The sequence below is a fragment of the Streptomyces sp. NBC_01498 genome, from assembly GCF_036327775.1.
In the GTDB taxonomy this organism is placed as follows: domain Bacteria; phylum Actinomycetota; class Actinomycetes; order Streptomycetales; family Streptomycetaceae; genus Streptomyces.
Genome location: NZ_CP109598.1, coordinates 1 through 57671, shown reverse-complemented (window position 1 = coordinate 57671; position 57671 = coordinate 1). Strand labels below are relative to the sequence as shown.

General features: G+C 71.3%; 48 protein-coding genes (1 of these 48 running past the window's edge). 31 read left to right on the top strand and 17 right to left on the bottom strand.

Going from position 1 to position 57671, the window contains the following annotated elements; genetic code table 11:
• The 5 genes from OG875_RS00240 to metF form a co-directional block, all read left to right on the top strand.
• Positions 1-915, top strand: the 3' end of a protein-coding gene (locus tag OG875_RS00240) for an amino acid adenylation domain-containing protein (RefSeq protein ID WP_443079029.1). It extends 3141 nt beyond the left edge of the window; only the last 915 of its 4056 coding nucleotides appear in the window; its start codon lies off the left edge, out of view; the stop codon is at positions 913-915.
• 16 nt (positions 916-931) lie between these two features.
• A complete protein-coding gene (locus OG875_RS00235) occupies positions 932-1876 on the top strand; it encodes a pseudouridine-5'-phosphate glycosidase (RefSeq protein WP_330172143.1) in 945 nt (314 codons plus the stop codon).
• A 76-nt stretch (positions 1877-1952) separates the two neighbouring features.
• Entirely contained in the window at positions 1953-2675 is a 723-nt protein-coding gene (locus OG875_RS00230; RefSeq protein WP_330172142.1) for a HemK2/MTQ2 family protein methyltransferase, read from the top strand.
• Positions 2676-2886: 211 nt separating this feature from the next.
• The gene (locus OG875_RS00225; protein WP_330172141.1) at positions 2887-3870 is read left to right on the top strand and encodes a carbohydrate kinase family protein; all 984 of its coding nucleotides are present in this window, start codon (positions 2887-2889) and stop codon (positions 3868-3870) included.
• A complete protein-coding gene (gene metF / locus OG875_RS00220; RefSeq protein WP_330172140.1) occupies positions 3867-4778 on the top strand; it encodes a methylenetetrahydrofolate reductase [NAD(P)H] in 912 nt (303 codons plus the stop codon). The genes OG875_RS00225 and metF overlap by 4 nt, the downstream gene beginning before the upstream one ends.
• A gap of 136 nt (positions 4779-4914) precedes the next feature.
• Here metF and OG875_RS00215 read toward each other — a convergent pair whose 3' ends face one another.
• Both OG875_RS00215 and OG875_RS00210 read right to left on the bottom strand, forming a co-directional pair.
• Positions 4915-5808, bottom strand: coding sequence for a LysR substrate-binding domain-containing protein (locus OG875_RS00215; RefSeq protein WP_330172139.1), 894 nt, complete (start codon positions 5806-5808; stop codon positions 4915-4917).
• A 480-nt stretch (positions 5809-6288) separates the two neighbouring features.
• On the bottom strand, positions 6289-7275 hold the full coding sequence (locus OG875_RS00210) for an epimerase (RefSeq protein ID WP_330172138.1): 987 nt from the start codon (positions 7273-7275) through the stop codon (positions 6289-6291).
• 220 nt (positions 7276-7495) lie between these two features.
• Between OG875_RS00210 and OG875_RS00205 the strand changes: the two genes are divergently transcribed.
• From OG875_RS00205 to OG875_RS00195, 3 genes are all read left to right on the top strand, one after another.
• Positions 7496-8056, top strand: a complete 561-nt coding sequence (locus OG875_RS00205; RefSeq protein WP_330172137.1) for a GNAT family N-acetyltransferase — start codon at positions 7496-7498, stop codon at positions 8054-8056.
• A gap of 237 nt (positions 8057-8293) precedes the next feature.
• Entirely contained in the window at positions 8294-8791 is a 498-nt protein-coding gene (locus OG875_RS00200) for a DUF1990 family protein (protein ID WP_330172136.1), read from the top strand.
• 254 nt (positions 8792-9045) lie between these two features.
• Positions 9046-9558 carry a GNAT family N-acetyltransferase gene (locus OG875_RS00195; protein WP_330172135.1) on the top strand — a complete coding sequence of 171 codons (513 nt, stop codon included), beginning with the start codon at positions 9046-9048 and terminating at the stop codon, positions 9556-9558.
• 83 nt (positions 9559-9641) lie between these two features.
• On the opposite strand, the gene OG875_RS00190 is transcribed toward OG875_RS00195, so the two are convergent.
• Complete coding sequence (locus tag OG875_RS00190) at positions 9642-12737, bottom strand: discoidin domain-containing protein (protein WP_330172134.1); 3096 nt, start codon at positions 12735-12737, stop codon at positions 9642-9644.
• Positions 12738-12928: 191 nt separating this feature from the next.
• Positions 12929-13342 carry a hypothetical protein gene (locus OG875_RS00185; protein WP_330172133.1) on the bottom strand — a complete coding sequence of 138 codons (414 nt, stop codon included), beginning with the start codon at positions 13340-13342 and terminating at the stop codon, positions 12929-12931.
• Between the two features lie 224 nt (positions 13343-13566).
• Between OG875_RS00185 and OG875_RS00180 the strand changes: the two genes are divergently transcribed.
• A complete protein-coding gene (locus tag OG875_RS00180; protein ID WP_330172132.1) occupies positions 13567-13737 on the top strand; it encodes a hypothetical protein in 171 nt (56 codons plus the stop codon).
• A gap of 64 nt (positions 13738-13801) precedes the next feature.
• On the opposite strand, the gene OG875_RS00175 is transcribed toward OG875_RS00180, so the two are convergent.
• Together OG875_RS00175 and OG875_RS00170 are read right to left on the bottom strand one after the other, a co-directional pair.
• The gene (locus tag OG875_RS00175; protein ID WP_330172131.1) at positions 13802-14578 is read right to left on the bottom strand and encodes a class F sortase; all 777 of its coding nucleotides are present in this window, start codon (positions 14576-14578) and stop codon (positions 13802-13804) included.
• A gap of 57 nt (positions 14579-14635) precedes the next feature.
• Positions 14636-15514, bottom strand: a complete 879-nt coding sequence (locus OG875_RS00170; RefSeq protein WP_330172130.1) for a hypothetical protein — start codon at positions 15512-15514, stop codon at positions 14636-14638.
• Positions 15515-16210: 696 nt separating this feature from the next.
• Here OG875_RS00170 and OG875_RS00165 point away from each other — a divergent pair.
• The 5 genes from OG875_RS00165 to OG875_RS00145 all read left to right on the top strand — a co-directional run bounded on the left by OG875_RS00165 (position 16211) and on the right by OG875_RS00145 (position 21803).
• On the top strand, positions 16211-17785 hold the full coding sequence (locus OG875_RS00165) for a DUF4331 domain-containing protein (protein WP_330172129.1): 1575 nt from the start codon (positions 16211-16213) through the stop codon (positions 17783-17785).
• Between the two features lie 183 nt (positions 17786-17968).
• Complete coding sequence (locus OG875_RS00160) at positions 17969-18307, top strand: hypothetical protein (protein ID WP_330172128.1); 339 nt, start codon at positions 17969-17971, stop codon at positions 18305-18307.
• A 77-nt stretch (positions 18308-18384) separates the two neighbouring features.
• On the top strand, positions 18385-20364 hold the full coding sequence (locus OG875_RS00155; RefSeq protein ID WP_330172127.1) for an ABC transporter ATP-binding protein: 1980 nt from the start codon (positions 18385-18387) through the stop codon (positions 20362-20364).
• Between the two features lie 309 nt (positions 20365-20673).
• Positions 20674-20886, top strand: a complete 213-nt coding sequence (locus tag OG875_RS00150; protein WP_330172126.1) for a hypothetical protein — start codon at positions 20674-20676, stop codon at positions 20884-20886.
• Positions 20887-21311: 425 nt separating this feature from the next.
• Complete coding sequence (locus OG875_RS00145) at positions 21312-21803, top strand: hypothetical protein (RefSeq protein ID WP_330172125.1); 492 nt, start codon at positions 21312-21314, stop codon at positions 21801-21803.
• On the opposite strand, the gene OG875_RS00140 is transcribed toward OG875_RS00145, so the two are convergent.
• A complete protein-coding gene (locus tag OG875_RS00140) occupies positions 21767-22933 on the bottom strand; it encodes an acyltransferase family protein (protein ID WP_330172124.1) in 1167 nt (388 codons plus the stop codon). The two genes, OG875_RS00145 and OG875_RS00140, sit on opposite strands and share 37 nt — an antisense overlap.
• A 587-nt stretch (positions 22934-23520) precedes the next feature.
• Between OG875_RS00140 and OG875_RS00135 the strand changes: the two genes are divergently transcribed.
• From OG875_RS00135 to OG875_RS00125, 3 genes are all read left to right on the top strand, one after another.
• Positions 23521-24186 (top strand): DUF4097 family beta strand repeat-containing protein, encoded by a 666-nt coding sequence (locus OG875_RS00135; protein WP_330172123.1) that lies wholly within the window; start codon positions 23521-23523, stop codon positions 24184-24186.
• Between the two features lie 65 nt (positions 24187-24251).
• Positions 24252-25217, top strand: a complete 966-nt coding sequence (locus tag OG875_RS00130; RefSeq protein WP_330172122.1) for an ATP-binding cassette domain-containing protein — start codon at positions 24252-24254, stop codon at positions 25215-25217.
• Positions 25214-26005: an ABC transporter permease gene (locus tag OG875_RS00125; protein ID WP_330172121.1), complete on the top strand. Its 792-nt coding sequence runs from the start codon at positions 25214-25216 to the stop codon at positions 26003-26005. The genes OG875_RS00130 and OG875_RS00125 overlap by 4 nt, the downstream gene beginning before the upstream one ends.
• A gap of 758 nt (positions 26006-26763) precedes the next feature.
• Here OG875_RS00125 and OG875_RS00120 read toward each other — a convergent pair.
• Complete coding sequence (locus OG875_RS00120; protein WP_330172120.1) at positions 26764-27426, bottom strand: DUF4097 family beta strand repeat-containing protein; 663 nt, start codon at positions 27424-27426, stop codon at positions 26764-26766.
• Between the two features lie 226 nt (positions 27427-27652).
• Here OG875_RS00120 and OG875_RS00115 point away from each other — a divergent pair, with 226 nt between their 5' ends.
• The 4 genes from OG875_RS00115 (at position 27653) to OG875_RS00100 (ending at position 32589) form a co-directional block, all read left to right on the top strand.
• Positions 27653-28396 (top strand): helix-turn-helix domain-containing protein, encoded by a 744-nt coding sequence (locus tag OG875_RS00115; protein ID WP_330172119.1) that lies wholly within the window; start codon positions 27653-27655, stop codon positions 28394-28396.
• Positions 28397-28600: 204 nt separating this feature from the next.
• On the top strand, positions 28601-30934 hold the full coding sequence (tap, locus tag OG875_RS00110; RefSeq protein ID WP_330172118.1) for a telomere-associated protein Tap: 2334 nt from the start codon (positions 28601-28603) through the stop codon (positions 30932-30934).
• A gap of 6 nt (positions 30935-30940) precedes the next feature.
• Entirely contained in the window at positions 30941-31498 is a 558-nt protein-coding gene (tpg, locus tag OG875_RS00105) for a telomere-protecting terminal protein Tpg (protein ID WP_330172117.1), read from the top strand.
• A 230-nt stretch (positions 31499-31728) separates the two neighbouring features.
• Complete coding sequence (locus OG875_RS00100; protein WP_330172116.1) at positions 31729-32589, top strand: SDR family NAD(P)-dependent oxidoreductase; 861 nt, start codon at positions 31729-31731, stop codon at positions 32587-32589.
• Between the two features lie 99 nt (positions 32590-32688).
• On the opposite strand, the gene OG875_RS00095 is transcribed toward OG875_RS00100, so the two are convergent.
• Complete coding sequence (locus OG875_RS00095) at positions 32689-33405, bottom strand: alpha/beta fold hydrolase (protein WP_330172115.1); 717 nt, start codon at positions 33403-33405, stop codon at positions 32689-32691.
• A 217-nt stretch (positions 33406-33622) separates the two neighbouring features.
• Here OG875_RS00095 and OG875_RS00090 point away from each other — a divergent pair, with 217 nt between their 5' ends.
• Positions 33623-34177, top strand: a complete 555-nt coding sequence (locus OG875_RS00090; RefSeq protein WP_330172114.1) for a hypothetical protein — start codon at positions 33623-33625, stop codon at positions 34175-34177.
• 316 nt (positions 34178-34493) lie between these two features.
• Here OG875_RS00090 and OG875_RS00085 read toward each other — a convergent pair whose 3' ends face one another.
• Complete coding sequence (locus OG875_RS00085; protein ID WP_330172113.1) at positions 34494-35402, bottom strand: NAD(P)-dependent oxidoreductase; 909 nt, start codon at positions 35400-35402, stop codon at positions 34494-34496.
• An 83-nt stretch (positions 35403-35485) separates the two neighbouring features.
• Between OG875_RS00085 and OG875_RS00080 the strand changes: the two genes are divergently transcribed.
• A complete protein-coding gene (locus OG875_RS00080; RefSeq protein ID WP_330172112.1) occupies positions 35486-35857 on the top strand; it encodes a winged helix-turn-helix transcriptional regulator in 372 nt (123 codons plus the stop codon).
• A gap of 270 nt (positions 35858-36127) precedes the next feature.
• On the opposite strand, the gene OG875_RS00075 is transcribed toward OG875_RS00080, so the two are convergent.
• A complete protein-coding gene (locus tag OG875_RS00075) occupies positions 36128-36850 on the bottom strand; it encodes a response regulator transcription factor (protein ID WP_330172111.1) in 723 nt (240 codons plus the stop codon).
• Positions 36847-38136 carry a histidine kinase gene (locus OG875_RS00070; RefSeq protein ID WP_330172110.1) on the bottom strand — a complete coding sequence of 430 codons (1290 nt, stop codon included), beginning with the start codon at positions 38134-38136 and terminating at the stop codon, positions 36847-36849. The genes OG875_RS00075 and OG875_RS00070 overlap by 4 nt, the downstream gene beginning before the upstream one ends.
• Before the next feature lie 232 nt (positions 38137-38368).
• Between OG875_RS00070 and OG875_RS00065 the strand changes: the two genes are divergently transcribed.
• Entirely contained in the window at positions 38369-39259 is an 891-nt protein-coding gene (locus OG875_RS00065; RefSeq protein ID WP_330172109.1) for a CPBP family intramembrane glutamic endopeptidase, read from the top strand.
• A gap of 130 nt (positions 39260-39389) precedes the next feature.
• Here the strand turns inward: OG875_RS00065 and OG875_RS00060 are convergent, their stop codons facing one another.
• From OG875_RS00060 to OG875_RS00050, 3 genes are all read right to left on the bottom strand, one after another.
• Positions 39390-40433: a zinc-binding dehydrogenase gene (locus tag OG875_RS00060; RefSeq protein WP_330172108.1), complete on the bottom strand. Its 1044-nt coding sequence runs from the start codon at positions 40431-40433 to the stop codon at positions 39390-39392.
• A gap of 875 nt (positions 40434-41308) precedes the next feature.
• Positions 41309-42199 (bottom strand): NAD(P)-dependent oxidoreductase, encoded by an 891-nt coding sequence (locus OG875_RS00055; RefSeq protein WP_330172107.1) that lies wholly within the window; start codon positions 42197-42199, stop codon positions 41309-41311.
• The gene (locus tag OG875_RS00050; RefSeq protein ID WP_330172106.1) at positions 42192-43088 is read right to left on the bottom strand and encodes an NAD(P)-dependent oxidoreductase; all 897 of its coding nucleotides are present in this window, start codon (positions 43086-43088) and stop codon (positions 42192-42194) included. The genes OG875_RS00055 and OG875_RS00050 overlap by 8 nt, the downstream gene beginning before the upstream one ends.
• A gap of 151 nt (positions 43089-43239) precedes the next feature.
• Here OG875_RS00050 and OG875_RS00045 point away from each other — a divergent pair, with 151 nt between their 5' ends.
• The gene (locus tag OG875_RS00045) at positions 43240-46398 is read left to right on the top strand and encodes a BTAD domain-containing putative transcriptional regulator (RefSeq protein WP_330172105.1); all 3159 of its coding nucleotides are present in this window, start codon (positions 43240-43242) and stop codon (positions 46396-46398) included.
• 707 nt (positions 46399-47105) lie between these two features.
• Here OG875_RS00045 and OG875_RS00040 read toward each other — a convergent pair.
• Positions 47106-48008, bottom strand: coding sequence for a LysR substrate-binding domain-containing protein (locus tag OG875_RS00040; RefSeq protein WP_330172104.1), 903 nt, complete (start codon positions 48006-48008; stop codon positions 47106-47108).
• Positions 48009-48120: 112 nt separating this feature from the next.
• Between OG875_RS00040 and OG875_RS00035 the strand changes: the two genes are divergently transcribed.
• The 6 genes from OG875_RS00035 to OG875_RS00010 all read left to right on the top strand — a co-directional run bounded on the left by OG875_RS00035 (position 48121) and on the right by OG875_RS00010 (position 54046).
• A complete protein-coding gene (locus OG875_RS00035) occupies positions 48121-49311 on the top strand; it encodes a four-carbon acid sugar kinase family protein (protein ID WP_330172103.1) in 1191 nt (396 codons plus the stop codon).
• The gene (gene pdxA, locus OG875_RS00030) at positions 49308-50297 is read left to right on the top strand and encodes a 4-hydroxythreonine-4-phosphate dehydrogenase PdxA (RefSeq protein ID WP_330172102.1); all 990 of its coding nucleotides are present in this window, start codon (positions 49308-49310) and stop codon (positions 50295-50297) included. The genes OG875_RS00035 and pdxA overlap by 4 nt, the downstream gene beginning before the upstream one ends.
• A gap of 40 nt (positions 50298-50337) precedes the next feature.
• Positions 50338-51012, top strand: a complete 675-nt coding sequence (locus OG875_RS00025) for a hypothetical protein (RefSeq protein ID WP_330172101.1) — start codon at positions 50338-50340, stop codon at positions 51010-51012.
• Positions 51013-51571: 559 nt separating this feature from the next.
• A complete protein-coding gene (locus tag OG875_RS00020) occupies positions 51572-52030 on the top strand; it encodes a GntR family transcriptional regulator (RefSeq protein WP_330172100.1) in 459 nt (152 codons plus the stop codon).
• Between the two features lie 4 nt (positions 52031-52034).
• Positions 52035-52967 carry an ABC transporter ATP-binding protein gene (locus OG875_RS00015; RefSeq protein ID WP_330177540.1) on the top strand — a complete coding sequence of 311 codons (933 nt, stop codon included), beginning with the start codon at positions 52035-52037 and terminating at the stop codon, positions 52965-52967.
• Entirely contained in the window at positions 52964-54046 is a 1083-nt protein-coding gene (locus OG875_RS00010) for an ABC transporter (RefSeq protein ID WP_330172099.1), read from the top strand. Before OG875_RS00015 ends, OG875_RS00010 begins: the two co-directional genes overlap by 4 nt.
• A gap of 193 nt (positions 54047-54239) precedes the next feature.
• Here the strand turns inward: OG875_RS00010 and OG875_RS00005 are convergent, their stop codons facing one another.
• On the bottom strand, positions 54240-56936 hold the full coding sequence (locus tag OG875_RS00005; protein ID WP_330172098.1) for a DEAD/DEAH box helicase: 2697 nt from the start codon (positions 56934-56936) through the stop codon (positions 54240-54242).
• Between the last annotated feature and the right edge of the window lie 735 nt (positions 56937-57671).

Genomic DNA, 57671 nt, shown 5'->3' with positions numbered 1-57671 from the left:
GCGTACGGGATCAACGCGGGTGAGATCCCCTACCCGACGATCCGGGAGATGGCGGCCGAGGACGTCAAGGCCATCAGGGGCCTTCGCCCGCACGGTCCCTACCAGCTGTGGGGCTACTCGTTCGGCGCGCGGGTGGCCTTCGAGGCGGCGTACCAGCTGGAACAGCTGGGAGAGCGGGTCGAGCAGGTCTTCCTGATCGCCCCCGGCTCGCCCAAGGTCGGCGGCGCCGGCGCGGAGGACCGGGTGGCCGACTACACCAACCAGGCGTACGTGACCATCCTCTTCTCGGTGTTCACGGGCACGGTCAGCGGTCCGCTGCTGGACGCCTGCCTCGCCGTGGCCAAGGACGACGAGAGCTTCGCCGCCTTCATCGGCGAGAACTTCCCGGAACTCGACGCCGACCTGGTCCTGCGGATCACCGAGGTCGTACGGACCACGTTCGACTTCAGCTACACCTTCCGTGAGCTGACGGAGCGCCGGATCACGGCTCCCGTCACCATCTTCAAGGCGCGGGGCGACGACTACTCGTTCCTGGACGGCAGCAGCGGCTACACGACGTCGGAGCCGGACGTCGTGGAACTCCGGGCCGATCACTACTCCCTGCTCAGGGCACCGGACATCGACGAACTCGCGACGGCCGTCGGCCGGCGCCTGACCCTCCCGAAGGACACCGTCATGCCGCACGTCAACATCAAGCACTTCCCGGTGCCGCTCAGCAGCGAACAGCAGGCCGAGCTGGTGGCGGCCGTCACCAAGGCGGTGACCACCGCCTTCGGCTGCGGCGAGGGGGCGGTGTCGATCGCGGTCGAGCCGATCGAGAGGGAGCTCTGGAACGAGAAGGTCTACATCCCGGAGATCGTCAACCGCAGGCACATCCTCGGCAAGGTACCGAACTACGGACCGGACACCCAGTGAGAGGGCGGCTGTCAGCGTGACTTCCCTTCCGTACGAGAACATCCCCCTCGTCCTCGCCGACGAGGTGGCCGACGCCCTCAACGAGGGCCGCCCGGTGGTGGCGCTGGAGTCCAACGTCATCACCCACGGCCTGCCCTACCCGGACAACGCCGCCACCGCCCGCAAGGTCGAGGCGGCCGTCCGGACGGGCGGCTCGGTCCCGGCCACGATCGCCGTGGACAACGGCCGGATCGTGGTCGGCATGACCGACGCCGACATCGACCGGTTCGCCTCGACGCCGGGCATCCCCAAGGTCAGCAGCCGGGACATGCCGATCGTCCTGGCACAGGGCCGGATGGGCGCGCTGACGGTCGCCTCCTCCCTGGTGGCGGCCGAGCGCGCGGGTATCCCGTTCTTCTCCTCGGCCGGCATCGGCGGGGTGCACCGGGGCGCGGAGACGACCATGGACGTGTCCTCGGACCTCATCCAGTTCACCCGCTCCAAGGTCGCGGTGGTGTGCGCCGGCGCCAAGAAGATCCTGGACCTCGGTCTGACACTGGAGTACCTGGAGACCCAGTGCGTACCGGTGGTCTCCTACCGGTCGGACGACTTCCCCGCCTTCTACTGCGTGTCCAGCGGTTTCCGCAGCCCGGTGCGGCTGGACGACGACGACGTGATCGCCCGGTCGATCAGGAACCACTGGGAACTGGGCAACAACAGCTCGTTCCTGATCACGACGCCGGTCCGGCCGGAGGAAGCGATCGACAGTGACGAGGTCGACGCCGCGATCACCGAGGCCATGGCCGCCGCCGACCGGGACGGCATCCGGGGCCAGGCGATCACGAAGTACCTGATGCGCGCGGTGGACGTGGCCACCGAAGGCCGCTCGTCCAAGGCCAACATGGCCGTCCTCATCAGCACCGCCGAGGTCGGCGGCCGGCTGGCCGCCGCGCACGCCCGGCTCCGGGCCGGATCCCTCTGACGCACAGGCGCACGCTCCACCCACCCCACCGACCGGACGCGTTCACCGCGTACGACACACGAATGGATACGACACGATGACGAAGCTCGACCACCAGTCCACGTCCGAGGCCGAGTCCTACCGACCGCTGGTCTCCCCGGAACGAGTGAAGGAGATCAAGGACCTGCGCCAGGCCATGTCCTCGCAGGGAGGCGGCGACACGGGCGAGCAGACCCACCCGTTCCTGGGCCTGGACCTGCGGGTCCCCTCTCAGGTCATGACCCCCTGCCCGGTGTCCCCGATGCTCGGCGGCGCGGTCTTCGCCGAGGTCGACCCGGGCGACCGGGTCCTCGACATGGGCACCGGCAGCGGTTCGCTGGCGCTGATCGCCGCCAAGAAGGGCGCCGATGTCCTGGCGGTGGACCTCAACCCGCACGCCGTGACCGCCGTCCGCGTCAACGCCGAGCTGAACGGCGTCGCCGACCGCGTCGAGTCGCGCGAGAGCGATGTCTTCAACTCCGTCGAGGGCCGCTTCGACCTGATCATCTTCAACCCGCCGTTCCAGTGGTTCGCCGCCGCCGACTACGCGGACGTCGCGGGCACCGACGCCGGCTACCAGGCACTGACCCGTTTCTTCCGCGAGGCCCGCGCCCACCTGACGGAGAAGGGACGCATGCTCCTCTTCTTCAGCACCATGGGTGACGTGGAGTACTTCGAGAAGCTGGTGGCCGACGAGGGCTTCGACCGCAAGGTGGTCCTCGCCACCGTCCAGCCCGTCTTCGACGTGCCGGTCACGTTCACCGTGCACCGCCTGTCCTGATTCCGGCATCCCCGGGGCCTCCCCTCCCCGTACGGAGGGGAGGGGAGGCCCCGGACCGCCGGGGGCGCGTCGCTCCTCATCCGGGCACGTCCGTACGACTCGGGCGCCCCCGCGTACGTCCGCCGACCCGCGCCACCGGCACCGACCCCCGTGACCGGCGCCGTCCCGCGTCACCGTGCGTCGTCCCGCCCACAGTTCAAGGAGAACCGTAGTGCGTATCGCTGTGTCAGGCTCCATCGCGGTCGACCACCTCATGGTCTTTCCCGGCCGGTTCGCCGAGCAACTCATCACCGGGATGGTCGAGCACGTGTCCCTCTCCTTCCTCGCCGACCGGCTGGAGATCCGGGAGGGAGGCGTGGCCGCGAACATCACCTTCGGTCTGGCCCGGCTCGGCCTGCGACCGGTGCTCGTGGGCGCCGCGGGAGCCGACTTCGCCTCCTACGGGGACCGGCTGCGGGAGGCCGGGGTCGACACCGGATCCGTACGGGTCAGCGAGACCCTGCACACGGCCCGCTTCGTGTGCACCACCGACGCCGACCAGAACCAGATCGCCACGTTCTACGCGGGCGCCATGGCCGAGGCCCGCCGGATCGACCTCGCCGAGACGCACCGGCGGACCGGCGGCCTCGACCTCGTCCTCGTCGGCGCCGACGACCCCGGCGCGATGCTCCGCCACACGGCCGCCGCCCACCGCCTCGGCATCCCGGTCGCCGCCGACCCCTCCCAGCAACTGGCCCGCCTCGACGGCGCACAGACCCGGGAACTGGTCGACGGGGCCCGGCTGCTGTTCACCAACGAGTACGAGAGCGCCCTCCTGTGCGAGCGCACCGGCTGGAGCGAGCAGGACATCCGGGAACGCGTCGGCACCTGGCTCGTCACGCGGGGCGCCGACGGCGTGTCGATCACCGCCGCCGGCACCCCGCGCACGGACGTCCCGGCCGTACCGACGGACACGGTCGCCGACCCGACCGGCGGGGGCGACGCCTTCCGGGCCGGCTTCCTCGCGGGCCTGGCCGGGAACCTGCCGTACGAACGCGCCGCCCAACTGGGCTGCGCCCTGGCCACGGTGGTCCTCGAATCCGTCGGCACCCAGGAGTACAAACTGCTCCCCTCGGACCTGCTGGCCCGCGTCGGCCGGACCTACGGCGAGGAAGCGGCCCGGGAGATCGGGCCGTTGCTGGGGGACCGGGCATGACCGGGACCACACTGCGTGAGGCACTGAGAGGTCAGGAGCCGTCCTTCTCCTTCGAGTTCTTCCCGCCGAAGACCGACGCCGGGGCCCGAACGCTGTGGCGGACGATCCGCCGGTTCGAGTCGCTGGCGCCGACCTTCGTGTCCGTCACCTACGGGGCCGGCGGCTCCTCCCGGAGCCGTACCGTCGAGGTGACCAAGCGGATCGCGACCGACACGACACTGCGGCCGGTCGCCCATCTGACCGCCGTCGGCCACTCGGTGGCCGAACTGCGCCACATCATCGGCCAGTACGCCGACGCCGGTGTCCGGGACATCCTGGTCCTGCGCGGTGACCCGCCCGGCGACCCGAACGCGCACTGGGTCCCGCACCCCGACGGCTTCACCCACGCCCACGAACTGGTGCGCCTGGTCAAGGAGTCGGGGGACTTCAGCGTCGGTGTGGCGGCCTTCCCCGAACGCCATCCCCGCTCACCGGAGTGGGAGAGCGACATCCGGCACTTCGTCGCCAAGTGCCGGGCCGGGGCCGACTACGCGGTCACCCAGATGTTCTTCCACGTCGAGGACTATCTGCGGCTGCGCGACCGGGTGACCGCAGCGGGCTGCGACACCCCGATCATCCCGGAGATCATGCCCGCCACCGACGTACGCCAGATCACCCGCTTCGCGGAACTCAGCGGCGCCGCCTTCCCCGAGGAACTGGCCCACCGCCTCGACGCCGCGCGCGACCACCCCGCCGACGGGCACCGCATCGGCGTCGCGTACGCCACCGCCATGGCGGAACGCCTCCTGGCCGAGGGGGCGCCGGGACTGCACTACATCACGCTCAACCGCTCGACGGCGACGCTGGAGATCCACCGCAACGTACGGGGCACGCCGGTCGCCCGGCCTCCCCTCGCGGCCCACCGCTGACCTGTACGGGCCGTGCGCCGCCGGGCCGCGCGCCGACGCGGACGAAGGCGACGCGGACGAAGGCGGCGCGCTCGACCGCGCCGCCCGGCCGCTCCCCGGCCCTGCCGCGGTCCGTCACATGCTCACGGACCTCACGTCAGGACCCTTCCTCGTCGCTCTCGACCGGGATGTCGAGAATGGAGAGGAAGGCCGTCGCCGGTGGTGTGCTGCTGACACGGCCCCAGATGACGTACTCGACGCGGGCCGGCGCGTCGGTGACCTCGATGGTCGTCACACCGGTGAGCTGAGCCACGTACGCGGACGGGAGCATGGCCACGCCGAGCCCCTGACCGACCAGCCGGGCCAGATAGTCCGCGTTGGTCACCTCGAAGGCGACGTCGCGGCTGAGGCCGGCGGACGTGAAAGCCTGGTCGGACTGGGCACGTCCGGCCGTCTTGGCCGGCAGGTCCACGAACACCTCGGAGGAGAGCCTGCGGAGATCGACGGCCTGTTCCTCGGCGAGCGGATGGTCCGGCGCGACCACGGCGACCAGTCGGTCACGGGCGAGTTCACGGGCGTTGACGCCCTGGGGCCGGGCCGTCGTCGGCAGCCCGAGAAAAGCCACCTCGATGATTCCCTGTTTGACCTGCTCGACGAGATCGTCGCTCGCGCCCACACTCAAATTGATGCGGACAGCGGGATATTGCTTGTGGAAGTCGCGTAACGCGCCCGGCAGATCGACCGCGGCGACGGTGGGGATCAGCCCCACGGCCAGCCGGCCGCGCACCTCACCGATCGCCGCGGCGACTTCGGTGACCGCGCGCTCGGCGGCGTCGAGGCACTGACGGGCCGCCGGGAGAAACGCCGCACCGGCCGGCGTCAGCCGCACCTTACGACTGGTGCGCTCGAAGAGTTTCGCACCTAACTCCCGCTCCAGGCGGGCGATTTGGTGACTGAGAGCGGACTGAACCACGAGGCAGCGCTCGGCGGCCCGGGTGAAGCTGTTCGTTTCGGCGACGGTGACCACATAGCGCATCTGCTGAAGCTCCATGGATCCATGGTGTATCACGATATGTGAGGTGACGGACATGTGTTTGACTTATCGATGGGAAACGGGCCGGAGAGCATGAAATGACCAGGTCCGGCGACGCGGTGGGCTTCGGACGAGCCGACTGCCCTGTTTCCCCGCCTAGTTGTTCCCCGCACCGTCCGCACCGGAATTTCCCTCCCGTGAAGAGAAGCACGAAAAACGCGGCCACGAGAGGCCCCGGTCGTCTCTCGTAAAGGAATTCACGACATTCCACGGAATTCCTCGTCCGCCGATTCGGGAGGCCGCCGGTGATCGGATTCTCCGCGAATGTGCGCGAGAAGGGCGACCGGTGCGAGGTGACCGTGCGAGGGAACGCGGCGGGCGATCCGAGGACCGCGTCCGGAAGGTCCGGCCACCTCCCGGCCCCGGTGCCGGAAGCGCCGTACGTGACCGCGTGGTCGGCCGGCGCCGTACCGGCGCCGGTTCGCCGCTCGTGGTCGGCTACGCGGCGGGACCGCCCGGCGTACGGGCCCGCCCCGATGCCGCTCGCCTCAGCCGGGCCCGCCGTACGAGGGACGCGGATGCCCCCTCCCACTCGGGATGCGCGAAGGTGAACCCGGCCTCACGCAGCCGCCCCGGCACCACCCGACGGCTCTTGAGCAGCAGTTCGGTGTCCGAGCGCAGCGCGAACGCCCCCAGCTCCGCCATCCGGCGCGTCGCCGGCAGCCCCACCGGCACGCCCCAGGCCGTGCGCAGCGCCCGCATGAAGTCGCGCTGCGGCAGGGGCCCCGGCGAGGCGAGGTTCACCGGCCCCTCGATGTCCTCCCGGCCGACCAGGAACTCCACCGCGCGCACGAAGTCCTCGTCATGGATCCAGGAGACGTACTGCGCGCCTCCCGCCACCGCGCCGCCCAGCCCGAGCCGCGCCAGCCACGACAGGACGTCGAACACACCGCCCCGGTCCGGGCTCATGACCATGGCCGAACGCAGCGCCACCTTCCGGGTCCCGGGAGTCGGCGCCTCGGCCTGTGCCCGTTCCCAGTTCTCCGCGATCCTGACGCTGTACGCCCAGTAGTCCGGCACCCCGGCCTCCCGGCCGCCGATCACCCCGGTCGCCTCGTCGTGCGCCGCGTCGAAACGGTGGGCGTAGACCGTCGCCGTACTCATCTGAAGCCAGACACGCGGCGGCCGCGCGGCGGCGGCGATCGCCTCGCCGACCACCCGCGCCGAGTCCACCCGGGAATCCATCATGGCCCGCAGGTTCTCGGGGGTGTATCGGCAGGAAACGCTGCGCCCGGCCAGATTGATCACGACGTCGCAGCCGTCGAGCGCCGCGGCCCAACTGCCGAGCGTGGCCCCGTCCCACCCGATCTCGTGCGCCCTCACCGGACGCCGCGTCACCACCGTGACCTCGTGGCCCGCCGCCGTCAGCGCGCGGTCGAGAATCGCGCCCACCTGTCCGGTCCCCCCGGGCAGTACCACCTTCATGGAGCCCCCTCACCTTCGCCCCACGTCAGCGTAGCCCGCCCATTCGAAGGGGGGCGGACAGGGCCTCCGCGTCGGGAACCCACCGCGGACGGGCCCCGATGACGGGGCCGGGGCCGCGCCGAGTGGGCGCCACGTGATCACTGACGCCTGCTGCTCCGCTCGACTCCCGCTCCTCACGCGCGAGTTGACAGCCGCCGAGACTCTTGATGGGCTGACCGGCATGACCGAGCTCGGGCCCGTCGCCTGGCCGCCCGCCCCGATCAGGACCGGGCGACTCGTGCTCCGTGAGCCCGAGGCCCGGGACCGTGCGGCGGTCGTCGAACTGGTGACCTCGCCGGAAGTGAGTACCTACCTCGGTGGCCCGCAACCGCGTGACGCGGTGGAGCGCGCGATGCCCGGGGCGCCCGGTCGGCGTCCCGGTCGGTTCGTGGTCGACCTCGACGGATCGATGATCGGCCAGATCACGCTCACCAAGGACACCGGGCACCTTCCCCGGGCCGCCGGGAGGGCCGAGCTCGGCTACCTGCTCCTGCCGCACGCCTGGGGACACGGGTACGCCGCCGAGGCGTGCGCGGCGGCACTCGACTGGTTCGCCGGCGCCCTTCCCGGTGAACCGGTGGTACTCGCCACCCAGACCGCCAACCTCCGCTCCATGCGCCTCGCGGCGAGGCTGGGCTTCATCGAGGTGGAGCGGTTCGAGGCATACGGCGCCGAGCAGTGGTTCGGCAGGTGGACACCGGCCGCACCATCCGATCGAGCCCGTGCCCGGCAGCCCGGGTGAGGGCGGGGGAGCCCGCTGCCCGGGGCCCGCTGCCGGACATCCCCGTTTCGCCGGTCGTGTTCCGCCCGTGGGTGACGACCGCGAGTTCGCAGGCCCACGCCGTTCACCGGCCCGACCGGCACCGGCCGATGCGGGACTCCGCCGGGTGACGACCACGCCCCTGTCGGAGCACAACAGGCGTGGCCGACCGGAACCCGTCACCCGTCGACGGGGACGCGACGCGGCATGATGAGCCGCATGCGCGAACTGACTTACTCCGACGTGGGCATGACGGCGACGGGCGGACCGGTGCCTCCGGGTTTCCACGTCCTGCGGGTCCGTGCGCCGTTGGGTCCCGACACGTACGACCGTGCCGCCGAGGCGCTCTTCGGGTGGGGAATGCACCGGGCCACGCCCTTCATGCGGGTCCCGGCCGGCACTCCGCACGCCGCGCCGGGTGTACGGGTGCCGCTGCGGGCGGGACCGCTCACGATGCCCTGCGAGGTCGTGTGGACCGTCGACGAGAGGCACCGGACCGGGTTCGCCTACGGGACACTCACCGGGCACCCCGAGTGCGGCGAGGAGTCGTTCGTCCTGGAGCGCCGGCCGGACCGCACCACCGACCTCGTCATCGTCGCCATCAGCCGCCCCTCGGCCTGGTACACGCGGGCGCTGGGCCCCGGCGGACGCCTGCTCCAGCGGGCCGTGGCAGGCCGGTACGCCCACAGCCTGCGGAGCGCGGCCCGTACGACGTGACCTCGCCCGCCGGGCCCGAGGTCCGCCGGAACGGCGAGGGTAAGCTTCTCCGTGTTCGTGTCCGACGTGGAGCGAGGAAGACGAGGAGCTGGGGCTGATGACCGCGCCCGAGGCCACCGCCGTGCGCGGCGTCCGGATGATCCTCACGTTCCGGATGCCGGTCTGACCTCCTCCTGATCCGCCTCGCCGGAGCGTGCGCTCGCGAGGCGACGTGTCCGCACGAACCTCACCACGGAACGGATCCGCATCCCGTCATGTCCCCTCGCAACTGGATCACCCGCGCCGAGACCGGCGCCGACATCCCCGCCGTCCGCGCCCTCCACCTCGCCGCGTTCGACACCCCGCTGGAGGCCGACCTTGTCGAGGCGCTGCGCGCCGACGCCTCCTGGATCGACGGCCTGTCCGTCGTCACCACCGACGAGGACGACCGCCTCGCCGGCCACGCGCTCCTGACGCGCTGTCACATCGACGGCGTCCCGGCCCTGTGCCTGGCCCCCGTCGCCGTACATCCGGAACACCAGAGGACCGGTGCCGGCTCCGCGGCCGTCCGTGCCGCGCTGCGGGCGGCCGAGGACCGGGGCGAACACTTCGTCACCGTCCTGGGACACCCGGCCTACTACCCGAGGTTCGGCTTCACCCGCGCCTCGGCGCACGGCATCGGGCTGAGCATCGACGTCCCGGACGAGGCCATGATGGCCCTCAGCCTGGACACCGCCCATCCGCTGCCGACGGGCACCGTCCGCTACGCGGCACCGTTCGGCATCTGATCCGGACGAGCTGTGCCGGGGCCGCGTGCGGCCCCGGCACAGCACATCACCTCACGGATTCACCGGCTCACCGGCCCACCCGCTCACGGGCTGAAGGACGTCAGGCCCGCCCCGTACGGGTAGAGCGGGTTTCCGTACGTGGTCGGGACCGGCCGGCCGGCGTCTATCCTCGCCCGGATGTCCGCCCGTTCCGCGTCGGTCGCCCCCAGATCGAACGGCAGATCCCACTCCTCGTTGGCGTCCGCCTCCACGTCACCCCCGCCCGGTTTCAGGATCTGGTCCAGGCTCCGGGGCAGTTGCCAGGGCAGCTTCCCCTTCGGTGTGTAGTCGCCGAACAGCAGGCTCGCCGTTGCCGGGCCGACCTCCTCACCGCCCCGGTAGGTGACCACGACGGCGTCCGCCAGCCCGTTCCACTCACTGATCACGATCGGCCGGGGGAGCGTCAGCACCACCACCACCGGAATGCCCTGATTCTTGAAGTTCCTGATCAGGGCGAGCTGGTCGGCCGGCAGATGGGGCTCGGTGTTCACCCAGGACGTGGCGTGGGTGTACGACGGCTCCCCGACCGCGACCACCGCCAGCTTCGGGGCCGGCCCCGTGTCCTGGTAGACGTTGACACCGGCCGTCGCGGCCCTGGCCTTGATGGCGTCCAGGGTGTTCAGCGACCCGTAGTTGGGGTGGAAGTAGCTGGACCAGATGCAGCACGCGGAACCGTCCGTCGCCCGGGGACCGGCCACGACGATGTTGTCGCCCCGGTTGAGCCGCACCGGCAGGACACCGTTGTTCTTGAGCAGGGTGTTCGACTCGCGGGCCGCCTGGTTGGCGAGCGCGACATAGCTCGGCTGATGGAACCGGTAGGGGCCGTTCACCGGGTCACCGTACGGGCGGTCGAACACACCCAGCTGGAACTTGAGCCGCAGGATCCTGGTCACCGCGTCGTCGATCCGGGCCAGGGGGACCTGGGACTGGAACTCCGCCATGGTGAATCCGGTAGCGCCTGGATCGGCCCCGCCCATCACGTCGGAGCCCGCGTTGGCCGCCCGCACCCAGGTGCCCGACGGCAGCCAGTCGGTGGTGATCAGGCCGGTGAAGCCCAGGTTCTGCCGCAGATACGCGAGGATCTTGGCGCTGTCGCCCGCGCCGGGACCACCCGGGTCCAGGAACGAACTGCCCGCGTACCCCGGCATGATGTTGACCGCGCCGGCCTCCATCGCCGCCCGGAACGGGATCATGTGGTACTTGATCGTCACCCCGTCGTAGACGATCCCGGCCTCGCCACCGGCCCCCTCGCCCGGCCAGTGCTTGACCGTCGCGAGCACGGAGGCCGGGTTCAGCTCGGGACCGCCCTGGAGCCCGGCGACCAGGGCCCGCAGCTGCGCCGCCGCGACTTCGGCGCTCTCGCCGCCGCCCTCCTGGATCCGGGGGTAGAGCACCTTCGTGCCGACCTCCGCGAGCGGGGAGAGCGTGCCGCGGGCGCCCACCTCCAGCTGCTCCCTGCGCTGCATGTCGCCCAGCCGGTAGTCGAGCGGGTAGTTCTTGCTGGCGGCGAGCGTGCTCTGCAACGGGTAGGTGGTCTGGTAGCCGGCGGTGGTGTCGCCCGCCGAGACGGGCGGGATGCCCAGCCGCGTGGCCGCCGTGGACAGCAGGATGTCGTGCAGATCGGCCGGCTGGGCGGGGCCGAAGTGCCAGCCGGAGCGCGGGAAGGACTGCACGTTGTAGAACATCTGGTACGCCTTCTCCTCCGCCGTCATCCGGCCGAGGAGATCACCGACGCGCGTCTCGACCGGCCGCCGCCAGTCCTCGTACGGTTCGAGCGTCCCGTTCTTGTTGAGGTCCCGCGCGCCGCCCACGAGGCCGACGCCGTCGCTCACGGTCTCGATCTCGGGCAGATAGACGCTGAACGTACGGATGTTGGAGGTGGTACGCGTGCCCGAGCCGCCCACCGCGACGACGAACCACTTGTACGTCCACCGGTCGGGGATGTCCCACGTGGGCGTGTAACCGGTGCCGGTGGGCTCGGCGACCTTGGTGTAGAGGTCGATCAGGTTGCCCGAGGCGGTGAAGTCGTAGTCGGTACGGCTGATGTTGAGCCACACCTCGTAGCGCGCCGCGCCGGGAACGGCCGCCCAGGAGAGCGGGGGCCTGCGGGTGTCGGTGATCATCGCCCGGTCGGCGGGCGCGGCCAGCGCGAACTGGTTCAGCGTCGCGGGGGCCTTGGTGGGGCCGGAGAGCAGGGGCGGGGTCGCGGTGGAGGTGTCGACCGAACCGAGGACCTGGAACTCCCATACGGAGAAGCCGTATCCGGTCGCGCGGGCCGTGCCGAACAGCCGCACGTACCGTCCCTTGCCGGTGAGGGAGAGCTTCTCGACGCCGCCCTTGCCGGTGGTCGTGGAGTGCAGGACGGTCCAGGCCGTGCCGTTGTCGGAGACTTCGACGCGGTAGCCCTTCGCGTACGCGGACTCCCAGTTGATCTCGACGCCGGTGACCGTGGCCGTGCCGCCGAGGTCCACCTGGAGCCACTGGTTGTCGGCGAACTGGCTCGACCAGCGGGTGTCGGTCCGCCCGTCCAGCGCGGCGGCGGGGGCGTTGGCGCCTTCCCAGGTCGAGGCGGTCACCGGCTTGTACGCGGAGATGACCGGGCCGGAGGTGCCGCCGGTGCCGCCGCCGGTCGAACCGTAGACCTGGAACTCCCAGAGGGAGTAGCCGTATCCGGTGGCGCGGGCGGTGCCGTACATCCGGACGTACCGGCCGGAACCGCTGACGGGCAGCGTCTGCACACCGCCGGGGCCGGTGGTGGTCGCGTAGACGTCGGTCCAGTTCTGGGCGTCGGCCGACACCTGGATCTTGAACGAAGTGGCGTACGCCGCCTCCCAGTTGAGGGTGACGGAGCTGACGGTCGCGGTGGCGCCGAGGTCGACCTGCAAGGCCTGGGGGTCGGTGGCGGTGCTGGACCAGCGGGTGCCGGGGTCGCCGTCGACGGCCGCCGACGCGGGGGTTCCGCCGTTCTCGGTCGAGGAGGCCACGGCGGGCTTGCCCTGCGAGAGAAGGGTGTCGGCGGCGCTCGCGCTGCCGGTCGACGTGCCGACGACGCCGCCCATCGCGAGGCTCATGGCGAGGGCGACGGCGACCAGGGGTCTGCGTCGTCGGGGGATTCGGAGTAACGAGGACAGGGGGCTCATGTGCATCTCCACGGGGTGTCGATCACTTCGGAGAGCGCTCTCCCGGGAGGGTGCTGGAGTGACTGACCACTGTCAACCCTGAGACACAGCCGCCTTTTTCGCGTCAGGGGGCGTTCCCGGTACGGATCACGCGACGGAGGCTCTTCCGGGAAGCCGTGAACGTACCGGCCGGGGCCGGGTACTCGGCCTTCTCACGACTCCCGCGCACCGGTCCGGTGTTCATCCGGTGGGGACTCCCGTGTCGGCCGCTCTCGCCGAGGGACCGGCCGGGAGCCGGACGCGGCGGTCCGGCGTCGGTCCTCGTGCCTGCTCCGCCACCGGGCGGGAAGGTCGCGTGCCGCGAGGGTGTCGGGGTGGTCCGGACCCCGTACCCGCTCGCAGTGGGCGAGCAGATCGGCGAACGCGGTCGCCGTGCCGACCGTGTCCCCGTTCAGCCCGTGGAGCACGGTGAGATCCTTACGGGCGGTCAGACTGTCGGGACCGTCCGGCTCCTGCACCCGCTTCAGGACCTGGCCCGGTACGGCGCCGCCGCCGTACGCGACGGCCGCCCGCAGTCGCTCCGCCTCGACGCGGTGCCGGCAGGACCGCGCCCGGGAGGGGATCACCCCGACCTGGTGCGGCCACGCGGCGAGCTCCCGGGGCGCGGCGTGGTAGCTGACACGACCGGCGCTGCCGACGGCCGCACCGTGGTGGCCGGCATGGACCGTGCCCGTTTCCGGCGAACCGGTGCCGGGGGACGGGGATGGCGATGCGGGGCTTGGCGCGGCGGCCGGTCCGTTCAGCCCTGGGACGGAACCGGCACCTGAGGGCGGCCGAGGTGGGCTCCTCCGTGAATGACACCGGCCGCGATCGGGCCCTGCGCGGCGCGAATGCCCAGGGCGCCGCCGACAGCCAGTCCGCCCTGCCCCGCCGGCACCCCGCCCTCCCGGACCCCGCGCGGTACCTCGCCACCGTCCTCGACCAGGTGCTGGCCGGGCCGGTCGCGATGCCGAACCCCTGACGCGTACCCCCTCCGCACTCGGGCGCTGCGCACTCGGCGGTGGCACGGTCCGCGCGCGGTTCCCTCAGGCCCCTTCGCCCGGACCGGGCGCGGACGGGTGGCTGCCGGTGAGGGTCGCGTACACGACCACGTTGTCCGCGTAGCGGCGGTCGGCCTCGGAGAAGTCGCCGCCGCAGGTGATCAGACGCAGCCCGGCGTGGTCGAGATTGCGGTAGACCTCGACCGTGGGGAACGCGTCCTTCGGATACGTCCGTACCCGGTCGACCGTGAACTCGGCGGTCGTGCCGTCCTCCCGCGCCACCTCCACCGTGTCCCCGGGGTCGATCCTGGCCAGGTCGAAGAACACGGTGGGCGCGCCGTTCCAGGTCACATGACCGGCGATGACCGACGGGCCGTTGGCGCCCGGCGCGGGTCCGGGGTGGTACCAGCCGGCCTTGTCCGGGTCCTCGGGCGTCTCCATGGCGCGGTTCTTGTCGAGCCCGAGCCGCTCCAGCCCGGAGTCCACCTTCAGTGAGGGGATCACGACGCGTACGGGATCGGACGCGGGCAGCGCGGCGGCGGCCGTACGCCCGCCGGGCTCCCGCGGCCGGGCGGAGCCGCTCGACCCGGGGGCCGAATCCCCCGTCGGCGGACCGCCCTTGTCGACCGCCCTCGGCGGCGCGGGATGCTGCTCACCGCCCGTTCCCCGGGCCAGCAGCAGGCCGCCGACCGCGAGCAGGACCGGGATCGTGACGATCAGCACCGTACGGCGACCGATGCGGCGTCCGGCACGGCGTTCCGTTCGGTGCCCCGTACGGTCTCCGCCTCCGCCGCCGTCTCCAGCGGCGTTCGACTCACTCATGCGTGGCTTCCCGTCTCCCCGTCTCCCTGTTTCCCCGGCTCTCCGCCACCGGCCCGGTCAGGCGCGCCGGTCGGAGCCCGAAGACGCGGTCCGGGTACGCCGGTTGACCGCGAACAGCCCACCCGCCGCGAGGATCGCCGCCGCGCCACCGGCGACCATGCCGGTCGTCCCGGCACCCGGCCCGCCGGACGTGCCGGTCTCGACACCGCCCACCGGCATGGAGCCCACGGCCGCGCCCTCGACCATGCCGCAGTCGGCGGGTGCGGTGGCCTCCTGCGGGAGCTTCGGGTCCAACTCGCTCTTTCCGGCGCCGAAGTCGTAGGCGCCGTCGTCGTTGCGGTCGATGCCGTGCTGCACGATGTGCAGATCCCTGAAGTGGTCGACCACGTCCTGCGAGACGTCGATCGTGCGCGAGTAGGTGAGCTTGCCGTCCTTGTCGGCGACCGGCATGCGGTCGACGGCGAGTCCGCTGTCCTTGGACGTGTCGCCCTTCGTCGTCAGGGAGATGTTGATGTCGCCGTACTGCGGCAGGCCCTCCGCCGTACTGACGATGCCGTCGCCGTCCTTGTCCGCGCTCGCGTCGGGGCAGCGGAAGTCGTGGCCGTCGGTGGAACCGTGGATGTGCTGCGCGTGCGGCTGACCCGGTACCAGTCCGGTGGCCTCGATCTTCACCGTCAGCTTCCGGTCGTCGAAGCTGATCAGCGCGGCGCCCGTGGCACCGGAGTCGTTCAGCGACTCCAGATCGATCTGGTACGCCTCGTCCTTGGCCGGAGCCTCGGTCAGAGTCTGGGCCGAGGCCGAGTTCCCGCCATGTCCCGCGTGTTCACCCTGTTCGCCGGCCGCGCCGCTCGCGAGAGCGGGCACGGCCGCGACGAGCGTGAGAGCGGCGGGCAGGGTGAGAAGGGCCGTGAACCGGGCGGTGCGCTGACGTATCACTGTGATGCATCCCCTTTGCGGTCGCGAGACATCCGGTGCATCTCGTCGTCGCTGGGCATTCGGTGACCTCGGGGTCGCGGATTGGTCCCGACTGCGGCGATCTGTTCCCAGATGCGATCCGCCCGGCTCCGTCCGAGTCCGCCGCCCGACTCCGCCGCCCGACTCGTCGCGGCTCCGCGCGGCGATCAGAACCGGCGGCGCCCGTACCGGTGACGCCCGCCGGCCCGCGTACCGGCGACGACCACCGGCGGTGAGCGCGTTCCGCCCGTCGCGCCGAAGTACGAGCCCACGGAGCCGTGACGGGGGAGCCGGGCCCGCCGCCGCGGCGATCGCCCTCGCGGCACTGATCGGCCTAACGCGTCCGTGCGTGTCGCGGCGCGTTCTTCCGGCCCGTCCTCAACCGCCCGCCACCTGCGGTTTCGTCCCGAACTCGCGGTCGCCGAAACCGTCGGTCCGGACTAAATCGGCAACTGACCCCGGTTTCTCATGCTTTTCTGCGTTCTGCGTACCGGCCTTCCGGTGCGCGGTGCTCCCGGATCTGCGAAGGCCCTCGCTCCGGTGCCCGCGTGGCAGCCGCATGTACACGCACGGCGTTCGGCCGACGAGCCGGAGACCACCACCTTCACCTGAACCCCGTCCTCCGCCGCGCGGCCCGACCGCGCCCCGGGAGACGCGTTCGCGCACGAGAGGAACACCTTGAAGACGACCCGCACCCGGCCGCGTTCACGGCGCACGCTCGATCAGTCGCTGATCGTCCTGGGCACCGGCGCCCTCGCCACCGGACTGGCCGTGCTGACCCTCGCGCCCGGCATCGGCGCCGCGTCCAGCCACCGGGAGGCGCCGATGATCGCCGGCGACCCGAGGGCCGACAACACGGACGTGTACGCGTTCACCAGCCCGGACCGCGCCGACACCGTGACCCTGGTGGCGAACTGGATCCCGTTCGAGGAGCCCAACGGCGGTCCGAACTTCTACGCGTTCGCGGACGACGCCCGCTACCACGTCAAGATCGACAACACCGGTGACGGCCGCGCCGACGTCACGTACACCTGGCGCTTCCGCAACCATGTGCGCGACGCCGAGAACCAGTTCCTCTACAACACGGGGCCGGTCCGCAGGATCGACGACCCGAACCTCAACTTCCGTCAGACGTACGACCTGACGGTCACCGAGGGCGGGCGCACCCGCACCCTGCTGCGCGGCGCCCCCGTCGCTCCCTCCCGCGTCGGCAAGGCGTCGATGCCCGACTACGGCACCCTGCGCGCCCAGGCCGTCCGCCCGGTGCCCGGCGGTGCCAAGGCGTTCGCCGGCCAGACGGAGGACCCGTTCTTCGCCGATCTGCGGGTCTTCGACCTGCTGTACGGCGGTGACCTCAGCGAACGCGGCCAGGACACCCTCGCCGGCTACAACGTCAACTCGGTCGCCCTCCAGGTGCCCAAGAAGTCCCTGGCCCTGCGCGGCAACGCGACCCGCAACCCCGTCGTCGGCGTCTGGTCCACCACGGACCGCGAGGGCGCGGACGTCATGGGGGGCAACGCGCGGCGCACCAAGGACGGATGGCGGCAGGTCTCGCGCCTCGGCAACCCGCTGGTCAACGAGGTCGTCGTACCGCTCAAGTACAAGGACGCCTTCAACTCGATCTCACCCGACCAGGACCGCACCGTGCAGCCCGTCGTCGACAAGGTCTACGACCCGATCCTGCCGAAGCTGATCCAGCAGGTGTACGGCATCCCCGCGCCCAAGACACCCCGCGACGACCTCGCGGAGATCTATCTGACCGGTATCTGCAAGGCGTGCGGGCCGATCAAGGCGGACCTGAACGCGCACCGGCTCAACAAGGACGCCGACCCGCGGCAGATCTTCCCGGCCGAGGAACTGCGGCTCAACATGGGCGTCGCGCCCGCCGCGAAGCCGCAGCGGCTCGGTGTGCTCGCCGGTGACCTGGCCGGCTTCCCCAACGGACGACGCCTGGCCGACGACGTGATCGACATCTCGCTCCAGGCCGTCGAGGGCGCCGCGCAGACCGGCACGCTCGTCCCCGCGCTGGCGGCGGGCGACAAGGTGGACACCAACGACGTCGGCTTCGGGAGGACCTTCCCGTACCTGGCGCTCCCGAGCACCACGAAGTCGGGCGTGAAGAACCGGGCGGCCGACACCGACCGGGCGTCCACCGCCATGAACCCCACCAACGCCGCCGCCGTCGGCGGCATCGGCGCCCTGCTGCTCGGCGTCGGCGGCTTCCGCCTGCGCCGCCGCGGGAACACGGCCTGACCACCGGCCGGGCGGGGGCACACCCCGCCCGGCCGCCGTACGCGGCTCGCGACGGCCGTCCACGAGCCGCCCCCCGCGCCGTACGACCCGCGTGTCGCGGCAGAACAGGCGGACCGCTGAGGTTTCCCGGCGGCAGGCCGTGGGCGACAATGTCCGCACGCACGGGGGAGCGGGGGAGGCACCATGGTCCGCGGCGGCGCGAAGGCGTGGTGGGCGTGGCTCGGCTTGTGGTTGGCAGGCGCCCTGGTGGTGTCGCTCGTCCTCTCGTTCCTGTGCTCGCTGGTGCTCTTCGGCCTGCCCCACGGCGCGGAGACGGCGATGTCCTGGGAGGACAACGTATTGCGCTGGTCGTGGGTCGCTCGTTTCCTCATCCCGGCGGCGCTCGTCGCCTGTGCGGTCGTCTACTTCTCGTGGCGCGCGTCGGCCGGGGGTCGTGATCCGTACGGGCCTTCGCCGCCCATGGACGGCGGTCGCGATCCGTACGGGCCCCGGCCGCCCACGAGGGGCGGCCCGCACCGGTGAGACCCGGGGACGCCTCCGGGACGGGTGACGGGAACACGGCTTGACCTGAAGGTTGGTTGAGGTTCTACGTTCCTCCCATGAGTATGGAGTCCACGGCCTGGACGCAGTTGCACAACGTCATGAACGCCAGCCCCGAGCGCAGACCGTTCGCCCGCGCCACCCTTCGCAGAATCGCCGGCTTCGCCCGGCCGCACCGCCGCCGCATCATTCAGTTCGTCCTGCTCGGGGTCGCCACCGCACTGCTCGCGGTGGCGACCCCCGTCCTCGCGGGCCGTGTTGTCGACGCGATCGTGTCCGGCGGTGACGAGCGGCTCGTGGTCCGCCTCGCGCTGCTCATCGCGGTCATCGCCGTCGCCGAGGCAGGCCTCGGCCTCCTCGGACGCCGGCTCTCCGCCACCCTGGGCGAGGGGCTGATCCTGGACCTGCGGATCGCGGTCTTCGACCACGTCCAGCGCATGCCCGTCGCCTTCTTCACCCGTACCCGCACCGGAGCCCTGGTCAGCCGGCTCAACAACGACGTGATCGGTGCGCAGCGCGCCTTCAGCAACACACTCTCCGGTGTCGTCAGCAATGTGGTGACGCTCGTGCTGACCCTCGCCGTGATGCTCACACTCTCCTGGCGCATCACCCTCCTCGCGCTCGTCCTGCTGCCGGTGTTCGTGGTGCCCGCGCGCCGGATGGGCTCGCACATGGCGAGGCTCCAGCGGGAAGCGGCCGACCTGAACGCCGCGATGGGCAACCGGATGACCGAGCGGTTCTCGGCACCGGGCGCGACCCTGATCAAGCTGTTCGGGCGGCCGTCCGACGAGTCGGCCGAATTCGCGGCACGGGCCCGCCGGGTGCGCGACATCGGGATCCGTACGGCCATGGCCCAGTCCACGTTCCTCACCGCGCTGACCCTCGTCTCCGCCCTGGCCCTGGCGCTCGTCTACGGGCTCGGCGGCACCTACGCCCTGCGCGGCAGCCTCGACCCCGGTTCGGTGGTCGCGCTCTCCCTGCTCCTCGTCCGCCTCTACGCGCCGCTGACCGCACTCGCCGGCGCGCGCGTCGAGGTGATGAGCGCCCTGGTCAGCTTCGAGCGGGTCTTCGAAATCCTCAGCCTCAAGCCCCTCATCGAGGAGCGGCCCGACGCGCGGCAGGTGCCCGACGGGCCGGTCTCCGTCGAGTTCGACGCCGTACGTTTCGCCTACCCCTCGGCCGACAAGGTCTCCCTGGCCTCGCTGGAAGAGGTCGCCACGCTCGACGCCCGCGGCGGCGCCGAGGTCCTCCACGGCATCTCGTTCCGGGCCGAGCCCGGCCGGACGGTCGCCCTCGTCGGCACCTCCGGAGCGGGCAAGTCGACCGTCGCACAACTGATGGCCCGGCTCTACGACACCGACGCGGGCGCCGTCCGTATCGGCGGGGTGGACGTACGCGACCTGTCGGCCGAGTCCCTCCGCACCACCCTGGGCATGGTCACCCAGGACGGTCACCTCTTCCACGAGTCCATCCGCGCCAACCTGCTGCTCGCGCGGCCCGAAGCCACCGACGACGAGCTGTGGGACGTCCTGCGCCGGGCCCGCCTCGGCACTCTGGTCCAGTCCTTGCCCGACGGGCTCGCCACCGTCGTCGGCGAACGCGGCTACCGCCTCTCCGGCGGGGAACGCCAGCGCATGACCATCGCCCGGCTGCTCCTCGCCCGCCACCGTGTCGTGATCCTCGACGAGGCGACCGCGCATCTCGACAACACCTCCGAGGCCGCGGTCCAGGCGGCGCTCGCCGAAGCGTTGGAGGGCCGGACCGCCGTCGTGATCGCGCACCGCCTGTCCACCGTCCGGGCCGCCGATCTGATCCTCGTGGTCGAGGACGGCCGGATCGTGGAACGGGGTACGCACGAAGAACTCCTGGGTGCGGAGGGGCGGTACGCGGAGCTGCACCGCACGCAGTTCGAGGGCGGGGACGCGGCGGAAGGCGCCACGCACGACCGGGATCCGGGCAGGCCGGGGCCCTGTGACGTTCCGTCCGGTCCGGAGCTCGGCGCGGGCGTCACCACGGGCAGCGCGCCCGCGACCGGGTAGTACGGGCGGCAGGCGGGTCCGATGACGGCCGCGAGGGCATCGGCGCCTGGGATCAGCCGTGCTGCCGTACCGCCCGTCGGGAAGGCCGCCGCCCGCACCGTCGTCACCGCACGGCTCGTCCCGCCACGCCGGCCGTGTGCCGGGGGCCGCCGTGTGGGTCTTCCCGTCGCTCGGCTTCGGCCAGATGTGGGAGACACGTCGGGAGCCGGGCGCCGAATCCGGCCATCGGCGCCCGGACGTCTTGCCCGGGGTTGTCCGCCCGTGTGAGGTTGCGTCAGGCAGGAGACCGGACCAAAGGGGGAGAATCGTATGCGTACCAGAATCTGGGCCGTGGGCGTCGCGCTGGGGGCCGTCGTGCTCGCCGGCGGCGCCGTCGCGGCACCCGCGTCGGCCGCGTCGGCGCCCGTCCTCGTGGGGTACTACGACACCATCGAGGAGTGCTTCGAGGTGGGCCAGACGCAGGTCGGCGAGCACGCCTGCGTCCGCACCGGCGCCAGGTGGGCGCTGTACGTCTACCCGTAACCGGCGGGAGCCCGTCGCGGACCCGCGCACCTCGGACGGCCGGGCCGCCCGGCGCGGACCGGCTCCACACCACGCTCGTGGTGTGGAGCCGGCCCGCCGCGCCGGCAGGGGAGTTCGACCGTTGAGGACACGGCAGCGCCACCGAGCGCCGGGCCGTGCAAGGCGTCCGGCGAACACGCGGTGATCGCCGGCGTCGACCCGACCATTCCAGCGGGCGTCCGCTGCGCCCTCGCCGAGCCCCATCGCGCCCGCCGGACCACCACCGGCGTACCGTCCCGGCGCACCACCGACCACGTGCGCGACCGCCGGTGACCCGGGGCCGCACCCCCCGGACATCGGGCACACGCGTGAGGCGCTCTTCGCGCAGGGCGGCACTACTGTCGTCGTCGGGCGTCATCGAGCCGCCCCGCGCAAAGGGGCGAACCGTGAAGCGCATCGCGTGCCGTGTCCTCCTGCTGCTCCTGACCGCGTGCGGAAACGGTGCGACGTCCGACGACGCGGGCCCGTCCGGGAAACCACCGGGCGGTACGTCGGCGGCCGAGGCCCCGGCGGCGGAAGGAAACCCGGTCGACGGCGAGGCGTTCTGCGCCTTCCTCGAAGCGACCGCGCCCCGGCTCAAGGCGGTGGGAGCCCCCGCCGGCGCGAAGGCCGACTTCGCGGTCGAACCGGCGAACTGGATCGGTGAGCACCCGGAGCAGGGGCCGCGCACGGCGCAGGACCTGGACGACGTGTCGCAGACGAGCTGCCCGGAGACGCGGGCGGAAGTCGTGGCCTCCATGGGGGCCACGGGCTTCACCGAGGCCCTGGGCCGACGCCCGAGAAAAGCCACCCCCGTGGACACCCCGCGGTTCACGGCGTTCCACCCCGAGCTGCCCACCCGTCAGGCGCGGGCCCGCGCGCCCACCCGGACCGCCTGAGCCGTCATCGTGCGCTTGAGACGAGGGCCGAACGGCTCCTCCACCAGCCGGTGCAGCAGCCAGGCGATCACCAGCATGGTCCCGACCGAGGCGATCAGGGTCACCGCCGGCGCGACCCCCAGACGCCGGTGGAGCACGGTGATCGCGAACCAGCCCAGATGTTCGTGCACCAGATAGAACGGGTAGGTCAGCGCCCCCGCGAAGGTCAGCCAGCGCCAGTCGGCCCGGCGCAGCCAGCCCAGCGCCACGGCCGCCACCGACACATAGGCGAAGGTGACGATCAGCAGGATCACCAGCGGCGAGCGCTGCTGGAAGACGTTGACCGCCTCCGGGTTCCAGAGGCCGATCAGGGCGTAACGCTGACCGAGAAGCCAACTGGTCGCGACGATCCCCCAGAGCAGCAGATCCCCGCCGTACCGGTGGATCAGGTAGAGCGCGAGCCCGCCGACGAAGAAGGGCGCGTACTCCGGCATCACGATCTCGTCGACGAGTGGGCTGTCCGTGACCCCCGCGAGCGCTCCGGCCACCGTCCACAGACAGCAGAAGATCACCACCCGCCGGTAGGTCACGCCCTTCCACACCACGAACAGCGCGAAGAGCAGGTAGAAGCGGGCCTCCACCCAGAGCGTCCAGCACACACCGAGCACCCGGTCCGCGCCGACCGGCTGCTGAAGCATGGTCAGATTGACCAGCACCTCGTCCGGCCGGAGCGGCGGCAGCACCGACGGCATCAGCACGCAGGCCGCGGTGACCACCACGATCGCCGCCCAGTACGCGGGATAGAGCCGCGACACCCGGGAGCGGAAGAAGTCCCCGAGCGAACGCCCCCAGCTGCTCATGCAGATGACGAAGCCGCTGATCACGAAGAACACCTGGACACCCAGGCAGCCGTAGACGGCCAGCGCGGACAGGTCCGGGAAGAGTTCCTTCGGCGACCGGCCCCATGCCTCGGTGACCTTCCCGCCCCGGCCCGCGTAGTGGTACAGACAGACCATCAGGGCGGCGAGGATACGCAGTCCGTCGAGCGCGCGCATACGGTCGCGGACCGGCGCGGCGGGCGGAGCGGGGGCCACCGGGGCGGCGGGCGGGAGCACCGGACCGGGTACGGGGGCCGGGATCACTCGAGTCATTCCGTCATTTCTGTCCGGGACGCCGCGCGGCGACAGCCGGCGGCACGGGAACCCTGGGCCCTGTTCCGGCGGATCGTCGCGGACCCCGCGACGCCTGGCACCACGCCTCGCCGTGTCGTCGGAGCGGCCCGCGTACATGCGATACGGGACCGGCTCCGCCTTGCGTCACGCGGCGTCGGAGGCCGCGGGCCGATCCACGGAGACCGGCCGGACAGACCCTAGGCCGCGCCCGGTGAACGGGGTGACCCCCACCGGGTGAACAGTGGCCGGGCACCGGTCGGCCCGGCGGTGAACGGCCGCCGGAGCCGGGCGCTGCGACCCGCCGTCCCGGGCCCCGGCAGCGCGGACGCCTTCGGCCTCCTCGCCCGCGCCGTCTCCGGCATAGCGTTCACCTTCATGTCACTGCAACGAGCGAGTGGGATTCGTTGCGTTAGTTTCAAATCCATTGCAACTCTTTCATGGCTTCTAGCTGCGAGCATGCTCATCTCTCGCAACAAGAGTGTTGCTGCATCTTCAAATGCAACGTAGCGTTTGCGTTGTCGGAAACGAAGAACGCGACGACGAAGAACGCGACGAAGGAGAACCCCATGCAGACGTTCGACACCCCCACCCCGGTCCCGGTCGTCCTGGACATCCCCGCAGGACACATCCGCCTCGTCGCCGGCGACCGGGCCGACACCACGGTCGAGGTCCTGCCGGCCGACGCCTCGAACAGCCGCGACGTCAAGGCCGCCGAGGAGACCACCGTCGGCTACGGCGAAGGCGTCCTGCGGATCGAGCGCCCGCCGGCGAAGAACCGGATCCTCGGCAGCTCCGGATTCGTCCGGGTGACCGTCCACCTGCCCGCCGGCTCCCCCGTGGAGGCGAAGACGGCCAGTGCCGAACTGCGAGGCGTCGGGCGCCTCGGCGACATCGACTTCGAGGGCGCACAGGGCTCGGTCACGCTCGAAGGCACCGGGAGCGCCCGCCTCACCCTCCTCGCCGGCGACATCGAGATCGGCCGTCTCGACGGCCCCGCCGAGATCAGCACCCAGCAGGGCGACATCCGGATCACCGAAGCCACCCACGGCAGGGTCGTCCTGCGCACCGAGGCCGGCCAACTCTCGGTCGGCGCGGCCCGGGAGGCCTCCGCCGCGCTGGACGCCCGCACCGACCACGGCCGGATCAGCAACAGCCTGAGAAACAACGGCACCACCACCCTCGACATCCGTGCCACCACCTCCTACGGCGACATCACCGCCCGCAGCCTCTGACACCCGCGGACACCGCGGACACCGCGGACACCGCGGACACCACAGACCCCGAAGGAGCACTCCTCATGACCGACCTGGCGATCGCGGCGCACGGGCTGCGCAAGTCCTACGGCGACAAGACCGTCCTCGACGGCGTCGACCTGACCGTTCCCACCGGTACCGTCTTCGCCCTGCTCGGCCCCAACGGTGCCGGCAAGACCACCGCCGTGAAGATCCTCTCCACCCTCGTCACCGCCGACGCCGGGGACGTGCGCGTCGCCGGACACGACCTGGCCGAGGACCCGCAGGCCGTACGCCGCGCGATCGGGGTGACCGGGCAGTTCTCGGCGGTCGACGGCCTGATCACCGGCGAGGAGAACATGCTCCTCATGGCCGACCTGCACCACCTGACCAAGTCCGAGGGGCGGCGGGCCGCCGCCGAACTCCTGGAGCGCTTCGACCTGGCCGACGCCGCGAAGAAGCCCGCCTCCACCTACTCCGGCGGCATGAAACGCCGCCTGGACATCGCCATGACCCTGGTCGGCGACCCCCGCATCATCTTCCTCGACGAGCCCACCACCGGCCTCGACCCCCGCTCCCGCCACACCATGTGGCAGATCATCCGCGGCCTGGTCGCCCGCGGCGTCACCGTCTTCCTCACCACCCAGTACCTGGACGAGGCCGACGAACTCGCCGACCGCATCGCCGTGCTCAACAACGGAAGGATCGCCGCCCAGGGCACCGCCGAGGAACTCAAACGGCTCATCCCCGGCGGGCACGTACGCCTCCGCTTCACCGACCCGTCCACGTACCGGTCCGCCGCCACCACCCTGCCCGACGCCGTCCACGACGACGAGGCACTCGCCCTCCAGATCCCCAGCGACGGCAGCCAGCGCGCCCTGCGCACCCTCCTCGACCGGCTCGACACGGCCGGCATCGAGGCTGACGAACTCAACCTGCACACCCCCGACCTCGACGACGTCTTCTTCGCCCTCACCGGCACCGCCGTACCCGCCCAGAAGAACAACCAGGCCGAGGAGGCCGTCCGATGAGCTCCCTGTCCCTCGCCGTACGCGACTCGACCACCATGCTGCGCCGCAACCTCCTGCACGCCCGGCGCTACCCCTCCCTCACCCTGAACCTGCTGCTCACCCCGATCATGCTGCTCCTGCTCTTCGTCTACATCTTCGGCGACGCGATGAGCGCGGGCATCAACGGAGGCGTCCCCGACCGCTCCGCGTACATCGCCTACCTCGTTCCCGGCCTCCTCCTGATGACCATCGGCAGCACCGTCATCGGGACGGCGGTGTCCGTATCCACCGACATGAGCGAGGGCATCATCGCCCGCTTCCGCACGATGGCCATCCATCGCGGTTCGGTGATCGTCGGACACGTCATCGGCAGCGTCCTTCAGTCGGTCGCCAGCGTCGTCCTCGTGGGCCTCGTCGCCGTCGCCATCGGTTTCCGTTCCACCGACGCCTCCGCCCTCGAATGGCTCGCCGCGTTCGGCCTCCTCGTCCTCTTCGCCCTGGCGCTGACCTGGATCGCGGTCGGCATGGGCCTGGTCAGCCCGAACGCGGAGGCCGCCAGCAACAACGCCATGCCCATGATCCTTCTGCCGCTCCTCTCCAGCGCCTTCACCCCCACCGAGTCCATGCCCGGCTGGTTCCGGCCCGTCGCCGAATACCAGCCCTTCACCCCGGCCATCGAGACCCTGCGCGGGCTTCTTCTGGGCACCGGGATCGGCCACCATGGATGGATCGCTCTCGCCTGGTGCCTCGGCCTCACGGTGCTCGGCTACCGCTGGTCCACCTCGACGTTCAACCGCGACCCCAAGTAACGGCACGGCACCGTGCACCGCTCGCCTCCGGGCGGCGTACCCCGACACACCACGTCGGCGTACGCCGCCCCGTTCGCGTGCGGGGCGAATCCGTAGTCGGCTCCCGGCTCCCGGGGCTCGGGGACGACCGCCGCGACGGGGGACGATGCCGTGGAGAGTGTCGGCGGAGGGGTCTCGACCCGGGCGACCCGGGACCCGGGCGACGTGGCGGTGGCCCAAGTCTGTTCGTACGTCGGCGTGTTGGGCGTGTTCGCCGTGTACCAGGCGCGGTGACGCTCGGAGTTGGCGTGGGTGCGGGGGCGGGGTGCTACGCGGTCGGCTCCGGCCACACCGGTGCTCCGCCGTCCGCGAGCCCCGTCAAGGGCCGGGTGGGACAGCCGGGTTGGTCGGCTCCCGTACGGAGGGGCCGGACGGCCACGAACATCGCACCGTCCACCGCGCCCCCGTCCGTCCCGTCACGGAGGACGCCGGTGGGCGGGGGAGCGGCGCCGGTTTCGCCGTACGGCGCCGGGCGGCACGCCGTACTCGCTGCCGCGCACTCACTCCCGTCGACCGCGCGTGCCCGGTGTGCCGCGTCGATCACCAACTGATGGCCCGCGTCGGTCATCCGCCTCGACCATGAGTTGCGGGGGACACGGACTCCACGCGCGGCACGGCCGGTTGGCCGCGCACGCCCCACATGCCGCCGATGGTCGGAGGGGTCCGCGCAGATCGGCGGGATACTCCCGGGGGCCGCGGATGCCGGAGGTGACGGTGCGTCAGAGACTGTGCGCGGTGATGTCGCCGTGGGAGGTGGTGGCGCGGATGTCGAGGGTGATGGTGCCGTCGTTCCGCAGCGCGTTGCTGATCCGGCCGTACGGCGTGCCGGCGTCCAGTGACGCGGAGACGCCCCGGGCGGCACCGACCGAGATGTCGCCCTGCTGGGTGCGCAGCGTGACCGTACCGCCCATGGCCTCGGTGATCCGGATGTCGCCCCGCTGAGTGGTGATCTCCGCCGGGCCGCTCAGGCGGCCGACCTCGACCGTGCCCTCGTGGGCGGTGAGTTGGACACTCGCGGCCTCGTCGATCTTGATCTGCCGGTAGGCGCCGTCGAAGACCACGTCACCGAGTCGCCCGACGCCCCGGAACTCGGTGGCGCCCGCCTTCCCCTCGACCCGGGAGCCGGTGGGCACCCGGACCGTCACCTCGACCGATCCGGAAGCACCGATGTACTGGTTCTTCACCGGGACGTCGATCCGCAGGACACCGTCGCCGCACTCGACCGTGGCCTGCTCCGCGGCCTTGACGTCACGGCTCTTCGAGGCGTTCATGGGCAGGACCTCGACCACGGTGTCGGCCCGATCGGCGGCGATGATCTGGACCCGCCCCGTGGGGACGTCGACGACGGCGGTGATCGGGGTGGGGGTGTCGAACTTCCGCATCACGCACTCCTGATGATGACCTGTAGTTTCCGGCATGAGAAATGCTACGTTGCGTTCGCTGATGCGACAACGATCCAGTTGCGTCTGATCAACGTATCCACAGATAGATCCCACTCACTCGTTGCAGGCAATTCAACCGCAACGCAACATCGAAGGCCGTCATTGTTGCAATGGAGTGAGGGTGAACGCTATGTTGGGCGCCCCGCGAAGATCGAAGGAGGCCGCGATGCCGGGAGGCAGGCTCACCCAGAAGGACCGCCAGCAGATCGCACTGGGACTGGCCGACGGCCTCGCCTACGCGGAGATCGCCAGGGGACTCGACCGGCCGACGTCGACGGTGACGCGTGAGGTGATGCGCAACGGCGGTCCCACCGGGTACCGCGCGGACCTGGCCCACCGCGCCACGGAACAGCGTGCCCACCGGCGCAAGCCCGCCGCGTCCCGTACTTCGGAACCGGCCCTCCAGCCGCACGGGCGAGACCCGGAGGCCGTCGCCGCGTACGAGGAGCAGTTCACCACGGTCATGATGCGGTCGGGCCTGCCCAAGATGATGGCCCGGGTCATGGTCGCCCTGCTCATGACCGACGCCGGCAGCCTGACGGCGGCCGAGCTCGCCCAGCGCCTCCAGGTCAGCCCGGCGACGATCTCCAAGTCGATCACCTTCCTGGAGAGCCAGACCCTCGTCCGCAGGGAACGCGACGAACGCCGCCGCGAGCGCTACGCCGTCGACGGCGACCTCTGGTACCAGTCGATGATCGCCAGCGTCCAGTCCCTCGTCCAGCAGGTCGAGATCGCACGTGAGGGTGTCGGCGTCCTCGGCTCCGGCACCCCGGCCGCCGTCCGCCTGGAGAATGTCGCCCGCTTCCTCGACTTCGTCGCCGAGAGCCTCGCCCGAGCGGCGGAACAGGCCCGCGAGGTCCTCAACACGAAAGCCGAGACGCCCCCGGACACCACCGACACCCCGGGTTAGGACGGATGACGGACAGCCGGTCCACTCCACCGCGGACCGGCACTGACGGACATCCGCGGGAGCGCCCGCCCCTGGACCACGTCCCGGCCTTAGACCACGCACTCCGCCCCCACTGCACTCGTACGCGACCCGTACGGCGTTCGTACGGTCGACGTGCGCGATGTGTACGTTTCGTGGAGTAGGGTGCGGGCCGGGAGGTGTTCCATGTCCGAGTTGTTCGACGCGGTCGACGCGCTGCTCGCGTCCCGCGCCGCGCTGCCGCCCCCGGCGGAGCGCAAGCGGCTGCGTGCCGCGCACGGGCTGACGATCGACGAGGTGGCCACCGCGCTGAAGGTCCGGCGGGCCACGGTGTCGGGCTGGGAGTCCGGCAAGACCGAGCCCCGGCCCCCGGAACGCGACGCCTACGCGCGGCTGCTGGAGAAGCTCGCGGAGCTCTACCCCGCCCCGGCCGACCCGGTGCTGCCCACCCCGGCTTCGGACGCCGTACCACCGGCCCCCGTCACCGCCGCGCCCGCCCCGTCGGCGGCGCGGACCCCGGCCACGACCACCGACCCGACGCCCGAAGCCGGGGCTGCGCCCACGCCCACGCCCACGCCCGCACCCGAGAACACCCGGCCCCCTGCCCCCGCGCCCGTCACTGCCCCTCCCGCCGCCTCTCCCCTTCCCCCCGCTCCTGTCGCCGCCGGCGACCCGGCGCCCGCAGCGCGTCCGGTGCGCACCGCCAAGGCGGCGTCGGTGTCGACGTCCGGCCGCCCGGTCACGCGAAAGGCGGCCCCGGCCGCCGGCCCGGAGGCCGACACGGACCCCCGGTTCGAGAACGGTCCGCTCGCGGTCGTCGACGTCGGCGCCGACGGGAAGACGCTCGCCTACTGCACCGGCGGCCTGGTCCTGGACGTGCCCGCCAAGTCCCTGCCGTCCCTGGTGGACTGGACGCTCACGGAGGCGAGGCTCGGGCAGCCCAAGCTGTCCGGGCCGGGCAAGCCGGCCGACCCGCTGATCGTGCTCACCCGGGCCGCGCTGGAGCGCTACGGCCTCCCGGCCACGCTCACGGAGGAGGAGCGGACCGCCGGGCGGATCCCGGAGACCCACAAGGTCGTCAGGCAATTGACCCGCGCCGACTGGCGGCTCACCAAGCGCGGCTTCGGGCCGTGGGCGCGGATCTACCGCCCGGCCCAGGGCTCGGAACGCCGGTGCGTGCAGCTGTGCGTCCCGTCGTGGGACGCGCTGGACACGCGGCACTGGGGCCACGCCGGGCAGTTGCCACCGGCGGAACTCGCCCGTGTGCTGGGCGTGTACGCGGCCCGGGTGATGACCCCGCGCGGCTCGACCGCCGTCACCGGCCTGGAACTGATGACCGCTCTGCACCCGCCGACCCACGCCGTACGGGACGAAACGACCGGTGTTTTCCGGCAGGCCGACGGCAAGACCCCGGGCTCGCTGGGCGTGGATCCGGTGGACTGCGCACCGTGCGAGGCCCCGGACGGGCACCCGCTCCTGGCTGACCTGCCGCGCTTCCACGTCCGCGGCCCCGGCGAGAAGCTGTTCGAGGAGGCGTACGACTGGGCGCGTCCGCTCACCGACGACGAGTGCCTGCGCCGCAACCTCGTCGGGATCGACGTGAACATGGCCTTCGCGGCCGGTGCGAACGGGCTGCCTGTCGGTCTCGGTGCGCCGACGCACGTGACGAACCCGGTGTTCGACCCGAAACTCCCCGGCTCGTGGCTGGTCGACCTGTCGCACATCGACCTGTCCCGGGCGAAGGTCGGCAAGGAGTGGGTGGAGCTGAACGGCACGCTGCTGCCGAGCCCGTTCACGCCGAAGGGCGCCCGCCCGGAGGGCCCGGCCTGGTACGCGACACCCACGGTGGCGTACGCGGTGGAGCTCGGCTACGAGGTGCGGCCGGTCGAGGCGTACGTCCGCAACGAGTCCGGCCGTTACCTGGACGGCTGGTACAACCGGCTGCGCGACGCCTACCTGACCACGATGGCCGACCTCGGCGTCGGCGTCGACCTGTCGCCGGCCGACTTCCTGGCGGCGATGGACGGCCACCGCGGCCGTGACCCGGAGCTGGCGATCGTGGTGTCCGCCGTCAAGGCCACTGTGAAGGGCGGCCTGGGCAAGCTGCGGGAACGCCCGCGCGGCGAGGGGTGGAAGCCGGGCCGGCCGTGGCGGGCGCTGTCCCGTCCGACGTGGCGGCCGGACATCCGCGCGGCGGTCATCTCCCGCACCCGGATCAACCTGCACCGGAAGATCGTCAAGCACGCGGCGTTCACCGGGCAGTACCCGGTCGCGGTCCTCTCCGACTGCGTCGTGTACGCGGCCGACGGCGAGAGCCCGCTGGACTTCCTGCCGTACCGGGAGGGCAAGCCGTTGCCCGGCGGCTTCAAACTCGGCGTCAATCCCGGCCTGGTGAAGCACGAGGGCACCCAGAGCGTGCTGTGGGGCGAGGGCGTACGGGAGCGGTTCGACGCCCCTGAGCTCAATCTCGCCCGGTACATCAAGGACGGCACCGTCACCGAGCAGGACAACGGGGAGTAGCGGACGATGAGCATCATCGGGGACGGCCTGGACGCCGCGGTGCGGAAGGCGTTCACCCGGCCCGTGCCGAAAAGCGCGGGCGCGCGGATGCGGTACCTGGTCAAGCAGTTGGGCAGCACGCGGGCGGTCGCGCAGATGCTGCGCGTGTCCCAGCGCACCGTCGAGCGGTACGTGAAGGACCAGATCAGAAAGCCCCGCCCCGACCTCGCCGCCCGCCTGGAGCACGAGGTGAAGAAGCGGTGGCAGCCGCAGATCCGGGCCAGGGCCAGGAAGAGGGCGGCGAGCACCGACGGCATCGTCATCGACACCCGCGCCCGTCTCGGCTACACCGCGCCGATCGGGTCGACGGACCAGAACCGGATCCGGCACCTCACCGTCGCCCTGCCGCCCCATCACGCCGCCCGCCTCTTCGAGGCCCAGGAGCAGGGCGCGTCGGACCAGCGGCTTCAGGAGATCGCGGCCGAAGCCCTGAAGGAGACCTACTTCCAGGACGGCGGACGCCGCGCCGGCTCTCTCGAAGAGGTGCGCTTCACCGACATCGAGCATCTGGAATTCGACCTGTAGGCCCGTCGAAGAACAAACCTGGCGAGCGGCCGTCGGCGCATTGAGGTGGGGAGGCCGGGGCGCACGACAGTCGGCATGACGGGATCGAACGCTCGTGTGACACTGATGAGTGGGGAAATCCGAGGGGTGACGGAGTGACGGCGCACTCACGGCCGAGGCATATTCCGGCGCCCCCCACGAGTCACTGTCGCATTCCGTTTCAGCGAGCGAGCGCGAAGCGAGGACACGCCATGACGGGACAGCTCGCCGGAAAGACCGCCCTCGTCACCGGGGCGAGCCGAGGAATAGGCCGGGGAATCGCTCAGCGCCTGGCCCGGGACGGGGCACGTGTGGCGGTGCACTACGGAAGCAGCACGGAAGAAGCACGGAAGACTGTCGAGCTGATCGAAGCGGCCGGAGGCCAGGCGTTCTCGCTGAGGTCCGAATTCGGAAAGCCGGGCGACGCCGAAACCCTGTGGTCCGCGTTCGACGAACAGGCTTCCGAAGTCGACGTGTTGGTCAACAACGCGGGAACCTCGGCCCCCGTACCGGGAAGCATCGACGATGTCGGCCCGGCCGACTTCGACCGCCTCGTGGCGATCAATCTCAAGGCGCCCTTCTACGTGACCAAACTCGCGCTGGAAAGAATGCGGGACGGCGGTCGCGTCATCAACGTGACGTCGGCGTCCGCGTATATGGCCCATCCGCGGCAGATCGTATATTCCATGGCCAAGGCCGCCCTGATGCAGTTCACCCAGTCTCTTGCCTGGGGCGATCTCGCACTGCGCGGCATCACGGTCAACGCGGTGGCACCCGGTTTTGTCGAAACGGAACTCTCCAGTTGGCACAAGGACGTTGCCACCAGACAACGGCTCGCCACTTTGAACACCGCCCGGCGACTCGGAGTTCCCGCCGACGTCGCGGACGTAGTGGCCTTTCTCGCCACCGACGACTCACGATTCATCAACGGACAGTCGCTGGATGTCAGCGGCGGCCTGATGCTCGGTGGACCGGCACTCACTCTCCAAGAGCCCTGGGCCCCGGCCGGTTCAGCCCCACCCGGTTCAGCCCCACCCGGTTCAGCCCCACCCGGCTCAGCCGCACCCGGTTAGGCCTCCGGCGAGGACCCGGACCGTCGCTGACGCGGGTCGCCGTTCCACGTACGATCCGCTGCCCGAGTACCGGCCGACGAGGACCCGACCCGCACGCCGTCAATGGTTCAGGATCGCCTCGGCGAGCTCGTCGGGGTGGGTCAGCAGACCCTCGTGGGTTCCCGGAATCATCAGGGGTTCCAGGCCCAGCCGCGCCGCGAACTCCGCGCCGGGCCGGGGCAGCGCGTGGTCGTCCTCGCCGAGGATGTAGAGCGCGGGAATGCCGAGTTCGGTCACCGTGGGAACGTCGAGGGCGTCCAGGAAGTAGTTGCCCGGCTGCGGCGTCAGCAGTTCCGCCACCACGCGCTGCGTCTCCTCTTCGGCGTCCGGCATGAAGATGCCCTGGACGAATTGGAGACTGGGCGGGATCGCCCGCGTCGGGGAGGCGTCGATGAGCCCGCGCAGCATCGCCGCGGCCTCCGGAGGATTGTCGTCCAGCAGCGACCTGCCCCGCACCGGGATCTGCGCCGCGTAGAGGACGACCTTCGCCACCCTGTCCGACAGGCGGTGCGCCGCACCGGCCGCCGGGTAGCCGCCCCAGCTGTGTGCGACCAGGACCACGTCGGTGACGGCCAGTCTCCCGACCTCGGACACCACGTGCTCCACCGCGTCCACGAGCCCGATTCCCGAAGGATCGTCGCCGTCCCCCAAACCGGGAAGAGTGAGGCAGACCGCGCGATGCCCGGCGGCCCGCAGCCTCTCCGCCACCGGGCGCCAGGACCACCCGCCGTGCCAGGCGCCCGGGATCAGCACGTACGTGGAACCTGTTCCGCTCACCACGGATCCTCACTCGTCGAAGGCCACCCATGGTGACCCGTGAGCGGCCCGTACAGCGGGATCCGGCTCACCCGCACGTGTCGGCCCGGTTCCCGGTGCCCCGCCGTCGACGAGGAAGCCGCGGCCACCGTCACGAGCGACCAGAATGGGCTTCCGCGGACCACGGCCGTGACGCCCCGCACTCGCGTCACACACACTCGAACAGGGAAGGGACGCCATGACCGAACCGGCGGAACCGGCTGAACCAGCAGAACTGGCGGACCTGGAGGAATGGGTCGCACGGATCGATCTGTGCATCGAGCCCATCGCGACGAGGCCGGTGGATCTCACGGACCCCGACTGGATGCGGAAGGCACAAGAAGGCCCGCGTCCGCTGGACGAGGCGGGAATCCGCCCGGAGGCCGAGGCGGCACTGCGGAACGTGCTCGCCCGCTACGACGAGGGCGACGAAGACGTCCGGGCCGCCCTCCGCGCGCTCCTGGCGCGGTGCCACTCCTTCTGCTGGGCCACGACGCTGCCCTTCGAACCCACACCTCAGGGCTTCCGACAGCGACTGCTGGAGATGTCCGTCGAGGATCAGGGCCGCGACACACGGGACATGATGGTCGCCCTGAACGACCTGTGCGCGCAGGCACGGGACGCCGGTGTCGACATCCGGCCGCTCCTCCTGGACGTGGCGGAACTCTCCAGCGACGTGGACACGTACGCGATGGGCTCCACACGGGACATCCTGCTCGGAGCGGCCGGAAGGCGGCCCGTCGGGCCCTGGTGAACGCGCCCTACGCGAACGGGTTCCCGTGCCGTCAACGGCCGCGCCCGGCGGGAGTGGCGGCAGACACCGCCCGAGGCGCCGGCCGACCCCCGTCGGCGACCTGCTCCACGCGGTCGCGTACGAGCGGCCCGGGAGCGCCGGGACGAACAGGATGCGCCCGTTCGACGCGAAGCACGATGGCTCTGTGCACTTCCCGCAGCCGCCCGCCGCACCCGAGCACCTTGCCCGCGCTCACTCCCGCCGCCGCACCCGCGCACCTCGCCCGCCTCGCGTCCGCGTGCTCCCGCATCTCGCCCGCCCCGCGTCCCCGGGTCGCTCAGCGCGGTCCCCGGATGCTGTCGATGATGCGGGTCCAGTGATCACCCCCATGGCCGTTGCCGATGGCCTGCCGATAGTGCGCCCGCACCGCCAGGGGGAGCGCGAGGTCGAGGCCGAGCGCTGTACTGGTCCCGACGATGTGGTCGGCCGTCGCGCCCATCATGGTGACGGTGCTCAGGTCCCCGGGGTGGTTCCCGGCGTCGAGCGCGGCCCCGGGGTTCTCCTCGCCGGCCCTGAGGATGTCGCCGATCGAGTCGGCCGAGGCGAGAAGCTCCGGCAGCGCTTCCGCGGCCCTCATCCCCACGGTGCCGAGCATCGCGGTGGCGTGCATCAGTCCCGACAACGTGGTCAGGAACACGGCGAGTTGCGCCTGGTACATCATCTGGGCGAGTCCCGGGTCCACGCCCAGGAAGCGTGGTGCTCCCAGCAGCGCCAACGCCGCCAGGTGCCTCTCGCTCACCTGGTCGCGACCGCTGTAGTAGACATGGGCCGCCTCTGTGCCCACCATCGGCGCGGGGACCATGACACCGCCGGTGAGGAAGGCGGCCCCGTGGCCCGCTGCCCAGGCGGCCGCCTCGCGTGAGCGGACGGGAGTGTCGGAGCTCAGGTTGACCAGTGTCCTGCCGGTGAGGGACGCGGTGGCGCCGCCGAGGATGTCGTACATCGCCTGATAGTCGGTGAGGCTGAGGATCACGAGGTCACTGGCCTCGACTGCTTCGCCGGGCGTGCGGGCGGGCTTCGCTCCGGCGGCGACGACACCGTCGGCCCGGCCCGGGGTGCGGTTCCAGACCGTGACAGGGTGGCCGGCGGCGAGGAGGGTCCGGGTCATCGCCCGGCCCATCGGGCCGAGCCCGATCACGGTGACAGCGGTGTCCTGCGGAGTGGTTCGGTTCTGTTGTTCGTTCACCTCTCCATGCTCGGAGAGCGCCGCACCTCGCGGAAGTACCTACTATTTTCTGCGGTACTTACCTCAAAGTAAGGGGATCAGCGATGGCCAAGGCACCACGACAGGGGCCGTACATCTGCGGTATCGACGCCGCTCTCGACGTGGTGAGCGGTAAGTGGAAGGGCTTGATCCTCTGGGAACTCGACACCTGGCGCGTGCGCCGCTTCGCCGAACTGCGTCGCGGACTGCCCGGGGTGAGCGAGAAGATGCTGACGCAGCACCTGCGCGAGCTGGAGGAGGACGGCCTGGTGAACCGGAAGGTCTATGCCGAGGTGCCGCCACGGGTGGAGTACTCACTGACCGAGCACGGACGCACCCTCAACCAGGCGCTCGCACCGCTCGGCGCCTGGGGGAGCGAGCGGATACGCCGAGAAGGTACGGAGACGGTGGCGACGGCCGAGACCTCACCCGGGTGAGCGTGCGGCGGGTCGCGCACCACGAGCCCCCGCACCGCCCGCGCAACCGTTCGGGAGCGCCAAGTGTCCAGCGCCCGAAGGGCGGTTCATCTCCGGGACGCCGTCCGTCGGTCCGCACGCCGCCCCTCACGTTCGTTGAACGGCCCGGCAACGAGCGCCCGGCCGCCGGGACCAGGTCGCCCTGGTGGATGCCGAAGTCGGGCCGCCGGCCTCCGTGTGGAAAGCCGGGAGGATGCCCGTACGCCGCGATCCGCACCGGTACGCGCCTCGTCACGCGCTCCCGTCCGCGACCCCCGCGCGATAGGCGAGGACGACGGCCTGGACGCGATCGCGCAGATCGAGCTTGGCGAGGATGCGGGAGACGTACGTCTTCACGGTCTCGGCACTGAGCACCAGTTCGGCCGCGATCTCGGCGTTCGAAAGCCCTCGGCTGATCAGCTTCAGCACTTCGTGTTCGCGCGGGCTGAGTACCTTGAGCCGCTCCCGCTCGGGCGGGAACGCCGGGGTGGCGGGGCGTACGCGGTCGGCGTAGGTACCGATGAGGGCCCGGGTGACGGCGGGGGAGAGAAGGGAGTCGCCGCGCGCGACGGTACGTACCCCTTCGACGAGTTCGCCCGGCGGCGTGTCCTTCAGCAGGAAGCCGCTGGCACCGGCGCGCAGTGCCTCGTAGACGTATTCGTCCACGTTGAACGTCGTGACGACAAGGATTTTCGCACGGCCTGCGGACCCGGGTCCGGCGAGGTGCCGGGTGGCCTCGATGCCGTCGAGCAGGGGCATGCGGATGTCCATCACGACGACGTCGGGGCGCAGTTCCTCGGCCGCCCGGATCGCGGCCCGGCCGTCGGCCGCCTCGCCGACGACCGTCATGTCGGGCTGGGCGGAGAAGATGGTGACGTAACCGGTTCGTACGAGGGCCTGGTCCTCGCAGATCAGCACACGAATGGGTGCGGACGGGGAATCCGTCGTCACGAGGGCGGCGGGCGGGACGGTCATGCGGACTCCCCGACGGGTATGCGGGCGGTGACCGTGAATCCGCCGTCGGACCCGGCGTCCGCCGTGAACCGGCCGCCGAGCATGTCCACCCGCTCACGCAGCCCGCCGAGCCCCCGGCCCCCGGAGACATGGCCGCCTGCTCCGCTGCCCAGGGGAGCGCGGGCGGCGCCGTCCGGCCCGTCGGTGGTGATCTCGATGTCCATGTGGTCGTGACCGTAGCGGACACGGACCCGTGTGGGCCGCCCGGCCGCGTACTTCACCGCGTTGGTGAGCGATTCCTGTACGACGCGGTAGGCCGCGAGTTCGCCGCCGATGCCCATCGGCACCCGCTCCCCTTCCTCCTGCCCTTCTTCGACAAGGACGACGGGCTGGCCCGACAGCCGCGTCTGTTCGACCAGGTCGGACAACTTTCCCCGGACCGGGGCCCGTTCAGCGGTCGCCGACTCGCCGGTCGCCTCCAGAACGCCCAGCAGGTACCGCAGTTCGGTCAGGGCACGCCGACCGGTGCCGCTGATCGCGGTGAGTCCCTCGGTCAGCCGGTCCGGGGACGCGGCGAGGTACTGCGCGGCGTCGGCCTGCACGACCATCGCCGTCACATGATGGGTCACCACGTCGTGCAACTCCCTGGCCAGCCGGGCGCGTTCCTCGGCGGTCGCCGCCAGGGCGGCGAGCCGTCGCCGCTCCGCCTCCTCGGCGCGGCGGGCCCGTACGTACGCGCCCGCCACCCAGAACGCCGCGAGGGCCAGAGCATGAACCGCGTAGTCGGCGATGCCCGCCGGGGAGTCCAGACGCCACAGGACGACCGCGAAGACGCCGTACGCCGCGACGGCGGGCACCGGGAGCAGCCGCCGCCACCTCTCCTGGTGGGCGCCCACCGAGTACAGCGCGACATACAGGCCCAGGCTGCCGATGTTCGGCGGATGGGCGCAGGTCTGGTGGAGCGCGAAACAGAGAGCCACCAGTGTCAGGCAGAGGGCGGGCCGCCGGGCGCGGACGGCGAGCGGCAGGGTCTGCCCCAACGTCAGCAGAACACCGGCAACACCGGCCTGCCGGACAGGCAGGTCACCGAACTGGGCCCCGACGCTGTCCAGCGGAGCCGCGAACGACAGCACGGCGAGCACGGCCGCGAGCTCACGGTCCCGAGTGGCGCTCGGCCGCGTACGCCACCAGGAGCTCAGCGACCGGTACCGGTCGGCCACGGGCGCCGGAACCGGCGGACGCGCGTCGGCCCGTACGGCGCGAGGGGTGGTGGCCCGGGTGACGGGCGGCCGGCTCTCGGGTGTCACAACGTCCTCGCGGGCTCGGGGATCTGACGAACCGCAGGAGCCTATCCGGCCGGGAGAGGCCCCGGCGTCCCCCGTGAGTGGACAACCCGTGTCGCTCGCGAGATGTGGCTCCGGCGGGGGACGAGGAGCCCCGGAAGTGTCCACCCCGAGGTGACGATCCGGCGCGCCCCCGCCGTCTAGTTTTCCGGCATCGGACACCGGCGCACCCGCACCGGGCCGGAAGGAGAACACGATGTCACCTCGGTCCGAGGACACCTCGAAGGCGGCCCGCATCCGTCGCTGGGCCCGCTCCCCGTGGGGGCGACCGGTCTCGATGACCGCCGCCCTGGCCGCTTTCGGCGCGCTCGCCGGACTGGTCAACGGCCTCGCCGACGTCACACCGGTCACGGGCCTCGCCGCCGGCGTGGCGATGGCGGCGCTCGCGGTCGGTCTCTACCGCCTGCTGGCACACCGCCTGGAGAACCGCGACGACCCGGCGGAACTGCGGCTGGGCGACGCGCGGTCCGGACTGCGCCGGGGAACGCTGATCGGCCTGGGCGCCTTCACCGTGACGATCACGGTCATCGCACTGACCGGCGGCTACCAGCTCGACGGGTGGGGCTCGTTCGGCGGCGCGTTGACCACCCTGGGCCTCATGTGCACCGTGGCCGTCACCGAGGAACTCATCTTCCGGGGAGTGGTGTTCCGCGTCCTGGAGGAGAAGACGGGCACCTGGGGCGCGCTCGCCGCGTCAGGGCTGATCTTCGGTCTCGTACATCTGGCCAACCCCCTCGCCACGCTCTGGGGCGCCCTCGCCATCGCCGTCGAGGGCGGACTGCTCCTGGCCTCGGCCTACGCGGCAACCCGCTCCCTCTGGCTGCCCATCGGTCTGCACCTGGGCTGGAACATGGCGGTGGGGGGCATCTTCGGCACCACCGTCTCCGGCTCGGCGGACGGTCTCGGCAGCCTCCTGGAGGCGACGGTCACCGGCCCGGCACTGATCACCGGCGGCTCGTTCGGCCCGGAGGCAAGCGCCGTGGCGATCCTGGTCTGCCTGATACCGACGTCCCTCTTCCTCCGCCACGCCAAACGGCGGGGCCGGGTGTACGCGCGGGGTTCCCAGGTGACCACCGCCGACCGCTAGGAACGACATCCCGACGACGCACGGTGCCGTCGGGGCCCGGGAAGCCGGAGACGGGAGGGACGGCGACGTTGGCGACGGACCACGGTTCCGGGTCGGCTGGGCGCCCTGTTCCCACCTGTGCCCCGGGGGGTCAGGGCGTGATGAGGACCTTGAGGCTCTCGCGGTCCATCATGTCCTGGTATCCGGCGGGAACGCCGTCGAGGTCGGTGGTGGCGTCGAAGACCTTTCCGGGTTCGATGGTGCCGTTGAGGATGGCGGGCATCAGTTCCTCGATGTAGGCGCGGACGGGGGCCAGTCCTCCGGCGAGGCGGATGTTGCGGATGAAGAGGCTGCCCATGCCGATCGGTGCCTCTTCGTACTGGGGGACGCCGGCCCGGCTGATGATTCCGCCCGCGCGTACGACGCCGAGTGCCTGCTCGTAGGCGGGCAGGTGGCCGACGGCCTCGATGACCACGTGCGTACCCTGTCCGCCGGTGAGTTCGCGGACCGCTTCGATGCCTTCCGCGCCACGGGCGGCGACGACGTCGGTGGCGCCGAACTCGCGGCCCAGGCGGGTGCGGTCCTGGTGGCGACCCATGAGGATGATCTGCTCGGCGCCCAGGAGCTTGGCCGAGAGCACCGCCAGCAGGCCGACGGCACCGTCGCCGATCACGGTGACGCGGGTGCGTTCGCCGACGCCGCCCAGCACCGCGGCGCGGTGACCGGTGCCGTACACGTCCGAGAGGGTCAGCAGGGAGGGGATGAGGGCCGGGTCCGCGGCGGCGGGGAGCTTGACGAGGGTGCCGTCGGCCAGGGTCACCCGGATGGCCTCGGCCTGGGCGCCCTCGTCCGGCTTGAAGTCCCAGAAGGTCGCTTCCGGGTGGACGCAGGAGGTGTGCAGGCCCTCGCGGCAGAACTCGCAGGTGTTGTCGGAGAGCGCGAACGGGGAGACGACCAGGTCACCGCGTCTGAGCGTGGTGACCTCGGGGCCGGTGTCCTCGACGACGCCGATGAACTCGTGCCCCATCCGGACGGGCCCGTCCGCCGGGCTCATCGCGCCGTACAGGTGCAGGTCGCTGCCGCAGACGGCGGACGCGGTGATACGGACCAGTGCGTCGGTGGGGTGCTTGATGACGGGCTCGGCGACATCCTCGACGCGGACATCGCCGGCGCCGTACAAGAGTGCTGCGCGCATGGGTGCTCTCCGGTGGGGTGGTGGCGTTTCGGTGACCGGTGGGGGAGGGGACGGGTACGAGCGGCTGGTTCCCACCTTGCTCGGCACGGGCCTCGGCCGCACCCCGGGCGTCGGTCCCGGCCGCATCGAGGCGGAGCAAGGTGCTCACCCCGCCCCCGTCGTTGCTGACGGGCGGTACGCCCCCCGGGGTCCCGCTCGGGGCCCGTATGGCACCGGATCTGTCCACAGGACAGACCCCACGACGGCGCGGCGACACCACCGGCGAACCCGCCCCCACCGACGACGACCGGGCGGTGGGACCACCGAGGCCCACCACCACCCCGACATCACTCGCGTCGCGCCGTCGCCCCCGCCAACGACCGCACCTTGCCCGCCCCGGCCGGCCGCCACAGGTCAGCCTCATCAGCGGCCCGCCCACCACAAGGTCGGCACCAAGTCGGGCGAAGCGGATGAAAGGCAAGCTCACATCGTGAGGTGGCCGGGATCGATGCGTTCTGCCGGTGGGCGGTGCGGGCCGGGCAGGTGGTGACGAGCCGATCTCGCGCACGCGCGCCGACCCCGGGCGGGAGCGGGGCGCTCCCGGCGCACGGTTGACGAGCAGCGGCCAGGCGGGGTGGTTGCCGACGGCGTGGACCTCGACCAGGCGTCCGCGCAGCAGAAGCCCTGGTCGTACCGGTTGCCGTCCGGGCTCCGCCAGCCGGGGGACGTCGCCGGGAAAGTCCATGAGCCGGTGAGGCCCGAGCCACGAGGCTCGTGCCGTGACCGGAAGGGTTACCAGCTCGCCTTTCCGGCCGCGGCACGAGAGCGAACCCGTGCCGGGGCGGAGCTGCTTCTCGTCAGACGTGCGCGTCGCCCGGAAGCCCCGCGCCCCGCGTTCATTGTTCCGCAGTGCCTCGTGCTCTCAGCAGCTCGAACACGCTGGAGAAGCTGTCCCGCCCGTGGCCGTCGGCCGACCGCCTGTCGAGCAGGGCCTTCAGCGGCTCATGGACGTCCGTGGCTATGCCGCCCGCTCTGCTCAGCTTGATCAGGCTGTCGACTCCGGCCCGGTTGAGGTCGACCGTGGAGACCCCGCCCGCATACGCCGATCCTCCTGCCTCGCGCGCCAGTTCGGGCAGGAATCCGGCCATCCCGTGCAGCCATCGGGCCGCCAGCGGAGCGAACACCTCAGGGGTGGTGCCCACCGTGTCGAGCACCGCCGCGGCGTGCAGAAACCCGGTGAGCGCCGCGTATCCCGTGCCCAGCAGGGCCAGGTCGTGGATCTCCGCAGAGCCGGGGTCGGTGCCGAAGTAGTGTGCCGGCGCCATCACTTCCAGCTCGCGCCGATAGGTGGTGAAGGCACTCTGGGAACCGCTGTAGAGGAAGAAGCCCTCCGGGGTGGCGACGGTCTCGGGGAGGGCCATCATGGCGCCGTCGAGGTAGTCGGCGTCATGCCCGGCGGCCCAGGCGGCCAGGTCACGGGAGTGGCCGGGGGTGGTGCTGGCGAGGTTGACCAGGGTGCGGCCGGACAACGCGGAGGCGTCGGGACCGAGAGCCTGCCGTACCGCCTCGTGGTCGAGGAGCGGGGCGATCACCAGTGAGCCGGCCGCGACAGCCTCGGCGGTGGTTGCCGCGCGGATGGCGCCTTGTGCGACGAGTGCGTCGGCTTTGGCGGCGGTGCGGTTCCATACGGTGACCGGGTAACCGGCGTCGAGGAACGCGGAGGCAATCGGGGCGCCCATGCGGCCGAGGCCCAGGACCGTGATGTGGGGCCTCGTCTGTTCAGGCATGCCGCTCGCCCTTCGTGATCGTCCCGACGACGCTGGCGATGCCGCTGGAGCCGTGTCCGGTGGCCGCCGCCCGCTTCAGCAGGCTCCCGATCAGCTCCGGCACGTCGGTGCCGAGCCCGCGACCCCTGCTGGTGTCCAGGAGGTGCTCCATCGCTGCCGCGTGCACCTCCACGGTGCCGTCGTCGTCCGGGAAGCGGCCCTCCTCGATCTGGCGGGCGTGGTCGGCCATCAGCGACGTGACGAAGGGCATGTGCTCCGTCGCCACCGCCGCGAACGCCGCCGGGGCGACGCCTGCCGAGCCCACCAGGGCGACGGCGTGGTAAAAGCCCGCCAGCGCGCCCCAGACCATGCCGAACAGCGCGGTGTCGTACACCGGGGCCAGCGCCGGGTCGGCGCCGAGATGGGCGGAGTGGCCCAGGCTCGCCAACACCGTCCGGTGGGTGGCGAAGACATCCGGGGAACCGCTGAAGACGAACAGCGCCTCGGGCCGCCCGACAAGCCGTGTGCCGCTCATGGCAGCGCCGTCGAGGTAGCCGGCGCCGTTCCCGGCCGCCCAGTCGGCCATCCCGGCGGCATCCTCCGGAGTGCCGGAGGTCAGGTTCACCAGGGCCCGCCCGCGCAGGCGCACCGCCACCGGCCCGAGCAGTTCGCCCACGGTCGCGTAGTCCGGCAGGCAGACCACGACCAGGGGACTCGCGGAGACCGCCCCTTCGAGGGTTGTCGCACGCACGGCGCCCTGGACGACGAGTGCGTCGGCCTTCGCGGCGGAGCGGTTCCATACGGTCGTGGCGTAGCCGGCGGTGAGGAACGCCTGGGCGAGCCGGGTTCCCATCTGCCCCAGGCCGATCACCGACACCGTGGACCGCTCGTGGTTCTCGTTCTCCGACATGAGGTGTCTCCCGCTTCTCTGTCTCTTCGGACGAGCGCACCGGCCGGTTCGCCCGCTGTGACCTCACTGTGCCGACCGGCTCTGGCGGGACCCTGTCGGTGCGCTGTCGGTTCCCGGTCAGCGCCTGTCGGCCGGCGGATACCGTGCGGGCATGTACTTCTCGGTGCTGGGCCCACTGACCGCCCTGACGACGGCCGGCCACGCGGTCGACGTCCCTGAGGCGAAGGTGCGCGCCCTGCTGGCCGTTCTGCTCGTCCACGCGGGCCGGCCGGTCTCGGCCGACCGGCTCGTGGACGATCTGTGGGGCGAGCGGCTGCCCGGAAATCCTGCCGGTGCCCTTCAGACGAAGGTCTCGCGGTTACGCCGTGCCCTGGCGCGGGCCGAGCCCGGGGCAGAGACGCTGGTGGAGTCGAGGCCCCCGGGATACCTGCTGCGCACCGGCCCTGAGGACGTGGACTCCCACCGGTTCACCGCCCTGACCGCCACCGCGTACGGCACCGAGGACCCGCGCACCAGGGCCGATCTGCTGACCGGGGCTCTGGCGCTGTGGACGGGGGAAGCCTTCGCCGACCTGGGCGACGTGGTGTTCCTCCGCACCGCGGCCGAACACCTTGGCGAGCAGCGTCTCACTGCCCTGGAGGCGCTCGCCGAGACCCGACTTGATCTGGGTGAACACCACACGCTGATCGGGGACTTGGGCGAGCTGGCGGTCCGCCACCCGCTGCGGGAGCGGCTGCGCGCCGTCCAACTGCGTGCGCTGTACCGGGCCGGGCGGCAGTCCGAAGCGCTGTCCGTGTACGCCGAATTGCGCGAGCAGCTGGCCGACGAACTGGGCGTGGACCCCGGACCGGAACTGGCCGCCCTGCACCAGGCGATCCTCGAACACGATCCGGCCCTTGAGGCGCCCCCCGCCTCCCCGAAGAGGAGGTACGGCGACCTGCCGGCTCCGCTCACCGACCTCGTCGGCAGGAAGGAAGCGGTGCCGGCGCTGGGTGAACTTCTCGCCGCCCACCGGCTGGTGACACTGACCGGCCCCGGTGGGGTGGGCAAGACCCGCCTGGCGGAGGAGGTGGCCGGCCGCGCGGCCGGTGCCTACCCCGACGGCGTACGGATGGTCGGGCTCGCCGGATCCACCGAGGTGGCCGAGCAGCTCGGCGCCGCACTGGGCGTACGGGAGGAGGGGGCGGCAGGACTGGAGGACGCGCTGCGTTCGAGACGGCTCCTCCTGCTCCTCGACAACTGCGAGCACGTCGTCGACTCGGCGGCCGACGTCGTACGCCGGGTCCTGGCCGCCGCACCCGGGCTGAGCGTCCTGGCCACCAGCAGGGAACCTCTCGGCCTGGCCGGGGAGGTGGTGTGGACCGTGCCACCGCTGCGACAGACCGACGCCGAGGACCTGTTCGCCGCGCGGGCCGCGGCCACCACCCCCGGATTCGCCGTCACCGAGGACAACGCGGAGGCCGTCGCGACGATCTGCCGCCGTCTCGACCGCATACCCCTGGCCCTCGAACTGGCCGCCACCCGGGTCCGCGCGCTGGGAGTGCACGAACTGAGCACCCGCCTCGACGACAGGTTCCGTCTCCTCGCCGGCGGCCGGCGCGGCGTGCCACCACGCCAGCGCACCCTCCGAGCGGTGATCGACTGGAGCTGGGAGCTGCTCGGCGACGACGAGCGGAAGGTCCTGCGCCGTCTGGCCGTCTTCGCCGACGGCTGCACCCTCGAAGCCGCCGAGGCCGTGTGCGGCGGCAACGGCCAGGACGTCCTCGACCCCCTGATCCGCCTGGTGGACCGCTCACTCGTCACTGTCTCCGTGACCGACGGCCGTCGCTACCGGCTGCCGGAGTCGATCGCGGCCTACGCCCATGAACGCCTGACGGAAGCAGGCGAGTCCGGGACCCTCGAACTGCGCCACCAGGCCTACTGCACCGAGCTCGCCGAACAGGCCGCGGCCCGACTCCACGGCCCTGAGCAGCAGAGCTGGCTGACCCGCCTCGACCACGAAAGCGCCAACCTGCGCACAGCCCTGGAACGCGCCGTACAGCGGAAGGATGCCACCGGAGCCCTGCGCCTGGCGCTCGCCTCGACCTGGTACTGGTTCCTGCGCGGTCGGCTGAGCGAGGCCCGGCGATCACTGGGTGAAGCCCTGCACATCAGCGAGGACACGCACACGGCCCTCCGTTCCCCAGCTGCCGTCTGGCACGCCGGATTCAGCCTGCTGGCGGGGGAGGGACAGCACCACACGGCCCGTCCGGCCGACGTAGTGGTCGACGGCGAAGCCGGTGGGGCACGTGCCGCGTGGTTCCTCGGTCATGCCTCGCTCAGCGCGGGTGAGGATCTGGCCCGCAGCGAGACGCTGGTGGACCGCGCCCTGACCGACTTCCGCACAGCAGGCGACCGCTGGGGCATCGCCGCGGCACAGAGCACCCGCGCCACCCAGGCCCTGCTGCGGGGCGACCTCGCCGCACTGCGCCACAGCGCCGAGGACGGCCAAGCGATCTTCACGGAACTCGGCGATCGCTGGGGACAGTTGCGGACCACCTATCCACTGGCGGCACTGGCCGCGATCACCGGCGACTACACGCGCGCCGCACAACTGCACCAGGACGGTCTCCACCTGGCCGAGGAACTGGGCTTCTGGGCGGACGCCGCCGACCGGCTCACCGGGCTGGGCAGGGTTGCCCTGCTGACGGGTGACTTCCCCCAGGCCACCGGGCTCCACCGTAAGGCGATGGCCCTGGCCGCCGAACACGGCTACGCGGCGGGCGAGATCCACGCCGAGATCGGCATCGCCCTCACAGCCCGGCGCGAGGGCGACTTCGACCGCGCCGAGCAGCACCTCCGCAGAACCCTGGCATGGCACCGCGAAGTCGACTTCGGCCCCGGCCCCGCACTCCTCCTCGCCGAACTCGGCTTCCTCGCCGAACAACGCGGTGACGCATCCGCGGCCATGTCCCTGCACCACCAGGGCCTCTCCGTCGCCCGTGGCAGCGGCGACCCCCGGGCTCTGGCTCTCGCCCACGAGGGCCTCGCCGGGGCGTACGTCCTCGCGGGTCAACCCGAGCGGGCCGCCCGCCTACTGGGCACAGCCACCGGGGCCCGGGAGTCCTCCGGCGCCCCGCTCCCGGAGGCGGAGCGCGGCGATGTCCAGCGCATCACAGCCAGGGCCCTCGCGGCGCTGGGCACAGAAAAGTTCGCCACTGAGTTCTCTGCCGGCATCGATGACGGTCCCGACCCAGGACGCCAGGACGGGGCGACGAGCCGAGAGACTGAGGAAGCTGACACAGTCACCGTGGCCGAGCCCGAGGCATGAGGGGGCACGGTAAGCACCTCCTGTGAACGATCCTTCCCGGAGCGAGATCAAGGGCGTCCGGTGGAAGGCGTCCGGATCACCGATGCACTCGCACAACCGGGCACCGCGCGCAGCGCACCCCGGGCCGGACGCACGGCGCTGAGGCAGGAAGATCGGCGCGACCGGCACCTGCGACCGCACTGGCCAACGTGGTCGGCGACCATCGCGCCCAGCAGCGGGGCCCGCACCGCACCCAGGGCGATTCCGTGCGAACACCCAGGCCGCATCCTCGCGGCCATACAAGCCCCCGATCGTCCCGCCCCCCGTGTTCCTGCTGAGGCATTCACGGAACAGGGTCTGCGCTCACATGTGTCCGTGGCTGCTGTGAGCACCTGCGCGCGGCTCCGGCCTCGTAATCCGCAGCGGCTCGTACGCCCCCGAGCTGTCGGTGCTCGGTGACCGGTGAACCGGTGCGGCTACCGGCCGGACGGCGTCGAGCCCAAGGACCGTTCGGCCGGCCGTCGCGGAGGGCGACACGGGTTGGCCGGCTGGTACGTGCGTGCCGCGTGCCGACTGCTTCGGTGCCTCCGGTGGAGGCCCCGGCGCGGTACGTCAACCAGGTGCCCGAGCCGAAAGTCACCGCGAGGTGAGGGCGGCGACATGCGCCGCCGGCCCTCGGTACGGGCTCCTGGCCCCGGAGTCGGCGCGGCTCCGGGGCGGTCCGTCGCTCAGGCCCGGTCGGAGTCGGTTTCGAGCGTGGCCGTCCGGGTGCGCAGCCATGCGGCCAGCCGGCCGACACGTGCGTCCTGCTCGGGGGGCCGACGGCTGAGGAGGTGGTAGCTGGTGCCGTCGGGGACGAAGCCGAAGGGTGCGACGAGTTGTCCTCGCTCCAGGTCGTCGCGGACGACGGCGTACGGGGCGATCGCGACCCCGACGCCGGCGACGGCCGCCTGAAGAGTCAGGTAGAAGTGTTCCAGGGTCTGCTGGGAGGCGGGCTCCGCCGTCATGCCGGTGATGCGCCGCCAGTCGTCCCACGCCTGCGGCCGCGTGCCGGTGTGCAGGAAGGCCGTCCCCGCCAGGTCGGCGGTGCCGGTCAGACGGCCGGCGAGATCGGGTCGGCAGACGGGGCCGATCCGCTCCGCGAACAAGTGCGCCCGGCTCACCTTGTCGGGGAACGGGAAGTCGTCCCGGCGGATCGCGAGATCGATGTTGTCCCGGTCGAAGTGGACAGGGCCGCCGCCGGCGGACAGGTGGACGGTGATGTCCGGCAAGCTCCCCGCCAGCTCGGGCAGCCGGGGAATGAGCCACCGCATCAGGAGTGTCGGCTCGCACGAGAGGGTGAGCGGTCCCGCGGGTGCGCGGTGCGAGACCTGCCGGGCACCCGCATCGATCTGATCGAGTGCGTCCCGGACGACGGCCGCCAGTTGGCGGGCCTCCGGGGTCGGGCGCAGGGCGCGTGGATGCCGCTCGAAGAGTGACACCCCCAGGGACCGCTCCAGGTTCTGGACCTGTCGGCTCACCGCGCCGTGCGTGACATGCAGTTCCTGGGCCGCCGCGGTCATGCTCGCGTGCCGGACCGTCGCTTCGAAGGGCAGCAGGGTATTCAGAGGCGGAAGGGCCGACCATCGCATGCGTGAACTTTACTCACAGGTCTCGTGAGAATGAATCGTTTGTCCTTCCCTTTCGTCTGAATGACTATTGATCCAGTCACAGCACACGCTGACCCATGCAGAGGGGTGGAGCATGGCATTCCGCAACGACACGCGGTCGGGCATCACGATTCTGGCGGATGACCTCACCAGCGCCGGGGACGGCGCCGCGCCGTTCCGCCGGGCAGGCCACGACGCCCGGATCCTGCTCTCCACCCCGGCAGCGGCACCACCGCACCCGGTCGGCGTGACGGCGGTCGACCTGGGGACCCGCGCACTGGACGAGGAAGCCGCCGGCATACGTACGTGGCGGGCGGCGCGCCTGTTCGCCGACTCCGGACTGCTCCTCAAGACGGTGGATTCCACCCTGCGCGGTCATGTCGCGACGGAAGTCCGAGCCGCATGGGCAGGATCGCGCAGGCGGACCGTCGTCATCGCCCCGGGCTTCCCGGCGGAGGGCAGGGTGACGGTCCGGGGAATCCAGTACGTGCGGGACGTTCCCGTCCACGAGAGTGAGTTCGCCCGCGACCCGGCCCACCCCGTGCGGTGTTCGGACCTGGCGACGCTGCTCCCGGAGGCCGCCCTCGTCGAGCCGCACCAGGAAGCCGAACTGCTCGAACTGACCCGCAGCGGCGGCCTGATCGTCTGCTCCACCGAGACGGACGGTGACCTCGACCGTGTGGTGGCGACCGTGCCACGGCTCGACGACGTGCTGTGGGTCGGCTCCCCGGGTCTGGCATCCGCCCTGGCCCGAAGGTGCGCACGCGCCGATGGCGCCGCTTCGGCGCCCGTACCCGCCCGACGCCCACTGGTCGTTGTCGGCAGCGCCAACCCGGCGACACGGCGGCAACTGGCCGCGCTCCGCGCCCAGGTGGATGTCCAGGGACTCACCGTCAGCGGTGATCCGGAGCCCGCGGTGAAGGCGCTGAGCGGCCTGACCGCCCCCGTCCTCACACTGCAAACGCCTGATGAACGCCGTGCGCCACCGACCGCACGAGCCCTGGTGGGCTCCATGGCAGCGGTTGTCCGGGCGCTGGCCGAAGAACAGACGGTCGACGCGCTCATCGTCACCGGCGGAGAAACGGCCGCCACCGTACTCCCGGCGCTCGGCGCCTCCGGCATCCGGCTGCTGGACGAACCCGAACCCGGCGTCGCCCGGGGAACCCTGCTGGGTCGGCTTCCCCTCCCCGTACTCATCAAGGCGGGCGGCTTCGGCGACGACGCCATGCTCCTGCGCCTGTGCGACCTCGTCCGACAGCCCACCGATCCAGGAGAGCACGCATGAAACCGATCGCCATCACCATGGGCGACCCCTGCGGAATCGGCCCCGAGATCACCCTCAAGGCGTGCGCCGATCCCCGGCGCACCGTGCCCGTCGTCGTCATCGGCGACGTGGACGTCCTCGCCCGCGCCGACAGGATCGCCCGCACCCATCTCACCGTCCGCCCGATCACCTCGGTCGACCGAGCCACGTTCGCACCCGGCACGGTGGATGTCCTCACCGAGAGCCGCCTTCCGGCCGACCTGCCCTGGGGCACGCTCGACGCCCGCGCGGGAGGAGCGTCCTTCCAGTACGTACGCCGGGGGATTCAGCTCGCCCTGGCCGCCGAGGTACGGGCCCTGGTGACCGCGCCGATCAACAAGGAGGCGCTGCGCCTGTCCGGCGTCCCCTACCCCGGGCACACCGAGATCCTCGCCGACCTGTCCGGTACCACCGACTACGCGATGATGATGGCCACCGACGAGCTGCGCATCGTCCTGGTCACCGTCCACCAGTCGCTCCGCACCGCGATCGACGCGATCACCACCGACCGTGAACTCGACATCATCCGCCTCACCCACCGCACACTCCGGCGCGGCGGACTGCCCGCCCCCCGCATCGCCGTCGCCGGCCTCAACCCCCACGCCGGGGAGAACGGCCTGTTCGGCCGCGAGGACCTGGACATCATCGCCCCCGCCGTACGAGCCGCGCAGAGCGAAGGCATCGAGGCCAGCGGACCCTGGCCCGCCGACACCGTCTTCATGCGGGCCCGCGCCGGAGCCTTCGACGCCGTGGTCGCCCAGTACCACGACCAGGGCCTCATCCCCGTCAAGTACCTCGGGATCGAACACGGCGTCAACATCACCATCGGCCTGCCCTTCGTCCGTACCAGCGTCGACCACGGCACCGCGTTCGACATCGCCGGTCTCGGCACCGCCGACCACACCAGCCTGCTCACCGCCCTGCACCACGCCGACCGCCTGTCCTCAGGGTCACCGGACCGACTCTGACCACCAACTCACCCCCCGGAACCGAAAGCCGAAGGACACCGTGGACTTCATCTTCATGCTCACCCGCGACGACCGGACCGTCACCGACTGCCTCGACGTCATCGACACCATCCAGGACCTCGGCATCACCCACATCGGATTCAAGGACATCGGCGTCGACCGCGACACCCTCGCCCAACTCCACACCCGCATAAGGGACATGGGCGCCACCACCTATCTCGAAGTCGTCAGCACCGGCCGCGAGCAGGCCCTCGCCTCCGTACGGACAGCCACCGAACTCGGCGTCGACTGGCTGATGGGCGGCACCTGGGTGGAGGAGACCCTCAGCCTCCTGCACGGCACCCCCATCGGCTACCTCCCCTTCGCCGGAGAACCCGTGGGACACCCCACCCGCCTCGGCGGCGACCCGGACCGCATCGCCGACGACTGCCGACGGGCAGAGGCCGCGGGCTGCGCCGGCGTGGACCTTCTCGCGTACCGGGCCATCGACGCCGACCCCCTCGACCTGGTCCGCGCCGCCCGCGCCGCCACCACCGGCCGCCTGGTCGTCGCCGGTTCCATCACCGGCGCCGACCAGATTCAGGCGCTCGCGTCAGCCGGGGTCGATGCCTTCACCATCGGGTCGGCTGCCTTCGACGGCTCCCTCCAGCCCCACGCCGGAACCCTCCGATCCCAACTGGCCACCGTGGCCGGTATATCGGCGAACCGGACCTGATCCGGCCACCCCGGACGGCACCCCCACCTGAACACAGCCATCCCGCACCGGCAGACAGGAACGTCTGCCTCAGATGTCACGGATGCCCGGCAAAGCCGACCTGCCCCTGGCATCAGGAGGGACTTTGCAACCGAGTTGCACGGTCACTTCCAACAAGCGGGGCGTCCGTCGCTCGCACGTATCGCCATGATGACCAGTGCCACGGATGATCCACTGCCTGTGGGCAGAGAGACCATTCGACCTTGGGCAGCTGTTGCATCCGCTCCGGGGACAGCGCCGCGGCTCCGCTGCGTTGGATGCTGACCCATGCCCCCAGGCGGAACTTGAGCTCCCATGGGTTGTCGTTCTGCCCGCTTGCGCATGCGCCGCGCCCGGCCATGAGGTCCATCGCCGGACTGGCCGCCATCAGGCGTCTCTTGCCGGACATGCCTCCTTCCCCGTCCGCCGATGTCCCAGAAAAGACGGTCAGCGCACCGCCCACCCGCTTCTCCTCGTCCCGGTCGGCATTGACAACCGCCCTCGCACCCCTTCATCATCATTCCACTAATCAAGTAGTGGAATGGTGGTGGTGATCGTGGAGTACCGCATCGACAGGCGGAGCGGGGTCCCCGCCTTCCAGCAGATCGTGCAGCAGACCAAGCAGGCCCTGCGGCTGGGCGTACTCGTGCCGGGTGACCGGCTGCCCACCGCCAAGGAGGTCGCCGAGACCAGCACGGTCAACCCGAACACCACCCTCAAGGCGTACCGGGAGCTGGAGCGCGAGGGCCTGGTCGAACCGCGACCGGGCCAGGGCACCTTCGTACGCCGCACGCTGGGCCGCCCCGAGACGGGAACCGACTCGCCGCTCTACGCGGAGCTGGTGGCGTGGATGTCGAGGGCGGCCGAGGCGGGTCTGGAGCAGGAGGACGTGGCCGCACTGGTCGCGTCGGCGATGGAGAAGCAGTACGCCGCCGGGAACGTGGCGGCAACGGGGCCCACGACAACGAGGGCCACGACAACGAGGAGCACAGGTGAGTGAAGGTATGTACGCGGGGGAACCGGCGATCGAGGCGTACGGGCTGGGGATGCGCTACCGGCGGGGCTGGGCGTTGCGGGACTGCTCCTTCCGGCTCCCGGCAGGACGGATCTGCGGCCTGGTGGGACCCAACGGGGCCGGCAAGACCACGCTGCTGAGCATCGCGGCCCATGTCCTGCGGCCGACGAACGGCTCGATCAGCCTGTTCGGTGAGGCCCCGGGCTCGGTGGAGTCCGGTCGGCGCACGGCGTTCCTCGCCCAGGAGAAGCCCCTGTTCCGCCGCTTCACCGTGGCGGAGACCCTGCGCCTGGGCCGGGAGCTGAACCCCGGCTGGGACCAGCGCGCCGCCGAGGACATCATCCGCGCGGGCAACGTGCCCTTCGAGGCGAGGATCAGCACCCTTTCCGGAGGCCAGCGCACCCGCGTCGCCATCGCCCTCGCCTTCGGAAAACGCCCCGACCTGCTGATGCTCGACGAGCCGATGTCGGACCTCGACCCGGTCGTGCGCCACGAGATCATGGGCACCCTCCTCGCCGAGGCCGCCGAGCGCGGAACCACCGTGCTGATGTCCACCCACGTCCTCGCCGAACTGGAGAACGTGTGCGACTACCTCGTCGTCGTCTCCGGCGGCGGAGTGCGCCTCGCCGGTGACGTGGACGAGCTGATGTCCGTGCACACCCTGGTCAAGGGCGCCAAGGAGGGTGACGGCGTGCCTCTCGCCCTCGGGCACCACACCCTCGTCGAGTCGCGGACCAGCGGGCGGCAGTTCACCGCGCTCATCCGCCCCGAGGGCCCGGTCGCCGGCCCCTGGGACGTGAACGTCCCGAACATGGAGGAACTGCTGCTCGCCTATCTCCGCTCACCCGACGCACCACCGCTGATCACCCCCACCGCCCAGGTCCACGGCCAGGGGTTCGGCACCGGGGCGGTGGCGGCATGAGCACCGTCACCCGCGGCTCGACCAGCACCTCGAACGGCTCCACGAGCGACGGCAAGAACGGGACCATGAACGGCACCACCGACGGGACCTTGAACACGACCACCACGAAGGCCGGCCGACGCCCCCGACTCAGCGGTATGACCTGGCTGGTCTGGCGCCAGCACCGGGCCGGGTTCTGGACGATCCTCGCCGCCACCGCGCTCTTCGCGGCCTGGATCGTCTACCAGCGCGGCGAGCTGGTCGACTTCCTCGACACCTACGGCTATCCCGGCAGGAGCCTCGACGAGGCGGGCGGCGCGTTGACGCGGTACAACGACGCCTTCACCTTCGTCTCCATGGGTCTCCAGGCGATACCCGTCCTGCTCGGCGTCTTCCTCGGTGCCCCGCTCATCGCGGGCGACCTGGAGAACGGCACCGCCAAGCTGGTCGCCGCCCAGTCCACGAGCCGGACCCGGTGGCTCGCCACGAAGCTGGCGCTGACCGGACTGGTGGTCGTGGTGAGCACGGGCGTGCTGTCGGCGCTGTTCGGCTGGTGGTGGAACCCCGTCAAGACCGAGGGGGCCACGCTCATGGAGTGGACCTCGAGCGACGCGTTCAACACGACGGGCCCGGTACCTGTCGCCCTCACCCTCCTCTCCGTCTTCGGCGGGGTGGCCATCGGCGTGGTGCTGCGGCGCACGCTGACCGCCATGGTGGTCACCTTCGGTTTCGCCGTCATTCTCCAGCTCGTCTGGGGCTACTTCATGCTGTCGCTCGGCAACGTCGTCACCGACACGACGAACAAGGGTGTCATGGGTGAGAGCACGTCCCCGTCGCTCCCCCGGGGCGCCTACGAAATCGACCAGTCGTTCGTCACCGGCAGCGGGGACCTGCTGGGCTGGGGCACCTGTACGGAGTCGGAGACCGACGCGGCACAGCAGGTATGCCTGGACAAGGCCGATGTCGTGGGCTGGTCGACGCAGTACCTCCCGATATCGCAGATGAACACCATGCAGTGGTTCGGGGCGTCGATTCTGTTCGCCCTGACCGCCGGTGTCGTGGCGTTCCTCTTCGTCCAGGGTCGTAAGCGGCTCGTCTGAGTCCCCACGCCCCGCGCCCCTTCACGAAGGGCGCCGAGTTCCCCTCTGTCCCGTCCGCCGGGCTGCTCTGCCATGCCCGAAGGCGGTCGGCCCTGGGTATCGCCGTGACGGCGGCTTCGGCGGAGTCGTAGACGACAAGCATCAACGAGGGGCCCCGGGGTCAACAAGCCCGGGGCCCCAAGCATGGGGACAGTCAGGGGTTGTCGTGTTCGGAGGGGGGTCCCAGCTCATCGATGAGGCCGCAGGTGCGGGTGCTGGCTTCGTACAGCATCTTGTCGCCCTCGCCCTCGCCCTCGTCGTCGTGGTCGACCGGCCGGCGGCGGTCCTGCGGGGCAGGGGGTTCGGCGGCGGCCGTCGGGGCCGGTACGGGCGTAGTGAGAGGCAACTGCATGCCGATGGCCGACAGTTGCTTCACCCGTTCCGGTGTCAGTGTCGCGGCTCTGCTGCGCTGGTTGCTGATCCATGCCCCGAGCCGCAGCTCCCGCTCCTCCTGGTCCTCGCCGACGACGATCCGTTCGACCCACTTCCTCGGTACCCGAAGGTGGCGCTCGCGTTCGTGGAACTGGCGGGCGGCCTGGTAGTTGAGCGCCCACTTGTCGGCCTGCGTACGGCGCCGGGGCGGCTTCTCGTCCTCGTCCGCAGGCTCGATGCCGAGGACGTTCTCGCACATCCACTGCTGCACGGTGGTGAGCCGGTCCCATCCGTAACGCACCGACCGCACCCACCGCCCGAGGTCCTCGCCCTGGCGCAGGACCTCGCCCGCCTCGGTGGGCAGCGCCTCGCCTTCGTCCAGGTGGACCCGGACGAGATGGAAGGCGCGCTGCCAGGTCACCGGCCAGGCCGGGCACCAGGACGGGTCGATGTCCTCCAGCTGCTCGCGCCGCTCGCCCGTCAGCGCCCCGGCCTCCGACTCCACGGGCAGGCCCTCGGCCCGCCGCTGCTCGTTCTCCCGCGCCTTGCGGGCGGCGGCCCGCGCGTTCTTCAGCCAGATCCCGACCCGGTAGCTCTGGAAGGTGGCGTCGAGCGGGGCCAGCAGGTGCCCGTGTTCGGCGGCCCACCCGCGCGCCGCCGCGAGACCCTCGTCCCACGCGACGTCGAAGTGAGACCAGACCATGCCGAGCTTCTCCAGCTGGGCGATACGGTGCTCGTCCATGTCCCCGCGGGCGTAGAAACGCCGGTTGTCGGCGATCCACTGCCCGAGGGGGAAGCCGTCGAGCGCGGTCGGCCACCCCTCGGCCTCCACCTCCTGGTCCTTCCTGCGGGGCACCCGGTAGGTGAAGGGCACCTTCAGATCGCCGTGTTCGCGGGCGTAGATGACGGCGGCCTCCACACCGCGCCGCCGGTGCTCGTGCTCGGGGTCGATGACCCGCAGGTTGATGAACGCCGCGAGCGTGGCGGGGTCGCGCGGGGTGCTGAACTTGAGCAGTGTCCGCGCCGATGCCGACAGGCCGCCGGACCCGGCCTCCTCGTCCGGGTTCTGCGCACCCCTCTGGAGGGGCTTGTAGGAGCTGGGGGCCTGCTGCTCGGCGAGTTGCTCCACCACCCGCGCGTCGTGCGCCCTGAGGGCTTCAATGAGCTTCGCCAGCCCGCCGAACGCCCTGCTGGTGAGCATGTTGTCGGCCGTCTCGCCGGGCCCGAGCAGTACCGGTACGACCAGATTGGCCATCTTGCCCTCGCCGGGCTGCATCCGCAGCGCGCGGCCGACGGCCTGGACCAGGTCGACCATGGAGCCGCGTACGTCGGCCCAGTAGACGGAGTCGCAGGTCTTGGTGTCGACGCCTTCGCCCAGGACTTTCACCGAGCACAGGAAGCACTTCTCCACCACCGTGCCGTCGGCGGCGATCCCGTCCCCGAACTCCCCGATGACCCGCCGACGATGCAGGGGTTTGTGGTCGCCGCAAAGCCACTTCGCCCAGATCGTCTTCGGGTACAGCTCCGGGTCGGCGGTGTGCAGCTGCGCGGCGATTGCGGGCAGTCCGGCCGCGAACGCCTCCGCCTCCTTGACGACGTGGTGGAAAACGAGCGTGCGCCGGAAGTTCTCCTCCGAGGACGCCTTGAGCAGTGCGGTCTGGAGGGCGGCGAGCCGCGCTCCGCGTACCCGGTCCGTACGGCTTTCGGCCCCGAGGAGCCGGGCGGCCTGGACCTGGGTGTCGGTGATGTCCACGCACACCACCCGGTACGGCGCGCAGATTCCCCGGTCGATCGCCTCCGACAGCGTCAGCGTGTAACAGCGGCTGCCGAAAGGCGAGTCGGGGTCGTCGTCCATGCTCGCGACCAGCTCACCCGGTGCATCTGCGGAGTCCTCGTCCAGAGCCCACAGCCGGGGTGTGGCGGTCATGTACAACCGGCGCAGGGACGGGATGCGGGTGTTGTCGTGGACGACAGCCCACGGCTTCCCGATCCGGCCGGATGTGCGGTGCGCCTCGTCCACGACGATCAGGTCCCAGCTGGGAAGGCCGGCAGCGTGCGCGCGCTCCAGTGTCCCCAGCCCGAGGGAGGCATACGTCGCGAACACGGTGACCTTGTCCAACGGCCTTACCCAGTCGACCAGTTCACCCACATTGGTGGTGTTCGCGAAAGGCGCGGCCTCCCCGCGCAGGGACGAGACGCCGACCGCCGGGCCTCGGCGGCCCGCCTCCCGCCACGCGGACTCGGTCTGCACGAGCAGATCCAGCGACGGCACGAGCACCAGCACCCGGCCTGCGCGCAACTCCTCCGAGCTCCGGGCCGCCACCCGGGTCTTCCCCGACCCGGTCGCCATGATCACCTGCGTTCGGAGACCCCGCTCGGGCACAAGTGATCTTGCAGGAAGTTCGAGAACGCGCAGTACCGCGTCGACGGCTTCCCGTTGGGCCGCCTCGCGCTGATCGGAGCGGTCCGAGGTTGACATGTCCGCCCGCCCTTCCTGGGGTGCTGTACGGCCGCAGTCGACGACAGAAAACGAGATCCTGCATCTCAAGAGCCACAAGAGTCGCATCCGGACCATGGGACCGGATGTCAGGTCCGGCCACCAAGAGCACCGAAGGGTTCTGCGGTGGACCTGGACAGAGCACTGTGGCGTTCCATGGTGCGAGTCTTGCAGTCCAAAGTCTATCTCCTGACAAAAATGAAGCACGTAGTGAAAATCCGCTTCCCCGCCTGGGTGAGCAACCCGGCTTCATTGCCTTGGGGGGTGTCGTGAATGTGTTTTTCCATGCACACGGACCTCCTCTCGCGCCAGACTGTCCGCTACATGACTGGTCATCAGGAGGAGGCGCAGCCGGAAGGGATCGCTGGGGTGGGGGAGCGCAGCGGACCCACTGAGGAGCGCGCAGCGCTCCTCAGCCTCCGTACCGATCAACCGGGTTCAGGCAGGGTCGGCTTCGCCTGGAACGGGCTTTATCGGTCCCGAAGCGCAGCGTAGGGAGCAGGCCGGAAAGCGCAGGGCGGAAACTGGGCGAGAAGCGCAGCGTAGAGACCAAGCGGGAAGGCGCAGGGCAGGCCCTGCGAAGCAGGGAGCAGACCCGAAGCAGGAGTCAAGCCCCTTGCGAAGCAAGGGGCGCGGGAGCGCAGCGAACGCGGGGAGCGCAGCGAACCGCTTGGCATCCGCGAAGCGGATGCCTTCGCTTGTACATCGCGCAGCGAT

Bases quoted from the DNA above. Each gene is read 5' to 3' on its own strand.
- OG875_RS00115 (WP_330172119.1), top strand. From the start codon at position 27,653: ATGCCGGGAGGCAGGCTCACCCAGAAGGACCGCCAGCAGATCGCACTG.
- OG875_RS00200 (WP_330172136.1), top strand. From the start codon at position 8,294: ATGCGCGAACTGACTTACTCCGACGTGGGCATGACGGCGACGGGCGGA.
- OG875_RS00150 (WP_330172126.1), top strand. From the start codon at position 20,674: ATGCGTACCAGAATCTGGGCCGTGGGCGTCGCGCTGGGGGCCGTCGTG.
- OG875_RS00230 (WP_330172142.1), top strand. From the start codon at position 1,953: ATGACGAAGCTCGACCACCAGTCCACGTCCGAGGCCGAGTCCTACCGA.
- OG875_RS00140 (WP_330172124.1), bottom strand. From the start codon at position 22,933: ATGACTCGAGTGATCCCGGCCCCCGTACCCGGTCCGGTGCTCCCGCCC.
- OG875_RS00060 (WP_330172108.1), bottom strand. From the start codon at position 40,433: ATGCGCGCAGCACTCTTGTACGGCGCCGGCGATGTCCGCGTCGAGGAT.
- OG875_RS00005 (WP_330172098.1), bottom strand. From the start codon at position 56,936: ATGTCAACCTCGGACCGCTCCGATCAGCGCGAGGCGGCCCAACGGGAA.
- OG875_RS00160 (WP_330172128.1), top strand. From the start codon at position 17,969: ATGGTCCGCGGCGGCGCGAAGGCGTGGTGGGCGTGGCTCGGCTTGTGG.
- tap (WP_330172118.1), top strand. From the start codon at position 28,601: ATGTCCGAGTTGTTCGACGCGGTCGACGCGCTGCTCGCGTCCCGCGCC.
- OG875_RS00090 (WP_330172114.1), top strand. From the start codon at position 33,623: ATGACCGAACCGGCGGAACCGGCTGAACCAGCAGAACTGGCGGACCTG.
- OG875_RS00215 (WP_330172139.1), bottom strand. From the start codon at position 5,808: ATGGAGCTTCAGCAGATGCGCTATGTGGTCACCGTCGCCGAAACGAAC.
- OG875_RS00055 (WP_330172107.1), bottom strand. From the start codon at position 42,199: ATGCCTGAACAGACGAGGCCCCACATCACGGTCCTGGGCCTCGGCCGC.
- OG875_RS00040 (WP_330172104.1), bottom strand. From the start codon at position 48,008: ATGCGATGGTCGGCCCTTCCGCCTCTGAATACCCTGCTGCCCTTCGAA.
- OG875_RS00045 (WP_330172105.1), top strand. From the start codon at position 43,240: ATGTACTTCTCGGTGCTGGGCCCACTGACCGCCCTGACGACGGCCGGC.
- OG875_RS00195 (WP_330172135.1), top strand. From the start codon at position 9,046: ATGTCCCCTCGCAACTGGATCACCCGCGCCGAGACCGGCGCCGACATC.
- metF (WP_330172140.1), top strand. From the start codon at position 3,867: ATGACCGGGACCACACTGCGTGAGGCACTGAGAGGTCAGGAGCCGTCC.
- OG875_RS00010 (WP_330172099.1), top strand. From the start codon at position 52,964: ATGAGCACCGTCACCCGCGGCTCGACCAGCACCTCGAACGGCTCCACG.
- OG875_RS00100 (WP_330172116.1), top strand. From the start codon at position 31,729: ATGACGGGACAGCTCGCCGGAAAGACCGCCCTCGTCACCGGGGCGAGC.
- OG875_RS00015 (WP_330177540.1), top strand. From the start codon at position 52,035: ATGTACGCGGGGGAACCGGCGATCGAGGCGTACGGGCTGGGGATGCGC.
- tpg (WP_330172117.1), top strand. From the start codon at position 30,941: ATGAGCATCATCGGGGACGGCCTGGACGCCGCGGTGCGGAAGGCGTTC.
- OG875_RS00065 (WP_330172109.1), top strand. From the start codon at position 38,369: ATGTCACCTCGGTCCGAGGACACCTCGAAGGCGGCCCGCATCCGTCGC.
- OG875_RS00190 (WP_330172134.1), bottom strand. From the start codon at position 12,737: ATGAGCCCCCTGTCCTCGTTACTCCGAATCCCCCGACGACGCAGACCC.
- OG875_RS00120 (WP_330172120.1), bottom strand. From the start codon at position 27,426: ATGCGGAAGTTCGACACCCCCACCCCGATCACCGCCGTCGTCGACGTC.
- OG875_RS00075 (WP_330172111.1), bottom strand. From the start codon at position 36,850: ATGACCGTCCCGCCCGCCGCCCTCGTGACGACGGATTCCCCGTCCGCA.
- OG875_RS00035 (WP_330172103.1), top strand. From the start codon at position 48,121: ATGGCATTCCGCAACGACACGCGGTCGGGCATCACGATTCTGGCGGAT.
- OG875_RS00050 (WP_330172106.1), bottom strand. From the start codon at position 43,088: ATGTCGGAGAACGAGAACCACGAGCGGTCCACGGTGTCGGTGATCGGC.
- OG875_RS00205 (WP_330172137.1), top strand. From the start codon at position 7,496: ATGACCGAGCTCGGGCCCGTCGCCTGGCCGCCCGCCCCGATCAGGACC.
- OG875_RS00175 (WP_330172131.1), bottom strand. From the start codon at position 14,578: ATGAGTGAGTCGAACGCCGCTGGAGACGGCGGCGGAGGCGGAGACCGT.
- OG875_RS00210 (WP_330172138.1), bottom strand. From the start codon at position 7,275: ATGAAGGTGGTACTGCCCGGGGGGACCGGACAGGTGGGCGCGATTCTC.
- OG875_RS00155 (WP_330172127.1), top strand. From the start codon at position 18,385: ATGAGTATGGAGTCCACGGCCTGGACGCAGTTGCACAACGTCATGAAC.
- OG875_RS00125 (WP_330172121.1), top strand. From the start codon at position 25,214: ATGAGCTCCCTGTCCCTCGCCGTACGCGACTCGACCACCATGCTGCGC.
- OG875_RS00020 (WP_330172100.1), top strand. From the start codon at position 51,572: ATGGTGGTGGTGATCGTGGAGTACCGCATCGACAGGCGGAGCGGGGTC.
- OG875_RS00130 (WP_330172122.1), top strand. From the start codon at position 24,252: ATGACCGACCTGGCGATCGCGGCGCACGGGCTGCGCAAGTCCTACGGC.
- pdxA (WP_330172102.1), top strand. From the start codon at position 49,308: ATGAAACCGATCGCCATCACCATGGGCGACCCCTGCGGAATCGGCCCC.
- OG875_RS00080 (WP_330172112.1), top strand. From the start codon at position 35,486: ATGGCCAAGGCACCACGACAGGGGCCGTACATCTGCGGTATCGACGCC.
- OG875_RS00135 (WP_330172123.1), top strand. From the start codon at position 23,521: ATGCAGACGTTCGACACCCCCACCCCGGTCCCGGTCGTCCTGGACATC.